Below are 57,671 nucleotides of genomic sequence, written 5' to 3'. Positions count from 1 at the left end.
TCTGGCGGCCGGCGCGGCTGGAGCACTGGTCGACGGCCCGGATCGCACGGGTGCGGCCGCTGGTGACCGTGGACGTCGAACACGGTCTGGGTGTCGTGGAGTTGGCCGTCGAGGTCGAGCGGACCCGGGTCGAGGCGCCGCTCGACGTGGAGGCGACGGTGGGCGGGGTGCGGGTGCGCGCCTCGCTCGACGGGGCGAGTGGTGTCGTACGGCTCGCAGTGCCCGACGTGCGGCTGTGGTGGCCGCGGGGGTACGGCGAACAGCCCTTGTACGACGTCGAGTTGTCCCTGCTGCACGGTGACGACGTGCTGGATGTGTGGCGTCGGCGGGTCGGTTTCCGCACGGTGGAGCTGGACCGGTCGGCCGATGAGCACGGCACCGGATTCACCTTCGTCGTCAATGGCGAGCGGCTCTTCGCGCGGGGCGTCAACTGGATCCCGGACGACGTGTTCCCGTCGCGGATCACGCGGGAGCGGTACCGGGAGCGGCTGACGCAGGCCGCCGGGGCGGGGGTCGATCTCGTCCGGATCTGGGGCGGCGGGATCTACGAGAGCTCGGACTTCTACGACGCCTGCGACGAGTTGGGGCTGCTGGTCTGGCAGGACTTCCCGTTCGCGTGCGCGGCCTATCCGGAGGAGCAGCCGCTGCGGGGCGAGGTGGAGGCCGAGGCGCGGGAGAACGTCGTACGGCTGATGCCGCATCCCTCGCTGGTGCTGTGGAACGGCAACAACGAGAACCTGTGGGGGTTCCGGGACTGGGGCTGGGAGGAGCGGCTCGCCGGGGACTCCTGGGGCGAGGGGTACTACCTGGGCGTACTGCCGCGGGTGGTGGCCGAGTTGGATCCGACGCGGCCGTACACGGCGGGGAGTCCGTGGTCCGGGTCCTGGGAGCGGCATCCGAACGATCCGGCGCACGGGACGCATCACTCGTGGGAGGTGTGGAACCGGGAGGACTACGCGGAGTACCGACGTGAAGTCCCGCGGTTCATGGCCGAGTTCGGATGGCAGGCGCCGCCCGCCCACGCGACGCTGCGGCGGGCGCTGCCGGGTGAGGAGCTGGTGCCGGACTCCCCGGGGATGCTGCACCACCAGAAGGCCGACGACGGGAACGGGAAGCTGCGGCGCGGGCTGGAGCGCCACTTCGTCTTTCCCGAGGGGGACTTCGACCGGTGGCACTACCTCACGCAGGTCAACCAGGCGCGGGCCGTGGCCACCGGGATCGAGCACTGTCGGTCCCACTGGCCGGTGTGCGCGGGGACGGTCGTGTGGCAGCTCAACGACTGCTGGCCCGTGACGTCGTGGGCGGCGATCGACGGGGACGGGCGGGAGAAGCCGCTCTATCACGAGCTGCGGAGGCTGTACGCGGACCGGCTGCTGACGGTTCAGGGGCGAGCCGTGGCCGCCGTCAATCAGGGCCCTCGCGCGTGGGCGGGTGCGGTGCGGCTGCGGCGGATGTCGGTCGAGGGGGCGGTGATCGGCGAGGCGAGTGTGGAGTTCACCGCCGCAGCACGGACCGTGGCCCGCGTCGACCTGCCGGGGGAGCTGGAGCCGGTCGGCGCGAAGGAGTTCCTGGTCGCGGACGCGGACGGGCTGCGGGCGCTGCACTTTCCGGCGCCGGACCGCGAAATCCCCTACCCGCGGCCGGATTTCGACGTCTCGGTCGCGCCGGGTTCGGTGACCGTGACGGCCCGGAGTCTCGTACGGGATCTGCTCCTCCAGGCCGACCGGCTGGACCCGCAGGCGCGGGCCGACCGGGGGCTGGTGACACTGCTGCCCGGCGAACAGGTGACCATCGGGGTCAGCGGCTGGAAGACTCCCGATCCGGACGCCGTCCGATCCGCCCTGTACTGCCTGGAGCCCAGCCGATGACAGCCCAACCGGCTTCCCGCGTCACCATCAAGGACGTCGCCGCGCGTGCCGGCGTGTCCAAGGGTGCCGTGTCGCTCGCGTTCAACCACAAGCCGGGGTTGTCGGAGACGACGCGGGACCGGATCTTCAAGGCCGCGCGGGAGCTGGGCTGGGCGCCGAACCTCACCGCGCGGACGCTGGCCGGGTCGCGGGTGGACGTGGTGGGCCTCGCGATCTGCCGGCCGGCGCGGCTGCTGGGCCTGGAGCCCTTCTACATGGAGTTCATCTCGGGCGTGGAGAGCGTGCTGACCGAGCACTCGTGTTCGCTGCTGCTGCGGCTGGTGCGGAACGTGGAGGAGGAGGTCGGGATCCAGGAGTCGTGGTGGCGGGGGCGGCAGATCGGCGGGGCGATCCTCGTCGACTTCCGGCCCGACGACCCTCGGGTGGCGTCGGCCGAGCGGCTCGGGATGCCGGTGGTCGCGGTCGGGCATCCCTCGCTCACCGGGAGCCTGACGTCCGTGTGGACCGACGACGCCACCGCCGTGACGGAGGCGGTGCGGTATCTGGCGGCGCTGGGGCACCGGCGGATCGCCCGGGTCGGGGGCGCGGCCGCGCTGGGGCACACCGCGGCGCGCACGGCCGCCTTCGACGAGGCGGCGCGGACGCTGGAGCTGGCCGGGGCGTGGCAGGTGACGACCGACTACTCGGGTGAGGCCGGGGCGCGGGCGACGCGGTCCATGCTGGCCGCCGACGCGGCGGACCGGCCCACGGCGATCGTGTACGACAACGACATCATGGCGGTGGCCGGTCTCTCGGTCGCCGCCGAGATGGGGCTCTCCGTGCCCCGCGACGTCTCGCTGCTCGCCTGGGACGACTCCCAGCTGTGCCGGCTGACCCATCCCACGCTGTCGGCGATGAGCCATGACGTGCACGGATTCGGTGCGGAGGCGGCCCGGACCCTGTTCGGAGTGATCATGGGCGAGGGGCCGGGATCACATCCTGTACCCACCCCGACACTCACCCCGCGGGGCTCGACCGCTCCCCCGCGGATGTGACCTTCGCCGCTCCCCCCTCCAGGACTGTGCAGCTACGTTACCCATAAGTAGCATGGGCCTGAGCGCGCGCTCAGCGCTTGTGCAGTGCAGCAGTGCCATCCCGCATCTGGAGGAGAGCCATCGTGCCTCGTACCGTCAGGGACGTCGTCTTCGTCGACGGCGTCCGCACCCCGTTCGGCAAGGCGGGCCCGAAGGGCATCTACCACGAGACCCGCGCCGACGACCTCGTCGTGAAGGCGATCCGGGAGCTGCTGCGCCGCAACCCGGGTCTGGACCCGAAGAAGATCGACGAGGTCGCCATCGCCGCGACCACGCAGATCGGTGACCAGGGTCTGACCATCGGCCGCACGGCCGGCATCCTCGCCGGTCTGCCGCAGTCGGTGCCCGGCTACTCGATCGACCGCATGTGTGCCGGCGCCCTGACCGCCGTCACCTCGGTCGCCGGTTCGGTCGCCTTCGGCGCGTACGACATCGCCATCGCCGGTGGCGTCGAGCACATGGGCCGCCACCCCATGGGCGAGGGCGTGGACCCGAACCCGCGCTTCGTCTCCGAGAAGCTGGTCGACGAGTCGGCGCTGTTCATGGGCATGACCGCCGAGAACCTGCACGACCGCTACCCGCAGATCACCAAGCAGCGCGCCGACGAATACGCCGTGCGCTCACAGGAGAAGGCCGCCAAGGCGTACGCCAACGGCAAGATCCAGGCCGACCTGGTCCCGATCTCCGTGCGCCGCACCAACCCGGAGGCCGGTGAGACCGGCTGGGGCCTGGTCACCGCCGACGAGCCGATGCGCCCGGGCACCACGCTGGAGAACCTGTCCGGTCTCAAGACGCCGTTCCGCGTCCACGGCCGCGTCACCGCGGGCAACGCCGCCGGTCTCAACGACGGTGCCACCGCCTCCCTCATCGCCTCCGAGGACTTCGCCCGCGAGAACGACCTCCCGGTGAAGATGCGCCTCGTCTCCTACTCCTTCGTGGGTGTGGAGCCGGAGGTCATGGGCTACGGCCCGATCCCGGCCACCGAGAAGGCCCTCGCGCAGGCGGGGCTGTCGATCTCCGACATCGGTCTGTTCGAGATCAACGAGGCCTTCGCCATCCAGGTCCTGGCCTTCCTCGACCACTACGGCATCGCCGACGACGACGCGCGCGTCAACCAGTACGGCGGCGCCATCGCCTTCGGTCACCCGCTGGCCTCCTCGGGCGTGCGTCTCATGACGCAGCTGGCCCGTCAGTTCGAGGAGCAGCCGGAGGTCCGTTACGGCCTCACCACCATGTGCGTCGGCTTCGGCATGGGCGCCACGGTGATCTGGGAGAACCCGAACCACAAGGACGCCGGAGGCGACAAGTGAGCACCACCGCTGAGCTTCTGAAGGGTGCGGCCGAGCTGTTCCCCGACGAGGTCGTGACGTCCGCGCACGTACGCCACCTCGACCTGCCGTTCGGCGCCGGGCGCTTCGCGCTCATCACGCTGGACAACGGCTTCGACCACACCAAGCCGACCACCTTCGGCCCGCAGTCGCTGGCGAACCTCGACGCCGCCATCGACCAGGTCGAGGCGGAGGCCGCGGCCGGCGACATCGTCGGCGTCGGCATCACCGGCAAGCCGTTCATCTTCGCGGTCGGCGCCGACCTCAAGGGTGTCGAGCTCCTCAAGGAGCACAAGGACGCGCTCGCCATCGGCAAGGGCGGCCACGAGGTCTTCAAGCGTCTCGCCGGCATCGCGGTCCCGACCTTCGCGTACTACAACGGTGCCGCGATGGGCGGTGGCGTCGAGGTCGGTCTGCACTGCCAGTACCGGACGGTGTCCGCGGCTCTGCCCGCCTTCTCGCTCCCCGAGGTCTTCCTCGGCCTGGTCCCCGGCTGGGGCGGCTGCACGCTGCTGCCGAACCTGATCGGCGCCGACAATGCCGTCTCGGTGATCATCGAGAACTCGCTCAACCAGAACAAGCAGCTCAAGGGCGCGCAGGTCTACGAGCTGGGCATCGCCGACGCGCTGTTCGAGGGCGCGGACTTCCTGGAGCAGTCCCTGCTGTGGACGGCGTCCGTCCTCAAGGGCGAGATCGTCATCGACCGCCCGGTGATCGACCGCGGTGAGGCCTGGGACCAGGCCGTCGCCAAGGGCCGCTTCATCGCGGACTCCAAGGTGCACGGCGCGGCCCCGGCCGCCTACCGCGCCCTGGACATCATCGCCGCCGCCAAGAACGGCGACCTCCAGCAGGGCTACGACGCCGAGGATGTCGCCCTCGCCGACCTGATCATGGGTGGCGAACTGCGCTCCGGCATCTACGCCTTCAACCTGGTGCAGAAGCGCGGCAAGCGTCCCGCCGGTGCGCCGGACAAGTCGCTGGCCCGCCCGGTCACCAAGGTCGGTGTCGTCGGCGCCGGTCTGATGGCCTCCCAGCTCGCCCTGCTCTTCCTGCGCCGCCTCGAGGTGCCGGTCGTCCTGACCGACATCGACCAGGAGCGCGTCGACAAGGGTGTGGGCTACGTCCACGCCGAGATCGAGAAGCTGCTCGGCAAGGGCCGTATCAACCAGGACAAGGCCAACCGCCTCAAGGCCCTGGTCTCCGGTGTGCTGGACAAGGCCGAGGGCTTCTCCGACGCGGACTTCATCATCGAGGCCGTGTTCGAGGAGATCGGCGTCAAGCAGCAGGTGTTCGCGGAGGTCGAGGCGGTCGCCCCGGCGCACGCGATCCTCGCCACCAACACCTCCTCGCTGTCGGTCACCGAGATGGCGTCGAAGCTCAAGAACCCCGAGCGGGTCGTGGGCTTCCACTTCTTCAACCCGGTCGCGATCCTCCCGCTGCTGGAGATCGTCCGCGGTGAGCAGACCGACGACGCCTCGCTGGCCACGGCCTTCGGTGTCGCCAAGAAGCTGAAGAAGACCGCGGTGCTGGTGAAGGACGCCCCGGCGTTCGTCGTGAACCGCATCCTCACCCGCTTCATGGGCGAGATCCAGAACGTCATCGACGAGGGCACCTCCGTCGAGGTCGCGGAGAAGGCGGTCGAGCCGCTGGGTCTGCCGATGTCGCCGCTGGTCCTCCTCGAGTTGGTCGGTCCCGCGATCGGTCTGCACGTCTCCGAGACCCTCAACCGGGCCTTCCCGGAGCGGTTCACGGTCTCCCCGAACCTCGCGGCCGTCGTCAAGGCGGGCAAGCGCGGCTTCTACGTGTACGACTCCGGCAAGCCGGAGCTGGACCCGGAGGTCGCCGCGCTGCTGAAGCAGGGCGACTCCGTGCTGACCGAGGAGCAGGTCCGCGACCGCGTCCTCGACGCCGTCGCCCAGGAGATCGGGCTCATGCTCGACGAGGGTGTCGTCGCCGAGGCCCAGGACATCGACCTCTGCCTGATCACGGGTGCGGGCTGGCCCTTCCACCTGGGCGGCATCACGCCGTACCTGGACCGTGAGGGTGTCTCCGAGCGGGTGAACGGGAAGAAGTTCCTGGCGCCGGGCGTGGCGAGCGTCCCCGCGTAAGCGCTCCGCTGTGAACGCCGGTGCCCCGCATGCCGTTTCGGTGTGCGGGGCACCGGCGTTCGCGTGAGGCAAAGGCGTTTTCTCGCCCCCTCCGCCCCTACCCTTCCCGTCCCTGGGGGCTTTGCCCCCAGACCCCCTGAAAGACTGCGCAGTTCCCCGCGCCCCTCAGACGGGGCGCCACGCCTCCAGTGCCAGGACCGGCTCGTCCTTGCGTCGTGTGAACAGGAGTTGGCCGGACGACGGGGACAAGGTCGCCGCCACCACCCTGCCCTCCTCGTCGGTCGTCAGTGACACCCCTGCGTCCGCGGGGAGCGCCGGGCCCGACTCCGCCCACCACGCGCCCGCCGACTCCTGCTCGGTCGGGTACGCGGCGAAGGCCACGCGGCCGCTGGAGGAGCGTTGGGCGAGCAAGGTGCAGTCGTGGCCGTCGAGTTCGCAGCGGACGGCGGAGACCGGGCCGGGGCCGGCCGAGGCGAGGAGGGCGAGGGGTTTGCCGCCGGGGCGCCAGGCGCACAGGTCGCCGGAGTCGTCGGTGTAGAAGAGCGTGGTGTGCTCCGGCGAGGTCGGCAGGGCGCGGAGGGTGCCCGGGCGGACCGGGGTCTCCAGTGCCTCCGTCAGGATGGGCTGGGCGCCCGGCTTCTCCTGGCACCAGTACAGGACGCCGCCGGGAACGGCCGCGTACAGCTCCACGCGCCCCGACTCGCCGGTCACCGCCGCCAGATCCTCCTGTACGTCGCTCCCCTTGAGGTCCCGCCACGGATCCCAGCCGCCCTTCTCCTTCTGGGCGACCATGCTCACCCCGCCGCCCTTGTTGCGGACGAAGACATGGGCGCGGCCTTGGGCGTCGACGGCGACGGCGGGTGTGCCGGTGCGGTCGCCCGTCTTGTTGGGGTGGCCGATGGGCGTCCAGTCGAGGGCGGCGAGGCGTGGGCGGAAGTGCGTGGAGTGCGTGAGCCCGGACTCGCCGGGTTTGGTGGGCCGCCAGGAGACGAGATGGGCGTAGCCGTCGCCGCCCTGGCCGATCGCGAGGCCCGGGCGGAGTTTCTGGTCGCCGCCGACCTTGCGCGGAGCCGCTTCCCAGGGGCCGCCGGGCCCTTGCTCGGCCCGGCAGAGTACGGACTCGCCGGACGGCAGATAGACACTGAGCCGGCCGTCGCGGCCGCGGAGGAGCCAGTCGCCGTTCACCACTTCACTCTATGCGTGGCCCCTTGGGCCCTGCCTGCTCACCCCCCGGTGCGGGCCGCCCGCCGTCTGCTTCGACGGGACGCCCGCCGCCTGACACCCTGACCCCATGAACGCCGAAGCGCCGCTGCTCGTGATCGTCGATGCCGCCAACGTCGTCGGGTCGGTGCCCGACGGCTGGTGGCGGGACCGGCGGGGGGCTGCGGAGCGGTTGCGGGACCGGCTGGCGGCGGACGGGGTGCCGGGGCACGAGGGGCCGGTGGAACTCCTGCTCGTGGTCGAGGGGGCCGCCCGGGGCGTGGAGTCCGTGCCCGGGGTACGGGTCGACGCGGCGCCCGGCAGCGGGGACGACCGGATGGTCGAACTGGTCGCCGAGGCGGTCGGGCGCCGCGTCCTGGTCGTCACCGCCGACCGTGAACTGCGGCGGCGGGTGACGGAGTTGGGGGCGGAGGTGACGGGACCGCGCACCGTCCGCCCCTGAACACGGCTACCGCGCCCCGCCGTTCGGCGGCGTGACGCCCTGGGCGGCCGCCGCCTGTTCGCGTCCGAGGCGGCTGTGCGAGCGGCCGTAGGCGAAGTACACGACGAAGCCGAGGACCATCCAGATCGCGAACCGCAGCCAGGTCTCGGCCGGCAGGTTCAGCATCAGCCAGAGGGACGCCGCCACCGACAGGATCGGGATGACCGGCACCCACGGGGTGCGGAAGGCCCGGGGCAGGTCGGGGCGGGACTTGCGGAGGATGATCACGCCGATCGCGACGACCACGAACGCGAACAGCGTGCCGATGTTGACCAGTTCGGCGAGTTCGCTCAGGGGCGTGAAGCCTGCGACGATCGCGATGATCACGCCGAGCAGGATGGTCGGGCGGTGCGGGGTCCGGAACTTCGGGTGGACGTGGGAGAAGAACGTGGGCAGCAGTCCGTCGCGGCTCATCGCGAAGAAGACCCGGGTCTGGCCCAGCAGCAGGATCATGCAGACCGTGGTCAGGCCGACCGCGGCGCCGAAGCTGATGAAGCCCGCGAACCAGGGGTGCCCCGTGGCCTTGAAGGCGTCGGCGAGCGGGGCCGTGATGGACAGGTCGGTGTACTTCTGCATACCGGTCACGACGATCGACACGGCCACGTAGAGGGTGGTGCAGATGAGGAGGGAACCGAGGATGCCGCGGGGCATGTCGCGCTGCGGGTTCTTGGTCTCCTCGGCGGCCGTGGCGACGACGTCGAAGCCGATGAAGGCGAAGAAGACGACGGAGGCGGCGGTGAAGATGCCCATCACGCCGAAGTTGGAGGGCGCCCAGCCGAACATCAGCTGGATCAGCGGCGACTGGAGACTGTCACCGGCCGGCACCTCCTGCGCCTTCGGGATGAACGGGTCGTAGTGGTCGCCCTCGATGAAGAAGGCTCCGGCGATGATCACGGTCAGTACGACGGTCACCTTGATGGCGACGACGATCGAGGTCACGCGCGCGGAGAGCTTGGTGCCGAGGACGAGGATGGCGGTGAGGACCAGGACCAGCGCGGCGGCGAGGATGTCGAACCCGAAGCCGTCGGCGCCGTCCCGGCCGCTGAGCGCCGCCGGCAGATGCCAGCCCGCGTTGTCCAGCAGCGAGGCGATGTAGCCGGACCAGCCGACGGCCACCACCGCCGTGCCGAGCGCGAACTCCAGGACCAGGTCCCAGCCGATGATCCAGGCGGGCAGTTCCCCGAGGGAGGCGTACGAGAAGGTGTACGCGGAGCCGGCCACCGGGACGGTGGAGGCGAACTCGGCGTAGCAGAGCGCGGCGAGCGCGCAGACGACGCCGGCCACGACGAAGGCAAGGGCGACGGCGGGGCCGGCGTTGTTCCTGGCCACCGTGCCGGTGAGGACGAAGATGCCGGTGCCGATGATGACACCGACGCCGAAGACCGTCAGATCGAGCGCCGACAGGGATTTCTTCAGCGCGTGTTCCGGCTCCTCGGTATCGAGGATGGACTGCTCGACTCTCTTCGTCCGGAAGAGTGTGCTGCTCACGGGCGTACCTCCCACGCTGTGTCGTCCTCGACATGATCGAGAGGGGGCGTACTGCGTATGCCCCGGCGCGTGGTGATTCACGCAAATGGGCCGGTTCCACCACCCTTCGCGGTGGTGGAACCGGCCCATCCGGTCGTACGGGTCAGTCGCGCGCGGGCTCCGGTTCGGCGGCCGCGCTGCCGTACTTGCCGTCCAGCTTGGAGACCAGACCGGTGACCTGACGGGCGATGTCCGGGGCGGTCAGCCCGATCTCCGCCATGACCTCGGCGCGGGAGGCGTGGTCGAGGAAGCGCGGCGGGATGCCGAAGTCGCGCAGCGGGACATCGACACCGGCGTCGCGCAGGGCCTGGGCGACCGCCGAACCGACACCGCCGACACGGGAGTTGTCCTCGACGGTGACGACGACCCGGTGGCGCTCGGCGAGCGGGGCCATGGCCTCGTCGACGGGCTTGACCCAGCGTGGGTCGACGACGGTGGTCGTGATGCCCTGCTTGTCGAGGAGGCCCGCGATCTCCAGGCACATGGGCGCGAGGGCGCCCACGGAGACGAGGAGCACGTCGGGCGTGTCCGTCCCCGGCTCGCGGAGCACGTCCATGCCGCCCACCCGGCCCACCGCGGGCACGGCGGGGCCTACGGCGCCCTTCGAGAACCGTACGACGGTCGGCGCGTCGTCGACCTTCACGGCCTCGCGCAGCTGCGCCCGCACCTGGTCTGCGTCGCGGGGCGCGGCGAGCCGCAGTCCCGGGACGACCTGGAGGATCGACATGTCCCACATGCCGTTGTGGGAGGCGCCGTCGGTGCCGGTGACGCCGGCCCGGTCGAGGACGAACGTCACACCGCACTTGTGCAGGGCGACGTCCATCAGAACCTGGTCGAAGGCGCGGTTGAGGAAGGTCGCGTAGACGGCGAAGACGGGGTGCACTCCCCCGGTCGCCAGGCCCGCCGCGGAGACGGCGCCGTGCTGCTCGGCGATGCCGACGTCGTAGATGCGGTCCGGGAAGGCGTCCGCGAACTTCTTCAGGCCGACCGGCTGGAGCATGGCCGCGGTGATCGCGACGATGTCCTCGCGCTCCTTGCCGAGCTGGACCATCTCGTCGCCGAAGACGGAGGTCCAGTCGGCGCCGGAGGCCTTGATCGGCAGGCCGGTGTCGGGGTGGATGGGGCCGATGCCGTGGAAGCGGTCGGCCTCGTCCTGGAGGGCGGGCTGGTAGCCGCGGCCCTTCTCGGTGAGGACGTGGACGATCACCGGGCCGCCGAACCGCTTGGCGCGGGCCAGCGCGGACTCCATCGCCTCGATGTCGTGGCCGTCGATGGGACCGACGTACTTGAGGCCGAGGTCCTCGAACATGCCCTGGGGGGCGATGAAGTCCTTGAGGCCCTTCTTGGCCCCGTGGAGGGTCTCGTAGAGCGGCCTGCCGACGACGGGAGTGCGCTCCAGGAGGTCCTTGCCGCGGGCCAGGAAGCGCTCGTAGCCGTCGGTGGTGCGCAGGGTCGCCAGGTGGTTGGCGAGGCCGCCGATGGTCGGCGCGTAGGAGCGCTCGTTGTCGTTGACGACGATGACCAGGGGCCGGTCCTTGGCGTCGGCGATGTTGTTCAGCGCCTCCCAGGCCATACCGCCGGTGAGGGCGCCGTCTCCGATCACGGCGACCACGTGGTCGTCGCGTTTCTGGATCTGGTTGGCCTTCGCGAGTCCGTCGGCCCAGCCGAGGACGGTCGAGGCGTGGCTGTTCTCGATGACGTCGTGCTCGGACTCGGCCTGCGAGGGGTAGCCGGACAGGCCGCCCTTCATCTTCAGCTTCGAGAAGTCCTGGCGGCCGGTGAGCAGCTTGTGGACGTAGGACTGGTGTCCGGTGTCCCAGAGCACCTTGTCCTTCGGCGAGTCGAAGACACGGTGCAGGGCGATGGTGAGCTCGACCACGCCGAGGTTCGGGCCGAGGTGGCCGCCGGTCTTGGAGACGGCGTCGACGAGGAAGGTCCGGATCTCCTCTGCCAGCTGGTCCAGCTGCTCCAGGCTGAGCCGGTCCAGATCGCGCGGTCCCCTGATGCGGGTCAGCAGCGGCACCCGTGCCTCCTTGCAGTAGAGCTGTTGCCGGGCTTGTCGAGTCTAATGTTCCGCCTTTGCGGACGGCGCTCGGGAGGTGCGTCATACGTCACGCGATCGGCTGTACCCAAGATCCATCGTTCGTACGACATGAAAATGGCCCGGCGCTGAACAGCGCCGGGCCAGATCCGGGTGTGCTAGCCGCGTCCGGCGGCCTTCTGGCTCCTGCGGGAGACCGAGTCGATGACCACGGCACCCAGCAGAACACCACCGGTGATCATGTACTGGATCGACGTGTTCATGTTCAGCAGGTCCAGACCCGTCGTGATCGACTGGATGACCAGCATGCCCAGCAGCGCCGACCACACCGAGCCACGGCCACCGAACAGCGACGTACCACCGATGACCGCGGCCGCGATGGCCAGCATCAGCGTGTTGCCGCCACCGGCGTTCAGCGTCGCCGAAGCGGTCTGACCGGCGAAGAACATACCGCCGACGGCCGCGAAGCCACCCGCGATGGCGAACACCGAGATCCGGATCGCCGCCACGTTGATACCGGCACGACGAGCCGCCTCGATACCGCCGCCGACCGCGAAGACCTTGCGGCCGAACGTCGTACGACGCAGCACGAAGTCCGTGATCACCAGCGCGGCGAGGAAGATCACGAGCGAGTTGGAGACACCCGCGGCGTTGTTCAGCACGGCCGCGGCGGCGAAGGACGCCACGGCGAGCAGAACGACGCGCAGCAGGATCTCGCTGGTCGGCCGGAACGGCACGCCTGCGACCTTGCGGCGGCGCTGCTCCATCAGCGAGCCCACGAGCATGGACGCGACACCGAGACCGGCGAGCAGGTACGCGCCGACGACGGCCTGGTCCATGAAGAAGGAGCTCTGGCCAAGCAGCTTGATCGGACCGTCGTCGGACGGGATGTTGATCGTGCCGCTGTCGCCGAGCAGCCACAGCATCAGACCGTTCCAGCCGAGGAAGCCGGCCAGGGTGACCACGAACGCCGGCACACCGATCTTGGCGAAGAACCAGCCGTGCAGCACACCGATGGCGATACCGGTCAGGACGGCCAGGATCAGGCTCAGCCAGACGTTCATGCCGTGGTTGACCGCGAGCACCGCGAACAGCGTGGACGCCAGACCGCTGACCGAGCCGACCGACAGGTCGATCTCGCCGAGCAGCAGCACGAACACCAGGCCGATGGAGAGCATGCCGGTGGCGGCCATGAAGTAGCTGATGTTGGACAGGTTGTCCGCGCTGAGGAACAGGTCGTTCTTCAGCTGGAAGATCGTCCAGATGACGATGAGGCCGATGACGACCGGCAGCGAGCCGAGCTCGCCACCCTTCGTCTTGCGCTTGAACTCGGTCCAGTAACCCTTGAAGCCTTCTTCGCGGATCAGCAGACGCGGGTCGACGACGGAGACCGGGGCGGCCGTGGGGTCGTCGGCGGGGGCCACCGTGGTCTGTTCCTCGACCACGCCCTCCGTCTTGTCTACCTTCGACGTGTCGCTCACTTTGCCGCCTCCGTGCTGCGACGCCCCGCACGACGGGTCACGGCGTTCTCCGTGGCACCCGTGATGGCGGCGATGATCTCTTCGTGGGTGGTGTCCTTCACGGAGAAGGCACCGTTGTTCTTACCCAGGCGCAGCACGGCGACGGTGTCGGCGACAGCCTTCACGTCGGCCATGTTGTGGCTGATGAGGATGACGCCGAGGTTGCGCTCGCGCAGCCGCTCGACCAGGTCGAGGACCTGTGCGGTCTGCTCGACACCGAGGGCGGCGGTGGGCTCGTCGAGGATGACGACCTTGGGGTCACCGATGAGGGCACGCGCGATGGCGACGACCTGGCGCTGACCGCCGGAGAGGCTCGCGATCGGGATGCGCACGCTCGGGATACGGATGGAGAGCGTGCTCAGCAGTTCCCGGGCGTTCTTCTCCATCGTGACCTCGTCGATGACGCCGCGGTGCAGCAGCTCGCGTCCGAGGTAGAGGTTGCCGACCACGTCGAGGTTGTCGCACAGCGCGAGGTCCTGGTAGACCGTCGCGACGCCGAGTCCCTGGGCGTCGTGCGGCTTGTTGATGCTGACCGGCTTGCCGTCCCACTCGATGACGCCCTCATCGATGGGGTGGACGCCGGCGATCGTCTTGACCAGCGTGGACTTTCCTGCGCCGTTGTCGCCGACGAGCGCGACTACTTCTCCGGCGTGGACCTCCAGCTCGACGTCGGTGAGTGCCTGCACAGCACCGAATCGCTTGGAGACTCCGCGCAACGCCAGCACGGGCGTAGCGGACACGTGAACCATCTCCTTCGCCGCCTGACCGGCGGGGATGCCGCGCCTGGGATGAGAGCGCGGAGGGGGATGCCGAAGGGGGCACCGACTTACTGATGAACTTGCGCGCAGCCCGTGCCTCTTGGCAACGGGCGCGCTCGCCATGCTTCCGTCCGGCGCCCGTCCCGCAGCGGGGTATGAAAGGCGGGGCGGGCGCCGGAGGGGCTTGTACCTGCCAGGAGGGCGTGCCGGATCAGAGGCACGCCCTCGGGGCGGTGATTACTGCAGACCGGCCTTCTTGCACGCGGCGGCGTACTCGGCGGTGCAGATCTGGTCCACGGTGTACAGCTTGTCCTTGATCACCGTGTCCTTGATGTTGTCGACGGTGACGGAGACCGGGGTCAGCAGCTGCGACGGAACCTTGTCGCCGGAGCCGTTGGTCATGGTCTGCGTGGCGAGGGAGTCGATGCTCTTGCCCTCGAGCAGGTTGACCGCGAGCTGGGCGGCCGCGTCGGCCTCCGGCTTGAAGGCCTTGTAGACCGTGCTGGACTGCGTACCGGCGACGATGCGCTGGATACCGGCGAGCTCGGCGTCCTGACCCGTCAGCGGGATGCCGGAGATGCCGGCGCCCTTGAGGGTGTTGGCGATACCACCGGCCATGCCGTCGTTGGCGGCGTAGACACCGGCGATGTTCTTCTTGCCGAGCTGGGTGATGGCGGCCGACATCTTCTGCGCGGCGACCGAGTCCTTCCACAGGCCGGACTGCTCGTAGGCGATCTTGACCTTGCCGTCGAGGACGCTGTGGGCGCCCTTCTTGAACAGCGCGGCGTTCGGGTCGGCGTCGTCACCGTTGATCATGACGACGTTGGCCTTGGGGGTCGCCTTGGCGCCGAGGGAGTCGAGCAGGGCCTGGCCCTGGAGCTGGCCGACCTTCTCGTTGTCGAAGGAGACGTACGCGGAGACCGGGCCCTGGGCCAGACGGTCGTACGCGATGACCTTGACGCCCTTGTCGACCGCGGCCTGGATGGAGGACTTGATGGCGGCCGAGTCCTGGGCGGAGATCACGATGACCTTCACGCCCTTGGTGACCATGGTGCTGACCTGCTGGGCCTGCTTGGCGGCGTCGGCGCCGGCGTTGTTGTAGGAGACCGTGCAGTCGTCACACAGCTCCTTGACCTTGGCCTCGAAGAACGGCCGGTCGAACTGCTCGTAACGCGTGGTGACACTGTCGGGCAGGAGCAGGCCGATCGACTTGTTGTCGGAGCTGCCGCTGTCGTTGTCGTCGTCTCCGGCCTTGCCACAAGCGGCGGCGGAGAGAGCAAGAGCCGAGACCAGAACGGGTACGGCCGCACGACGCATAAGCGTGTTCACTTTTGAAACCTCCCTGACGAGGCCGCGTCGTTGCGGCCGAGGTGGCTGGAAGTCAACTCGGCCGTACGTGCGACGTCAAGAAGTAAATACTTAACGGGTTGGCAACGGCGGGTTTCGTTCTCTAAGTGAAGGCAGGGGCCGCTGCGTGCAGCGTGCCGTCCAAAAGGGTCGAATCGCCCATCTCGCTGAGTGCGAGAGCGAGCGCTCCGAGCACCTCCGCACGACCCCCAAGTGCCCCCGGGAGAACGGAGAGTTGACGTGCCGCGCTAGGGATGGCGTACCGGCCCACGGACTCCCTGATGGGGCCTAGCACCAGCTCACCGGCCTCGGCGAGATCACCGCCCAGGACCACCCTGCTCGGGTTCAGGAGATTGCAGAGATTGGCTACTCCACTGCCGATGTGTCGGCCGACGTCGGCGATCACCCGACGGCAGCCCGGGTCTCCGTCCCTGGCCAGCCGCACGACGCCTTCCATCGTCAGGTCGGTGCCGTGACTGGACTGGAGGAGCGGCAGCACATAGCGCGCGGCCGCGAAGGTCTCCAGGCAGCCGCGGTTTCCACAGCGGCAGACCGGGCCGGACTCATCAAGAGTAATATGCCCGATTTCTCCCGCTGTGCCACCCGGGCCCCGGTAGATCTTGCCGCTGATGACCAGGCCGGCGCCGACACCGCTGGCGACCTTGATGTACGCCAGGTCCCTGGCGCCCCTGCCGGCGCCCCAGACCATCTCGCCGAGGGCACCCAGGTTGGCGTCGTTGTCGACGTGCACGGGGACGCCCAGACGGCCTCCCAGCTCCTCGGCGGGCTTGGTGCCGATCCACCCCGGCAGGATCGCGGAGGAGCCCAGGGAGCCCGACTCCAGGTCGATCGGGCCGGGGACGCCGAGACCCACCCCGGCGATCTTGGAGCGGTCGACGCCGGTGGCCGCGATCAGGCGGTTGACCAGCTCTTCCGCCCGGTCGAAGCCCTGCGTCGAGGAGGCGTCCACGTCCAGTGGCTCGGACTCCTCGGCCAGCACCTGGTGGGCGAGGTTGCCGACCGCGACCCGTAGGTGCGTATGGCCGAAATCGACGCCGATCACAATGCCGGCGTCCCCGCTGAGCGAGACGCTGCGGGCCCGTCGGCCGCCCGCCGAAGTGGGCGTGACCTCGACGGTTCCGCCGTCCTTGAGCTCACGGACGATATTGGAGACGGTCGCCGCGGACAGCCCGGTGGTCCGGGCGATCTCCGCCTGGGTGAGCGACCCGGCCAGCCGGACGGCCCGGACCACCCGTTCCAGGTTGGCTCGGTGCAGTGACGACTGCGACCCCGGAGTCTCCACGACGACCTCCTGCGCGCGGGACCGCTTCTATGAGGCCCCGTGAATGTCCAACTAGTGAACTCTAAGCTGAGCCGTTCGGGTCGCCTTCCGTCAAGAGGTTGAACAGTATCCGCGGCTCCGGGCACACGCGCGTACGCCGCTCCCAGGGCGGGGAACGGCGTGCGCACGGTCGGTTCCGGAGCGCTACGCGCGCTTCACTTCAAGGTCGCGGATGTCAGCCCCGCCTGCACCTGACGCTGGAAGGACAGGTACACGACCAGCATCGGGATCATCGCGATGGTCACCCCCGCGAAGAGAACCGGAAGATCGGAGGCGTACCCCTGTTGCTGCTGGAGCTGGATGAGCCCCTGGGTGAGGACATAACGCTCCGGATCGTCGCCGCTCTGCGGCTGCATGAGGACCGTCGGCAGGATGAACTGGTTCCACTGGCCGAGGGTGTTGAAGATGCCGACACTGAGCAGACCCGCCTTCGCCATCGGCAGCATCACCTGGAAGAACGTCCGGGTGTGCGAGGCCCCGTCCAGGACCGCCGCCTCGAAGACCGCTGTCGGCAGGGTCCGGAAGAAGGCGTGCATGAAGAAGACCGTGAACGGCATCGAGTAGGCGACGTAGACCAGGATCAGGCCCTGGTAGGTGTTCAGCATGTCCAGCCGTTTGACCATGAAGAACAGCGGGACGAGGGCGAGGAACACCGGGAACATCGCTCCGGCCACGAAGAAGTAGTACAGGAACCGGTTGCCCCAGAACTCGTAGCGGGCCAGCACGTACGCCGCCATCGAGCCGAACAGCATCGTCAGCGGCACCGAGAAGACCAGCACGATGACGGTGTTGACGAAGTAGTCGCCGATGCCCTTGTCCCAGGCGCGGGAGAAGACGTCCAGCGACCAGTTCTGCGGCCAGCCGAAGGCCGAACCGCCGATCTGGGCATCGGTCCTGAAGGAGCTCAGCACCAGCCACAGCAGCGGCAGCACGATCAGCAGCGCCCACAGGGCGAGGAAGCCGTGCGAGAAGACGTTCAGTGCGAGGCCTTCGCCGCGCGGGTCGCCCGGACGTGCCGGGGTCTTGCCGACCGAGGGCTGGGCGGGGACCGAACCGCCCGAGGCGGCGGTCTCCTTGAGGGGTGCGCTCATGAGGTGTCTTCTCTCCCCGCTCAGAACTCGACGCGGTCGCGGCGGGTGGCGCGCAACGTGAACACGGACACGATCAGGGTGAGAACGAGCATGACCACGCCCATGGCGCAGGCGTACCCGCTCTTGCCGTACAGCAGGAAGTTGCGCATCATCACGGTCGCCATGACCTCGCTGTGGTGGTCGGGACCGCCCCCGTAGTCGCCGGAGGTCATCGTGGAGACCAGGATGAACATGTCCATCGCCGCGATGCCGAGATAGACCCAGGCGGTCTGCACGGACTCCCACAGCAGGGGCAGCGTGATGCGGAAGAAGGACTGCGAGCGGCCGGCGCCGTCGATGAGCGCGGCCTCGTAGATGTCCTTCGGGATGGACTGCATGGCGGCGGAGAACAGCACGAGGTAGAAGCCGACGCCGTGCCAGACGACCACCACGAGCAGCGCCCACAGCACGAGGTCGGGCTCGTTGAGCCACTCGATGGGGCTCTGGGCGTCGACCAGGCCCAGCTTGATGAGGAGCCCGTTGAGCATGCCGCCGCCGTCACTGCGGTAGACGGCCCCGAACAGCACCGCCATGATCGCCAGCGACAGCACCTGCGGGAAGAAGTAGATGATCTTGTAGTACTTGGATCCGGCGACCCCCGCGACCCCGCCGGCCCGGCTGCGCCCGCCCACGTTGAGCATGAAGGCGAAGAACAGCGCGAGCAGAATGGTGACCAGGGGAATGAAGATCAGGAACAGGATGTTGTGCCAGATCGCCCCCATGAAGATGTCGTCCTGGAACAGCGCCTTGTAGTTGTCCAGGCCGACGAACTTGAAGGTCTGGGACTGCCCCTTCCAGTCGGTCAGCGAATATCCGAACGTCTGGATGTACGGCCAGATCACGAAGGTCACATAGAGCGCCACGGGAGCGAATAGAAATCCCGCGACGAACCGGTACTGCCCTTTGCGCATTGGCGTTTCCTGCCCCTGGTCTCCCGGCGGTACGCCCGCGCCCCCTTTCCGGGGGCGCGGGGCACTGTGTGATCTAGTCCCGGTGGTTCTTCTTCGACTCCGGGTCCTTGGCCTGCTTGTCGACGGCGGCCTGGGCCCGCTTCAGCCACTCCGCCGGCTGGATGCGCTTGGCCATCAGCTCGTTGGACGCGTTCTCGATCGCCGTACCCATCTCGCTGTACCACTCGGTGTACAGGAAACGGAAGGTGTCGTCACCGGCCGCCTTGGACGCCTCGACCGTCGACTGGGTGCCCGGCCGCAGCTGGACCCCGGTGTCGACGCCGTCCTTGACGATGGTCAGCGAGTTCGCCTCCTTGGCGAAGGTCGTCGACCACTCCTTGGACAGCATCATCCGTACGAACTCCTTGGCCGCGGGCAGGTTCTTGGCCTTGGCCGGGATGATGAAGGGCTCGCCGGAACCGGCCCGGATCGCCTCGAAGGGCAGCTTGCTGCCGGGCAGCAGCGGCATCGGCAGGAACTTCATGTCGAAGTCGGACGGGGTCGTCTTGAGCTGCTCGTTCTCCAGCCAGGAGCCGCTGGTGATGAACACGGCCTTGTACTGGTTCCAGCGGGTCTGGGACTCGGTGTGGGTCAGGCCGTTGGTGCCGGGCATCAGGTAGCCCTTCTCGACGACCTCGTAGATCGCCTCGACGGCGGCCTTCGCGGCGTCGGAGCCCACGAACGCGTTGGGCTCGAGGTTGTCGATCGCCTTCATGGCCTCCAGGCCACCGGTCTTGGCGATCAGGTCCATGATGGCGACGTTGATGTAGTACGGGTACTTGCCCTGGTGGGCGAGGCCGCCGATGCCCTGGGACTTGGCGTCCTTGCAGATGGCGAGGAACTCGTCCCAGGTCTTGGGCTCCGTCCAGCCCTTCTCCTTGAAGAGCTTGCCGGAGTACCACAGGCCCCACACCGTGTAGATGTAGTTCAGGGCCACGACCTTGCCGCCCTGCATGCCCGCGTCGAGGGTGCCGGGGATCAGCGTGTCGCGGACCTTCTTGGACGGGTCGTCGATCGACGGGGCGTCCAGGACCACGGCGAGGTCGAGCAGCTGGCCGTTCTTGTACAGCACGTCGATCGGGATCTGCTGGGCGCCGGAGTCGTCGACGATGTCCGGCGGGTTGCCCGCGTTGAAGCGGGGCTGGAGCTTGCCGGTGATCTCCTGGGTGCCGGTGTGGACGGAGGTCACGCCCCACTTCTTCTTGAAGCTGGCCTCCCAGGCCTTGGCGTAGTCGTCGCCGTAGCCGCCCTTGAAGATGACGACGTCGAGCTTGCCGCCGTCCTTCACGCCGAACGGGTTCGACTTGGAGGTCTTGCCCCCCGTGTCGTTGTCGGAAGTGTCGTCCCCGCCGCCGCTGGCGCAGGCGGACAGGACGCTCATGGTGGGTACGGAGATCAGACCGAGCGCGGCGGACCGCTTGATCAGATCGCGGCGGCCGACGGAGGCTTTGTTGCTGTTCTCGGCGGAAGTGGATCCCATGCTCAAGTCCTCGCCTTCTCCAGGACTCAGGCGGTGAACCGGATCCTCCCGGGCACCGCGTTCGGGTCACGCTGGGTCGTGCAGGAAGTGCGGTGAATCGCCGACAGGTATAGTCCACTTCCCGCCAGCGGAGCAAGATCGAATGCAAGGTTGGCCATGGGTCTTTTCCGAGTTGAGACCTCCCGGAAATATGTACGGCCTGTGTGCTCCCTGACGGAAAAATGCCCGTCATTATGCCCGAATGCCACACCCAACACCCTTGACAACGCTGACCACTTGGGTCACAACTGATCCTTGCGCATCGAAGTTGACAACGTTGTCCGCGATGGCAGGAGGGTGCTGGCGCATGCGGCACAGAGCTCGGTACAGAAGAGGCCCGGCGGTCGTCCTGACGACCGCCTTCGCTTTGGCGATGGGTTCCCAGGGGGCCGCGACGGCCCTGCCGGAGGCGCCCGGCGCCGACCGGGAGTTCGCGTCCTCCTTCGAGGCGGACGATCCGGTGCCGGACTGGACCGACACGGTGGAGCGCGCCTCGGGCGTCGACGGCGGCTACAGCAGCGGTATCCCGGGCAATGTGACCGACCGGGTCACGGACGTCCGCGCGAGCGCCGAGAACACCTCCGGCGGCGAGGTGAAGGAGAACCTCGTCGACGGCGAGCCGGGCACCAAATGGCTGGCGTTCCAGCCCACCGGCTGGGTGGAGTTCGACCTGGACAAACCGCGAAAGATCGTGACGTACGCCCTGGTCTCGGCCAATGACCACGCCGAGCGCGACCCCAGGGACTGGAGGCTTCAGGGCTCGGCGGACGGCAAGGACTGGAAGACCCTCGACACCCGCTCCGGCCAGTCCTTCGCCGAGCGCTTCCAGACGACGTCGTACGACCTGGCGGAGCCGGCCGCGTACCAGCACTTCCGCCTCGACGTCACCGCGAACAACGGCGCCTCGGACATCCTCCAGCTCGCCGACGTGCAGTTCTCCACGGGCGGCGGCAACGGGCCGGTACCGCCCGACATGCTCTCGCTGGTGGACCGCGGCCCGAACGGCTCCCCCACCGCGAAGGCGCGGGCGGGCTTCACCGGGAAGCGGGCGCTGCGGTACGCCGGGCGGCACACCGCGGACGGGCGGGCGTACTCGTACAACAAGGTCTACGACGTGAACGTGGCCGTCGGCCCGGACACCCGGCTGGCGTACCGCGTCTTCCCGTCGATGGCGGACGGCGACCGGGACTACGCGGCGACGAACGTGGCGGTGGACCTGGCCTTCACGGACGGCACGTATCTGAGCGGCCTCGGCGCCCGGGACCAGCACGGTTTCACGCTGTCGCCGCAGGGTCAGGGCGCCGCGAAGGTGTTGTACGTCAACCAGTGGAACGACGTGTCCTCGCGGATCGGATCGGTGGCGGCCGGGAAGACGGTCGACCGGATCCTGGTGGCCTACGACTCCCCCGGCGGCCCGGCGAGGTTCCGCGGCTGGCTGGACGACGTACGGCTCGCGCCGGCGGCGCCCGAGAAGCCGAGGGCCCACCTCTCGGACTACGCGCTGACCACCCGCGGCACCAACTCCAGCGGGGCCTTCTCCCGCGGCAACAACTTCCCCGCGACGGCCGTGCCCCATGGCTTCAACTTCTGGACGCCGGTCACCAACGCCGGCTCGCTGAGCTGGCTGTACGACTACGCCCGGGCCAACAACGACGACAACCTGCCGACGATCCAGGCGTTCAGCGCGAGCCATGAGCCGAGCCCGTGGATGGGCGACCGGCAGACCTTCCAGGTGATGCCGTCCGTCGCCGCCGGCGTCCCGGAGACCGGCCGCGAGGCGCGGGAGCTGGCCTTCCGGCACGAGAACGAGACCGCGCGGCCGTACTACTACGGCGTGCGGTTCGAGAACGGGCTGAAGGCGGAGATGGCACCGACCGACCACGCGGCGGCGCTGCGCTTCACCTACCCCGGCGACGAGGCGAGCGTCCTCTTCGACAACGTGACGGACCAGGCGGGGCTGACGCTCGACAAGGCGGCCAGGGTCGTCACCGGGTACTCGGACGTGAAGTCCGGGCTGTCGACCGGGGCGACGCGGCTCTTCGTGTACGGGGTCTTCGACAAGCCGGTGGTCGAGGGCGACTCCAGCGGGGTCAGGGGCTATCTGCGGTTCAAGGACCGGACCGTCACCCTGCGGCTGGCGACCTCGCTGATCAGCGTCGACCAGGCCAAGGACAACCTGCGCCAGGAGATCCCGGACGGCACCTCCTTCGAGACGGTGAAGTCGCGCGCCCAGCGGCAGTGGGACCGGCTGCTCGGCAAGGTGGAGGTCGAGGGCGCCACCGAGGACCAGCTGACCACGCTGTACTCCAGTCTGTACCGGCTCTACCTGTACCCCAACTCCGGCTTCGAGAAGGTCGGTTCGAAGTTCCAGTACGCGTCGCCGTTCTCGCCGATGCCGGGTCCCGACACCCCGACGCACACCGGGGCGAAGATCGTCGACGGCAAGGTATACGTCAACAACGGCTTCTGGGACACCTATCGGACGACCTGGCCCGCGTACTCCCTCCTGACACCGTCTCAGGCGGGCGAGATGGCCGACGGGTTCGTGCAGCAGTACAAGGACGGCGGGTGGACCTCGCGCTGGTCCTCCCCCGGTTACGCGGACCTGATGACCGGCACGTCCTCGGACGTCGCCTTCGCGGACGCGTACGTCAAGGGCGTCGACTTCGACGCCAGGTCGGCGTACGAGGCGGCCCTGAAGAACGCGACCGTCGTGCCGCCCACGTCGGGCGTGGGCCGCAAGGGGATGGAGACCTCCCCGTTCCTCGGCTACACCGGCACCGAGACGCACGAGGGCCTGTCCTGGGCGCTGGAGGGCTATCTCAACGACTACGGCATCGCGCGGATGGGACAGGCGCTGTACGACGAGACGGGTGAGGAGCGGTACGCGGAGGAGTCGGAGTACTTCCTCAACCGGGCCCGGGAGTATGTGAACCTCTTCGATTCGCGGGCCGGCTTCTTCCAGGGGCGGGATCTCGCCGGTGACTGGCGGGTGGAGTCGTCGAAGTACGACCCTCGCGTCTGGGGTCACGACTACACGGAGACCAACGGCTGGGGGTACGCCTTCACCGCCCCGCAGGACAGCCGCGGCCTGGCCAACCTGTACGGCGGCCGCCGCGGGCTCGCCGAGAAGCTCGACGAGTACTTCGCCACGCCGGAGACGGCCTCGCCGGACTTCGTCGGCTCCTACGGCGGGGTCATCCACGAGATGACGGAGGCCCGGGACGTCCGCATGGGCATGTACGGGCACTCCAACCAGGTCGCCCACCATGTGAACTACATGTACGACGCGGCCGGGCAGCCCTGGAAGACCCAGCGCAACGTCCGTGAGGTGCTGTCCCGGCTCTACACCGGCAGCGCGATCGGGCAGGGCTATCACGGTGACGAGGACAACGGCGAGCAGTCGGCGTGGTTCCTCTTCTCCGCGCTGGGCTTCTATCCGCTGGTGATGGGCAGCGGCGAGTACGCCGTCGGCTCACCCTTGTTCACCAAGGCGACCGTGCATCTGGAGAACGGACGGGACCTCGTCGTCAAGGCGCCGAAGAACAGCAACCGCAATGTGTACGTGCAGGGGCTGAAGGTCAACGGGAAGACCTGGACGTCGACTTCGCTTCCGCACTCGCTGATCTCCAAGGGCGGCACGCTGACCTTCGACATGGGTCCGCGGCCCTCGTCCTGGGGCACGGGCAAGAACGCGGCGCCGGTGTCGATCACCAAGGACGACAAGGTGCCGACGCCCCGGGCGGATGTACTGAAGGGCGCGGGCGGGCTGTTCGACAACACGTCGGCGAGCGAAGTGGCGTTGACGGAGGCCGAGTTGCCGGTCACCGAGGGCGTCGAGGCGGTGCAGTACACGCTCACCTCGCCCGCGGACCGCACGAAGGCGCCCAAGGGCTGGGTGCTCCAGGGGTCGGCCGACGGGACCTCGTGGGAGACGCTGGACGAGCGGTCCGGTGAATCCTTCGCCTGGGACAGACAGACACGCGCATTCACGGTGGGGTCGCCGGGTACGTACGAGAAGTACCGCCTCGTGCTGGACGGCGAGGCGACCGTGTCCGAGGTCGAACTGCTGGCCTGAGCCGCTGAGTGGGGAGTCCCGTGCCGCACCTTCCCGAGAGTGTCGACCCTGCCTGGCTGACACCCGGCGCCTTCCGGGCGATCGGCAGCCGACGGACACTCGTCCGGGGTGGTGAGGGTCCGCTCGTGGACTCGGTGCACGAGGAAGTGGCGGAGGCCTGTGCCCGGTTCGGGGGACACGTCGAGCGCGACGCGTCCCCCGAGCCGTACGACCTGCTGCTGGACCTGACCGGCGACGACGGGTCCGAGGCGTTCACGTTCGCACGGGAGGCCGGCCGGACGACGGTCACCGCGTCCGGCCGGCCGGGCCTGCTGTACGGCCTCTTCCACGTCGTACGGCTCGGCGAGGACGCCTTCCGGGGCGAACCCCGCCGACAGACGCATCGCCCGGCCCTGGGCCTGCGCATGCTGGACCACTGGGACAACGTGGCCGTGCACCCGGTGATGGGCCAGGTGGAGCGCGGGTACGCGGGTGGCTCGCTGTTCTGGGAGGACGGACGGGCGCGCGGCGATCTGGAGCGGGTCAGGGCGTACGGCAGGCTGCTCGCCTCGTGCGGCATCAACGCCGTGGCCGTGAACAACGTCAACGTGCACCGGGCCGAGGCGCGGCTGCTGACCGACCGGATCGGCGAAGTCGCCGAGATCGCGGGCGCGTTGAGGGCCTACGGGATCCGGACGCAGCTGTCCGTGAGCTTCGCCGCGCCAGTCGTGCTCGGCGGGCTGACGACGGCCGACCCGCTCGACGAGCGAGTGCGGACGTGGTGGGCCGAGGCGACCGAGCGGGTGTACGAGGCGATACCGGACTTCGGAGGGTACGTGGTGAAGGCCGACTCGGAGGGGCAGCCGGGGCCGTTCGCCTACGGCCGCTCGCACGCCGAGGGGGCGAACATGCTGGCCGCCGCCCTGGAGCCGTACGGCGGGACCGTGCACTGGCGGGCGTTCGTCTACGACCACCGCCAGGACTGGCGGGACCGGACGACGGACCGGGCGCGTGCGGCGTACGACCATTTCGTGCCGCTGGACGGGGAGTTCGCGCCGAACGCCGTTCTCCAGGTCAAGCACGGGCCGATGGACTTCCAGGTGCGGGAGCCGGTCTCACCGCTGATCGGCGCCATGCCCGGCACCCGGCTCGCGGTGGAGTTGCAGGCGACGCAGGAGTACACCGGGCAGCAACGGCATGTGTGCTGGCTGGGGCCGATGTGGAGCGAGGTGCTGCGGTTCCGGCCCGACGGCTCGCCGGTGGCGGAGCTGGCGGATGCCCTGGTCGCCGTCTCCAACGTCGGCGACGACCCGTTCTGGACCGGGCATCCGCTGGCCCAGGCGAATCTCTACACCTTCGGCCGGCTGGCCTGGCGGCCGGACGCCGATCCGCTGGAGATCCTCGACGAGTGGATCGCGCTCACCTTCGGGACGGAGCCGGCGGCGGGGGTGCGCGCGGTGATGGAGGGGTCGTGGCGCACGTACGAGAAGTACACCGCGCCGCTCGGGGTCGGTTTCATGGTGCAGCCCGGTCACCACTACGGGCCGAGCGTGGACGGATACGAGTACAGCCCGTGGGGCACCTACCACTTCGCCGACCGGGACGGCATCGGCGTGGACCGCAGCGCGGCGACCGGCACGGGGTACGCGGCGCAGTACGCCAAGCCCTGGGCCGAGGTGTACGAGTCGCCGGAGACCTGCCCGGACGAGCTGCTGCTGTTCTTCCACCATGTGCCGTACGGGCATGTGCTGCACAGCGGCAGGACGGTGATCCAGCACATCTACGACACCCATTTCGAGGGCGTGGAAGAGGTGGAGGCCGCCCGGCGGGTGTGGGCCTCGCTGGTGGATCTGGTGGACGCCGAACGCCACGCGCGGGTGACGGAGCGGTTCGAGGAGCAGCTCCGCTGTGCCCGCGAGTGGCGCGACCAGATCAACAGCTACTTCTTCCGCAAATCCGGTGTGCCCGACGCGCACGGGCGCCGGATCCACTAGCCGCGTCTACCGGATCCGCAGGATCGCCGTGCCCAGCGGGTCGAGGGTCAGCGGCTCGCCCTTTTCGATCCGCTTGCCGGTGAGCAGGTCGGTGGCGGTGGTGTGGGCGGTGAGACGGGCCGGTTCAGGGGTGTGGTTGAGGAGGAAGAAGAGGCGGGTGCCGTCCGGCGCGATCCGGGTCGCGGTCTCGACGGCCGGGTGGTCGGCGTAGGGACCGAGCAGGTCGTGGCGGGCGAGGACGCGGCGGACCACCTCGTCGACGCCGGGCTGGTCGAGGGCGGTGGCGACGTACCAGGCCTCGCCCTCCCCGAACGCGTTGCGGGTGACGGCGGGGGTGCCCGCGTAGAAGTCGGTGCCGTAGGTGGCGACCGGCTCGGCGCCGCGCGGCTGGACGATCTCGAAGACTAGGCGGGCTTCCGATCCGAGCTCGGATATGGGCTGGGTGAACTCCGGTGGCCGGGAGTCCCATTCGTCGATCCGTACGCCCGTCAAGGGTGCGAGCGGTCCCGGTACGTCGGTGAGGAACGCCCGGTCGTGCTCGTCACCGCGGCCCGAGAGGAAGGTCGTCAGGACGGTGCCGCCGCGTGCGGCGACCGCTTCCAGGCGTTCGGCCAGGTCGCCCTTGACCAGGTGCAGGACGGGGGCGAGGACCACGTCGTACGAGGTCAGGTCGGCGGTCTGCGGGACCACGTCCACGTCGGCGCCCGCCTCGCGGGCGGCGCGGTAGTAGGCGTGGACCACCTCCTGGTACTTGACCAGCCGGGAGGGACCGTCGGAGATCTCCAGGGCCCACCAGCTGTCCCAGTCGAAAACCAGGGCGGTACGGGCGGGGGTGCGGGCGCCGAGCGTGGCGTCACCCAGGGCCTCCAACTCCTCTCCCAGCGCGGCCACTTCGCCGAAGACCCGGGTGTCGTCGCGGCCCGCGTGGCCGATGACCGCGCCGTGGTACTTCTCGCAGGCGCCGCGGGAGGCGCGCAGCTGGAAGTAGAGGGCCGCGTCGGCGCCATGGGCGACGGCCTGGAAGGTGGCCAGCCTCAGCTCACCGGGGCGACGCAGGGGGTTGACGTCCCGGCACGCGGTCGTGGACGGCGTCTGCTCCATCAGCCAGAACGGGGCGCCGTCCTTCAGGCCGCGCATCAGGTCATGGGCCAGGGCGGGCCAGGTCGGCGGGGCGTCGAGGGGCGGATAGCTGTCCCAGGAGGCGAAGTCGAGGTGCGGGGCCCAGCGGTGGTAGTCGAGGGGGCGGAACATGCCCATGAAGTTGGTGGTGACGGGGGTCTGCGGGTCGTGGGCGCGGATCACCTCCTTCTCGGCGAGGAAGCAGCCGAGGAGGGCGTCGGTGGTGAAGCGGAAGTAGGCGAGGGTGATGCCCTGGAAGGCGGTGTGGTCGGGGCCGCGCCAGTGCTCGGTGAGGGCGCTGGGGGGTTCGATCTCGTCCCAGTCGGTGTAGCGGTGGGACCAGAAGGTGGTCCACCAGGCGTCGTTGAGGGCGTCGAGGGTGACGTACTCGGTCCGTAGCCACGCGCGGAAGGACTCGGCGCAGTGCTCGCAGTAACAGACTCCGCCGTACTCGTTGTTGATGTGCCAGGCGAGCAACGCCGGGTGCCCGGCATACCGTTCGGCCAGTCGGGCGGCCATGGCCGTGGAGAGGCGGCGGTACGCCGGTGAGCTGGGGCAGAAGTTGTGGCGCCGGCCGTAGCGGTGGCGGCGGCCCTCGAAGTCGGTGCGGTTGACCTCGGGGTACTTCTTGGCGAGCCAGGGCGGGAGGGCGGCGGTGCCGGTGGCGAGGCAGACCTGGCGGCCCTCGGCGGCGGCCCGGTCGAGGACGCCGTCCAGGACGGTGAAGTCGTAGGTGTCCTCGGCGGGTTGGGTGAGGGACCAGGAGAAGACGCCGACGGTGAGGGTGTCGATGCCGGCCCGGGTGAAGAGCCGGTGGTCCTCGTCCCAGGTGGACTGCGGCCACTGCTCGGGGTTGTAGTCGCCGCCGTACCGGATCTTGCGACTCATTCGGTGAAGTCCTCCTGGGTCTCGGCGATCACCGGGCGGCCGCCGTGCAGCAGGGACAGCAGCAGCGGGGCGGCCAGCAGGGCGGGCAGGGCCTCGGTGAGCAGGGCGGTCCCCGCGGCGGTCAGGACGAGCAGCGAGGCGGTGGCGAGGGTGGCGCGGCCGTGCCGGAAGAGGAAGTAGCCGGCGAGGCGGGCGGTGTCGCGGGCGCGGAAGCTGAAGAGGGAGGTCAGGACGAGTGCGTGGGCTCCCCACAGGAGGGAGCCGAGGCCGATCGCCGCGAGCAGCACCGCCCACCAGCCGGGCAGGCCGGTCGCGGAGAAGTGGGTGAGCGAGAAGGCGATGACCGTGAGCCAGGCGAGCAGGGGCGTCCACAGTTTCAGGGCGGGGAGCGCGTTGAGCCGCCAGCCGCGCCAGTAGGTGCGGGCCGGGTGGAGGTCGGTGAGGTCGCGGTCGCGATGGTGCAGGGCGTAGAGGGCGGCGGCGCAGGCGGGCCCGAGCGGGAGCAGGCACAGGGAGGCGAGGGGGATGTTGGAGGGGGCGGGGCCGAGCAGGAAGAGGCCGGCCAGGCCCGGGGCGGCCGCGACCAGGAGGAGGGCCTCGACGGTGACGAGGGTGTGGATGAGGGCGGCGGCCCGGGAGAGGGGGCCGATGCCGAAGGCGGTGGACGGGGTGCTCATCGCGTCTCCCTTCCGAGCAGTCTCCGCTCGTCCGTCCAGGGCGGTGCCTCGTCCACGACCGCGCTGACCTCGACGAGCGTCACCTCGTGGCGGCTCAGCGTCAGATCCAGGCCCACCCGGCCGTCCTCCACCGGCAGCCGCAGATGCCGCCGGGCGGGTTCGGCCGCCTCGTGGAGGACGTCGAGCTGGTCCGGCCGGGGTGAGCGGGGGCTGCCCATCCGCTGCCAGGCCGTACGCGCGTTGCCGTGCTCCTCGTCCACGGCGGACCGGCGCACGAACGCCTCCCCGGCCCCCTCCACCGGTACGGACAGGCGCAGCCGGTGCTGTGACGGCCCGGGTGTCTCGCCGCTCGCGTCCACCGGCGCCCACGCGAGGACCGTGACCCGGCCGTCCGGGTGCCGGGTGACCAGGTGGTCGCTGCCGCGCCGCAGGAGCTCGTCGCCCATCCGGGCCATGAAGGCGTACAGGTGGTACGTCGGCTTCTTCACCTGTCGGTGGGTGAGCAGGCCGAAGCCTCCGTGGAAGAGCGCGGTCGGCGGGCCGGCCTCCTCGAACATGTCGCTGAACGTCCAGTACGAGAAGGAGTCCACGTGGTCGCCGCCCGCCGCCAGCACGGGGGCCAGGTACGCGGCATGGAAGGCGGTGTCGTGGACCGGGTTGTCGGGGCGGTAGGAGGAGTTGAACTCCGTGATGTGGACGGGAAGTTCGGCCAGCCGGGTGCCCTTCAGCCGCTCGCGGGGCGTGGCGAACTGGTCGAGCAGGCCCTGCGCGGGACCCAGCGTCTGGTGCGTGCCGAACGGCACATGCCGGGCGGGCCCGGAGGTGTAGGCGTGCTTCGACACGAAGTCGACGGGGACGTCGTGCCGCTCGGTGAACTCGGCGAAGCGGTCCAGCCAGTCGTCGGCGCCGGGTGAGAGGGCCGGGCCGCCGACCCGGAGGGAGGCGTCCACCTCCTTGACCGCCCGGGCGGTCACCTCGTACAGCCGGTGGTACGCCTTCTCGTCGGCGCCCTCCCAGAAGTCGGGGAGGTTGGGCTCGTTCCACACCTCGATGGGCCAGGTGCGGACCTCGTGGAGGCCGTAGCGGTCGACGAGGTGGGTGAGGGTCGCCTTCACGAGCGCCGCCCACTCCTGGTGCGAGCGGGGCGGGGTGACATTGCCCCGCCACCAGAACACCGTCCGCTCCCCCGACGCCAGCCCCGCGGGCATGAAGCCGAGTTCGAGGAAGGGGCGGATGCCGAGCGCCAGGTAGGCGTCGACGACCTGGTCGACGTAGGTGAACGAGTGGTGGACGCGCCGGGCGCCCTCCCACTCGTAGGGCCGGTGGACGCCCATGCCGTCGCTCAGCAGTCCGTGCCCCCGGATGTACCGGAAGCCGATCTCGTCCTGGAGGAGCTTCAGCGAGTCCTGGTAGTCCCGGCGCAGGGCGAGTTCGAGGCGGCCGGTGCCGACGCAGTGGCGCCAGGCGTCGGGGAACCGGCCGGTGCCCTCGATCGGGACGCGGATCACCCGTTCTCCTTCTTGAACCGTTCGTACGCCTTGTTGTGCAGGTCGACGAGCTGCTGCATGTTCTTGGCTTTCAACTCGCTGACGTAGGCGTCCCATTCGGACATCGGGCGCTTGCCGAGGACGAACTGGAGGGTGTTCTGGATGGCGTGGTCCTTGAGCGGCGTCTCCCAGAGCGTCGCCTGTTCCTGCTCCACGGACTGCAGGGGGTGGGCGGGGTCGATGGGGAGCTCGGTGCGCTCGGCCATGGCGTCCTGGAACTTCTTCTCGTCCGGGCTGAAGTTGGAGGAGACCAGGGCCCAGCTGCCGCCGTAGGTGAAGACGCCGTTGAAGAAGCCGAAGTCCTTCTGGAGATCCTTCGGGGCGTCCGGGTCGGAGCCCATGAGGCTGATGCCGGGCTCCAGCCTGTACTGGCCGCCGGACTCGGTGTACGTGGTGCCCTCCACGCCCCACTTGCAGAACTTCTGGCCTTCGTCGGAGTACCAGAGCCAGTCCACGAACTGCATCATCGCGACGAAGGTGTCGGCCTTGAGGGCCTTGCTGGAGACCATGACGCCGTTCTCCAGCCGGGTGCCGCCCAGCACCACCGGGCCCGCCGGTCCGAGGGGCACCGGCACCATCTCGATCTTCGCGCCCTTGACCTGCTTCTCCAGGTTGTAGCGGTAGTTCTGCACCAGCTCCTGCGGATTGGCGCTGATCGCATAGGACTTTTCGGCCAGCAGCTTCTGCACGGCCTGGTCGTCCTGCTGGGTGAAGCTCTCCGGGTCGAGCAGCTTCTCGGCGACGATCTTCCTCAGGTACTCGACCATCTGGCGGTAGGCGTCCGTCGCCGCGTTGAAGACGAACTTCCGCGCCTTGGTGTCGAAGGTGATGTTGTTGTACGACCAGCCCGCCTTGACCCCGTACGCCTGGCCGAGATAGCCGAACAGCGCACCGCACGGGAAGGGGGTGTTGGTGCTCCAGCGGTCGGTCCAGGGGTACTTGTCGGGGTACTCCGCCTTGAGCGCCTTGAGGACGTCGTACACCTCGTCCCAGCTGGTGGGCGGGGTCAGGCCGTGCTTGTCGAGGATGTCGGTGCGGAAGGACAGCGAGTAGCCGGACTTGACCTTCTCGTGCAGGCCGGGCAGCAGGTAGTACTTGCCGTCGGACTGGCGTATGGAGTCCAGCTCGGGCTCCAGCCGCCACCTCTTGACCTTGTCCTGGTAGTTGGGCATCAGGTGCACGTACTCGCTGACCGGGAGGATCGCGCCGGAGGACACGAAGGCGACCTCGCCCGGGTGGTACGTCTTCGGGATCAGGAAGGGGGCGTCGCCCGCGCCGATGAGGACGCTGCGCTTCTTCTCGTAGTCCGCCAGCGGGACGTCGACGGGCTTGATGGTGATCCCGGTGCGCCGGGTGACCTCCTTCCAGAACAGCCAGCCGCTCTTCGTCGGGTAGACCGGGTTGTTGTTGTGCAGCATCGAGAAGGACAGCGGCTTCGCGGCCTTGAACTGTTGGCCGGCGCGGTACTCCTTCATGGCGCCGTTCTGCTTCTTGGAGAGGTCCTTGCCGTCCCCGCCGTCGTCGCCGCTGCCGCACCCGGTCAGGCCGGCGAGTCCGATGAAGCCCGCGGCCGCCAGGATCTGACGCCGCGACAGCTGCCCTTCGTTCATCACGGATACTCCCTTGTTCCGTAGGTGAATTGAGTGAGCGTCAGCCCTTGACCGCGCCGAGCATCACGCCCGAGACGAAGTAGCGCTGGACGAACGGGTACACGCAGAGGATCGGCAGCGCGGTGAGCACGATGGTGACCGCCTGGATGTTCGCCCCGACCTGACTGAGCTGCTCCGTGCCGGCTCCCGCGTTGGAGCCTCCGGTGGCGCCCTGGATGAGGTTGCGCAGATAGACCGTGACCGGCATCAGATCGGTGCTGTCCATGTAGAGGAACGCGCTGAACCAGGAGTTCCAGAAGGACACCGAGTAGAAGAGCACCATCGTCGCGACGACCGCCTTGGACAGCGGCAGCACGATCCGGAGCAGGATGCCGTAGGTGCTCAGGCCGTCGATCTGCGCGGCCTCCTCCAGTTCGGCCGGCAGGCTCTCGAAGAAGGCCTTCATCACCAGGAGGTTGAAGACACTGATCGCGTTGGGCAGCGCGATCGCCCACACGCTGTTCTTCAGGCCGAGGCTGGTGATCAGGACGTACTGCGGGATCAGGCCGCCGGTGAAGAACATGGTGAACACCGCGACACCGACGAGCGCGGTACGCCCCTTGAGCTGCTTCTTCGACAGGACGTACGCGTAACAGGTCGTCAGGACCATCGCCACGGCGGTCGCCACGACCGTGTAGAACACCGTGTTGCCGTAGTTGCGCCAGAACATCGAGTCCTGGAACACGATCTTGTACGTGGTGAGGTTGAACCCCTTGGGCCACAGGGTCACTTCACCGGCCCGGATCTGCCGCTCCCCGCTGAAGGAGCGGGCGACGATGTTGACGAAGGGGTACAGGGTCACCAGCACCACGAGGCTGAGGACCACCCCGTTGACGCCCTGGAAGACCCGGTAGGAACGGCTCGGCCTCACCACAGGCTGGTCCCCACCGTGCGGCGCGACAGCTGGTTCGCGGAGACGATCAGCACCAGGCCGATGATCGCCTCGAACAGGCCGATGGCGGCGGCGTAGCTGAAGCTGCTGGACTCCACACCGGTCCGGTAGACGTAGGTGGAGATCACGTCGGCGGTCGGATAGGTCAGCGCGTTGTAGAGCAGCAGGACCTTCTCGAAGCCGACCGCGAGGAACGTGCCGATGTTGAGGATCAGCAGCGTGATCATGGTGGGGCGGATGCCGGGCAGGGTGACGTGCCAGATCTGCTGCCAGCGGTTGGCGCCGTCGATGCGCGCGGCCTCGTACAGGTCCTCGTCGATGGTGGTGAGCGCGGCCAGGTAGAGGATCGTGCCCCAGCCGGCGGTCTGCCAGATCTCGGAGCCGACGTAGATCGTGCGGAACCACTCGGGTTCCTGGATGAACCGGATCGGGTCGTGGCCGAACCAGCCCAGGACGTGGTTGACCGGGCCGTCCGTGGCGAGCATCTGCAGGGTGATGCCGGCGACGATCACCATCGACAGGAAGTGCGGGAGATACGACACCGACTGCACGAACCGCTTCAGGGAACGCCGGCGTACCTCGTTCAGCAGCAGGGCCAGCACGATCGGGATCGGGAAGCAGAAGACGAGGGTGAGCCCGCCGATCCACAGGGTGTTGCGGAACACCTGCCAGAAGGTGGGGTCGCTGAGGAACATCTCGACGTAGCGCAGGCCCACCCACTGCTCGCCGAAGATCGAGCCGCCGGGCTGGAAGCGGCGGAACGCGATCACGTTGCCGAGCATCGGCAGATAGCGGAAGACCAGGAAGAACAGCAGCGGCAGCAGCGCCAGCGAGTACAGCTGCCAGTCGCGGCGCAGTGCCCGTCTCCAGGGCACGCGGGCGGAGGGCGGAGGCGGTGGGCCGGGGTCCGGTGGGCCCTGGATGCCGGGCGGAGAGGCCGACTTGGTGGAGGTGCTCATGCTCGGTCCTCACAGGAGGGGGGAGTTGAACCGAAACTTTCGAGCTCTTACCGGTAACTTCGCGGCAACCTAAAGGCACTCGGAAAGCGCTGTCAATGGGTGCCGCAGCGGGCTCTTGGGGCAAGCGTGTGGAGTTGAAGTCTCGTCCGCGTGGGGTAGAACACGGAGAACCGGCACTTTGATCTCCGCAAGTTTCCCTCTGCCGTCCGACTCCTGCGAGGTGCCCGTGCCCGCGTTCGACCTGCCGCTGACGGAACTGGTGCACCACCGCCCGCTCCCCGAAGAACCCGCCGAATTCGACGAGTTCTGGCACGAGACCCTCAAGGAGGCCGCGCAGCCCGAGGTGTTGGTGTCGGTCCGGCCGGTGGAGACCGGTCTGCGTCTGACGCAGACCTGGGACGTGACCTTCCGGGGCTTCGCGGGCGACCCGGTGCGCGCCTGGTTCAGCCGACCGGCGGGCGTGCCCGAACCCCTGCCCGCAGTGGTCGAGTTCGCCGGGTACGGCCGCGGCCGCGGCCTCCCCCACGAGCGCCTGACCTGGGTGACCGCCGGATACGCCCATCTGCTCATGGACAACCGCGGCCAGGGCGACCAGTACGGCAACGGCGGCCACACCCCCGACCCGCACGCGCGGACACCCGGCGGCCCTGGCCCGGCGGTACGCGGTCTGCTCGCCCCGCACGACTACCACTACCGCCGCCTCATCACGGACGCGGTACGCGCGGTCACGGCCGTCCGTGAGCTGCCCGGGGTGGATGCCGGACGCGTCGCCGCCGCCGGCAACAGCCAGGGCGGCGGCCTCGCGCTGGCCGTCGCGGGGCTCGTCCCGGACCTGGCGGCCGCGCTGGTGACCGCACCCTTCCTGTGCGGCATCCACCGCGCCCTGGAGCTCACCGACGCGAGCCCGTACGGCGAGATCACCGCGTACCTCTCCGTCCACCGCGGCTCCGAGCAGGCCGCCCACCGCACGCTGGCCTACATGGAGGGCATCTCCTTCGCCCGCCGCGCCCACGCCCCGGCCCACTTCGGGGTGGGCCTGCGCGACACGGTCTGCCCGCCGAGCGGGGCGTACGCCGCCTTCAACCGCTACGCCGAGCTGTCCGGCGCCGGCCCGCGCACCGAGATCCACGCCTATCCGTACAACGGGCACGAGGGCGGGGACGCGGTGCAGGTGCGCCGCCAACTGGACTGGCTGCACCGGACCTTGGCGGGCTGACGGAAGGCTCACGCCCTACGATGCGCGGGTGGAGAAGACAGTGACCGACGGCCCCGAGCACCGTGTGGGCGACATTCTGCGCGTGACCTGCCCGTGGACCCCCGCGAAGGTGGCCAGGGTCGCGGGGCGGTACGCCTTCATCGTCTGGCCGTGGGCCGAGATCGACCCGGACTCGCGGTACCGGTGGGACGGCCAGGTCGCCATGCCGACCGACCCGGACTCCCTCGAGTGGTGGCAGGGCGTCTTCCACACGGAGCCGAAGCCCTGGGAGCTGTCGGCCGGGGACACCTGCCTCGTCGGCGTGCCCGAGACCCTGATCCGGGTCCTCGACATTGAGAGCCACGACCCGCCGGCGGACCGGGGACGGCTCCCCCGGCCGCGCACCACGCTGGTCGTGGCCCACGTCGATCAGCCGGCCGGGACGTGGGCCGAGGAGGAGGGCCAGGGATTCGTCATCGACCCGCACGCGTCCGAGCCCCTCACCTTCGAGCTCGTCTCCCGCGCCGGCCCGTAGGTCAACCGACCGCGAGCGTGAACACGTGCAGTCGCGGATCGTCCGGCAGCCGCACGCTCGCGATGCGCTTGCCCGCCGGCGCGGTGAACGGCTCGGTGGCGAAGACGTACGTCGCGACCTGATCCCTTCCGCCTCCCGCGATGTTCCGGTACGCGGCCTCGGCGACGACCTCGTTGCCGTACCGGACACTGCCGCCGCCCCCGCCCCTCGTCCAGTCGGTGAAGGACAGGTCGGTCGTGTCGGTGGTGCCGTCGGTGTAGGTGACGGTGGCCTCGGACCGCCGGTTGCCGAGGACCGCGCTGCCGACGAGGGACAACTGGCTTACTGGCTCGTCCAGTTGCACGGTCTGTCCCGCGGCCGATGCATGGTCCGGCCGCCCGCTCGGCGAGTCCGGCCAGGTGAAGGCCAGGGCACCGACCGTGCCCCGCGCACCCGGCGTCAGCCCCGCCGCGGCCAGCGCCTGCCGGGAGTAGCTCCAGCCGCCGCCGTCGAAGTCGGCCTCGGTGTGGTCGCCGGAGTCGTCCGAGACGCCGGTGCCGTTGTAGGCGGCGAGGAGGGTGCCGGGTGCGGCGACGGTCAGGGCCACGGGTTGGACGTAGGAGGTCACGGCGACCTTCACGTCGTAGAAGCCCTGCTCGATGCCCTTGCCGGCCGTCAGCACGATCTCCCGTGTTCCCTCGACGACCCTGCCCTCGGCGGGAGTCGCGGTGATGCCCTCGGGCGTCTCCACGCGGAATCGCACCTCGCCCCCGCCCATCGGCAGGGCTTTGACGCCGACCTTCGTGCTGCCGCCCGGGGCGAGCGTCGCCGTGGTCGGGCCGACACCGATCTGGTACGGCTGCTCGCCCTCGCGGAAGGACGGCGGGGCGTCCTCAGGGGCGGCACCCCAGGACCGGTCCGGGGTGCCGGAGAGCGTGTAGTCCAGCCGGCCGCCATCCCGCACGAAGGCGGCGGGCAGCCAAGGACGGTTGCTCACACGGCCGTTGACCTTCAGGGAGTGGATGTACGGCGAGTCGGCGGCGGCGCCCTCCGCTCTGACGGCGATGTCGCCGCCGCCCGGCCGGTCGATCTCGATCCGCGGGAACAGCGGTGAGGCGAGGACGAGGTCGACCCGCGAGGGGACCTGCGGATACATGCCGAGCGCCGAGAAGACATACCAGGCAGACATCGCGCCGAGGTCGTCGTTGCCCGGGATGCCGCCCGGCCGCGCCGACCAGAGCTGCCTCATCGCGGCACGGACGGTCTCCTGCGTCTTGTACGGGGCGCCCGCGTAGGCGTACAGGTAGGGGACGTTGATCGACGGCTCGTTGTCCAGCTCGGCCTTCTCCCCGCCACTGCCGGTCAGGGCCCAACCGCCGTCCTCGGCACGGAAGAAGCCGTCGAGCCGCGCCACCGCCTCGCCCCTGCCGCCCATCGCGGCGAAGAGCCCGGCCGGGTTGTGCTGGACCATCCAGGTGTACTGCGCCGCCGTACCCTCGACGAACCCCTGGCCCGTGCCCGGGGTGAAGCCGGTGACCCAGCTGCCGTCGGCGTTGCGGTCGGCGATGTAGCCGCCGCTGGGATGGGCCGCCGGGTTGAAGCTGTTCTGCCACCACTGGGAGCGCCCGGCGAAGTCCGTCGCCGTGCCCTTCTCGCCTTCCACGGCGGCCAGTTGGGAGAGCGCGAAGTCGGCGCCCGACATCTCCAGCGTCTCGGCCGCCCCGCCCCAGGCGTGGGAGACGGACGGCATGTAGTGATGCTTCAGGTACTTGTCCAGGGACGGGCGCTGACCGACCGACAGCACCGGCCGCCCGGCGGACGACAGGTCCTGCCCGGTCGGCACGGTCGCCGCCTTCACCAGCGAGGCGAGCGCACCACGCACATCGAAGTCCGTGCCTCCGAAAGCGTGGATACCGGCGAGCGCGATGGGTGCCGGGTCCCCGTTCATGACATGGGTGCCGCTCGCGCCGTGCAGCCAGCGGTCCCAGATGCCGCCGTTCTGCTCGGCCAGTTCGTACAGGGACTGGGCGATGTCGGAGCCGGTGTCCGGCTCCAGCAGGGTGAGCAGCTGCACCTGGTCGCGGTAGACGTCCCAGCCGGAGAAGGTGCCGTACTGGGCCCCGCGGGCCGTGGTGTGCACCTCGCCGTCGGCGCCGCGGTATCGGTCGTCGACGTCACTGATGACGTTCGGATGGAGGAGGGAGTGGTAGAGCGCGGTGTAGAAGGTGGTGCGCTCGGCATCCGTGCCACCGCCGACCCGGATCGCGTCCAGCCGGTCGCGCCAGGCACCGCGGGCGGCCTTCCGTACGTCGTCGAAGGTGCGGTACGACGGGTTCTCCGCCGCCAGATTCGCCTCGGCGCCCGCGCGACTGACGTAGGAGATACCGACCTTGACGTTCACCGGTCCGGCCCCGGGTGCGAACTCGACGTAGCCGCCCGCGCCCTTGCCCGCGACGGGCCGTCCCCCGTTCGCGAAACCGCCGGTGCCGCCGGACGCCTGCCGGGAGCCGGGAACGAGGCGCTCGTCCTCCCAGGTGCCCGTCGACTTGAAGGCGCGGTCGAAGTGCGCGGTGAAGTGGAGGGTGTAGTAGGCGCGTCGGCCCTCGGGGTCGAGGTGACCGCAGAAGTTCCCGGAGGTGACGGAGCCGGAGACCCTGCGGCCTGCCGGGTCGATGTCGATCCGTGAAGCGGTCGAGCCCACCTCGGAGTCGGCGGTACGGATCAGCAGTGAGGCCGGCTTGCCGTCCGGGTAGCTGAAGCGGGCCGAGCCGGTGCGGGTGGTGGCGGTCAGGTCGGCCGTGACGCCGGACGCGAGGGCGACCTCGTAGTGGCCGGGCTCGGCGGTCTCGTCGGCATGGCGGAAGTCGGCGGCGTACACCGCGTTCCCGGTGTCGCTCGCGGGCGAGGTGGTGACCTCACCGGCGTACGGGAAGAACGGGATGTCGCCGCTGCCGCCCGCGCAGCCCGTGCCGGACATGTGGGTCAGGCTGAAGCCCCGGATGCGGGTGGCGTCGTGGTGGTAGCCGCCGGGCGCCGCCGTGCGGGTGGCGTCGCCCCAGGTGTTCTCGGGGCTCCAGGAGAGCATGCCGAAGGGGGTGACGGCGCCGGGGAAGACGTTGCCGCCGTTCCTGGTGCCGATGAGCGGGTCGACGTACGGCGTGGGGTCGTCGACGAGTCCGGGCGGCGCGGCGGGGGCGGTGGGGGTGACGCCGGCGAGCGTGAGGGCGACGGCGAGGATCAGGGACATCACGTGCGCCAGCCGTACCACGGGGCCGGTGGGCGGGGGTTCTGCCACGCGGAGGCACCACCCGGCCGGGGCAACGCCAACTCGCTTGACTTCGCCTTCCATTGACGCGATAGAGTGAGGTTTAGACCACTAGACAACGTTGTCCGACACCGCACGGACGCGACATCGCGGCATCACGGCGTCGCCACAGACCAACCGACACCCGGGCAGGGACTCCCCCCGTTCGCCTGCCCGGCCCGCGGACCCGGTGGGGATGCCCACCGGGTCCGCTCAGGCCACCTGGCGCCTGTGAATCGGGCACCGAAAGCAGGCCTCCGCGCCTAGCCTGTCCGCGTGACTCGCACCGATCTCCTCCTTCGCGCCCTCCAGGACCCTGGCGACCCGCCGCTGCGTCCGCTGCCGGACCGGGCGGCGGAACTGCTGCGGAAACTCGACGCGCCGCCCCGCCTGGCCGCCCATCTGCGGGCGGTGCACGACGTGGCGTACGAGCTCGTCGAGTGGGTGTCGCGACGGCACCCGGGGCTCCCGCTCGACCGCGAGGCCGTGCTGTTCGGCGCGGCCACGCACGACATCGGCAAGACGGCCCACACCGCCGAGCTCTCCGGCCCGGGCTCGGCGCACGAGGACGCCGGCCGCGAGCTGCTCCTCTCCCACGGCACAGCCCCCCACCTGGCCCGCTTCGCCGCCACCCACGCCACCTGGACCCTGCCGGACCTCGGCATCGAGGATCTGCTGGTGAGCCTCGCCGACAAGATCTGGAAGAACAAACGGGTGCCGGAGCTGGAGGACCTGGTCGTGAGGAAGCTGGCCGCGGCGAGTGGGCGGACGGTGTGGGAGGAGTTCCTGGACCTCGACGACCTGCTGACGTCCGTGGGCGAGGGGGCGGACGCGCGACTGGGGTTCCAGGGGACGTATCCGGTGTGAGCCGGGGCCGGCGGTGCCGCGTGAACCGACGACTCCCCGGGGAATGACCGGGTGCGCGGACCCGGCGGGCAGCGGCTCACGCCCACCGGGTCCGCTTCGGCTCAACCCACCCGACAGGGAAGGTTCGTTGCCGTGTCGCTGCCGCCGCCTTCGACGACGTAGCCGAACGTGGTGCTCGCGCCTGGAGCGAGGGATCCGTTCCAGTTGGCGTTGTGGACCATCACGTCCTGGCCGGTGTACGTCGCGTTGCCGTTCCAGAGGCTGTTCACCTTCTGGCCGCCCGGCAGCGTCCAGTCGACCATCCAGCCCAGCATCGGGACATCGCCGGAGTTGGTGACGGTCACCTCGGACTGGTAGCCGCCGCTCCAACTGCCCGTGGTCCTACGGGTCGCGGTACAGGTGCCCGGCACCGGCTCGCTCGGGTTGCCCGGTTCGTGGATACCGGTCACCTCGCCGTTGCCGCCGTCGAAGACGACGTCGGAGCAGGAGTAGAAGGTCTCCGCACTGTCCGAGCGCTGCCAGACCATGTAGATGATGTGGCGGCCCGACTTGTTCGCCGGAAGCTGCCCGGACCATGAGTAGTTGGCCTCGACCGTACCCGGGCTGCCGTTCAGCGGCGGGTGGTCGACGGAGAGGAAGGGCCGGTCCTCCATGTCGTCCCAGGTGAGGGTCTGCGTCGCGTCGAAGCCGTCCTTGGTGACGTAGACGTAGAACCAACCCGGGTGCGCGGCCCAGGCGTTGTAGGAGAAGTCGACGGTCGCGCCCGAGGTGAGATGGGTCAACGGCCAGTCGTTGCGGGCGGCGTTGAAGCCGGTGAAGTTGGTGTTGCCGCCGCTGCACAGTTCGCCGTCCGGCACGAAGCCGCGGGTGCGTCCGGCACCGTCGGAGCGCAGTACGGAGAACCAGTTGTAGAACGGCGTGGTGCCGCTGACCGCCTGTGCGTTCTTGCAGGCCGGGTTGACCGGTTTGATCTCGCCGGTGTCGGTCAGTCCGTCCTGCCAGCACAGGAAGGTACGGCTGGCGGGCTTCATCGGGGTGCCGTGGGCCTCCGCCGGACCGCCGGTCGACATCACCAGCGTGATGGCCGGGATCGTGGCGAGCAGGGAGACCAGGACGAGGAAGAGGGCTCTGGCGCGGGTGGGGAGGGCTAATCGGCGACCTGGGGACGCCGCTGACTTTGTCATGATCATGACAGTCCAGTCCGTTCCTTGAGGTACGGGCCGTGCGGGATGCGTGCGTGCGGATGAGCGGGGTGGGGGGATTCCCTGGGGCAGGTTCCGGTCCGCCATATGGGAGCGCTCCCACCCCGCCTGTTGCGGAAGTTAGCGCGAACGGGGGCGGCTGTAAACGGGTGGCGCGTGAGAGGTGGCCGTCTAGGGCGTGGTGGGGAGTGGCCGTTCGACTCCGGAAGCGGAACCGGAGGCGGACCTGAAGGGCAGACACCGGAGCACGACCGCGTGACGGCTTCGACCACCTCACCCGGGGCAGGCGCGGGGCCCCTTGAACAGCGGTCGCTCCACGTCTCGATGACCTCACCGGTAGCGCCCGGAATTCTCGACTTCACGCCGTACACCTCGAGCGCCCATCTCGTGCGCCGAGCGCAACTCGGCACGCCCTGAGAGGTTTTCGTGCGCCCTTCGAGCTCCCTTGCTTCGACACCTCGGAACTGGAGCACGACTCTTCGGAGCACAAACACCCGTTCCGGCGTTCTCTTCCTAGGTGCGACCCATCGTGCGGACGCAGCTCAAGGGGCCTCATGGAGTTGACGTCGCCCCATCGACACCGCCGCCAACACGCTCGTGGCTTTTAGCTCTATCCTCTTTGCTAGAGGCATAATGAGAGGAGCTAATAGCTAGGAACTTTCTGTGCATGGCCGATCAGGTTCAGGGTACGTGCACGGGCGAAGGAGCGGCGATGACCCCCGTGGACCCCAGTCTGAACCGGCGCAAACTACGTCTCGCACTGCGACAGGCGCGCGAGCGTGTCGGCCTGACTCAGCGCGAGGCAGCCGAACAGGTGGAGTGGTCCCAGTCGAAACTGATCCGGGTGGAGACAGGTACGGTCAGCGTGTCCGTCAGCGATCTGCGCGCGCTGGTGACGCTCTATCGCATCACCGACCCTGCCGAGGTACACGAACTCGAACAGGCGGCCCGGGGTAGCAAAGGGGCGAGTTGGTGGTCGAAGTACCACGACGTGGTCACTCCTCAGTTCGCCCAGTATCTGGGCTACGAGAGCGCCGCCACGTCCCTGAACACGTATCACCCCATCGTCATCCCCGGCCATCTGCAGACCCGTGCGTACGCGGAGGCGCTGCTGGCCCCCCGCGGCCTCGCGCCCGAGCGGGCCGAGCGGGTCGTGGACCTCAGGATGGAACGTCAGGAGCGGATGTTCGACGGCTCCGGCAGGCCGGTCACCACGTTCGTGCTGGACGAGGCCGCGGTGCGACGACAGATCGGCGGAAGGGAAGTTCTGAATGGGCAGTTGGATCAGTTGCTCGACTTCGGCACACGCGACGGCATTACGCTCCGCATCTTGCCGTTCGACGCCGGGGCGCACTACAGCACTCTGGGTAGCTTCGTCCTGCTGAGCTTCCCCGACGACGACGATCTGCTGTACCTGGAGCATGCCGCCGGCAGCATGACCGGCGGCGAGGACCTGGAACTGCTGGCCCGTTACCAGGAGTGCTTCCACACGATCACGGAACTGGCGCTCGGTGACATCGAGTCTCGCGACCTGATCGATCGCATCAAGCAAGACCTCGGGGCCCGCTAGATCTGCGGCGCCCATGGCTGGCGGTGAAGCCAGGGGAGGACCGACGTGGTCGTCAGGTCGATATCTCAGGGCCTACAACAGTGGGTCACCACTCTGCTCGGCGGAGCAGCAGGGCTGAACGACGAGGAGCTCAAAGCACAGGCCATCAAGAACCAGTCCGAGACGGACCGCCTGGTCCAGATCGAGAACGCCCGCGGCACCGTGAAGCTGAAGCTTGTGACGATACTCGGCACGCTCGCACTGATCGCCCTCGCGATAGTGGTCGGAGCGATAGTCGTGGTCGTGCAAGCGGCCGGAGAGCTGAAACTGCCGTGGTCCCGAATAGGCACAGTCGTGGGCACCTTCCTCTGCGCCTCCGGACTCACCGGCCTGGTGGCACGGTGGGTGACACGGTGGTTCAAGCGCCGCCGGGCGATCGGCACTCCTACCGCGGCGCCCGCGTCCCAGAACCCTCCGGGAGGCGACCCGAATCAGATGACGTCACCATGACATGGCTGGCCTTCCACACACCCGCCCCGACGGACATACCGACGGCCACGGTCACCCACAGGATCCTCTTGGCGAGCAGGCTGTCGACGAGCAGGGAGGCGAGGGCAGCCGCCAGCGTAGCCAGCGTGCCGGCAGCGAGCGCAAAAGCCAGGGCGCCACCGATGACCGCCTCCCGTTTCCCCCTCTTCTTCCCCGAATGACGCACCGCAGATGCCTCGGCACCCATACAGGCCCCCTACCTACTGCCGATGGCCGGTCAAGAACTTCACGAACCCTCTAACGCCCCCTGCGTCACCGCGCGAAGGAACCGTGTCCAGACGGGAGCGGTGAACTGAACGAACGAGCGAAGGGGTTCCTTGGAGTCACGGGCGAGCACTCGGTCCTCACACACAGCGACCTCCACGCACTCGGACTCATTGCCACACCTACTGCTCCTGCGCCACAAGGGTTTCCCCCTATGCACCACCTCAGCCCCTCCTGCTCCCCCGATGCACCTGGGCAGTGCCCGTCCATGCTAATGGGCGGCTACGCACTGCCGCAGGCAAGTACCCCCGAACGTCAGGGCAAAGAACCACGCGCGGCACTTGCGAGACTACACACAGCTACTACATGCCCAGCGTAAATGATCCCAGCCCACCACAGCCATACCCGAACCTGTCGATATGCCATACGTCATTGCGACCGCCCTGTCTCGCATCAAGTAGCCGCTTCGTCGGCGTTCCCAACTGCCCTCCCCACAAACCACCTTGAGTATCTGTTGGCTCAAGTACTCACAGTTCTTGGCGAGTTGACATAACCCAGGACGCCCACGGACTCGCCTGCAAGCGGCAGCTCGATACGGAACTCCGTACGCCCCGGCTCGCTCCGCACATCGATCCCTCCGCCGTGCGCCGCTGTTATCGCCTCCACGATCGCGAGGCCCAGCCCAGACCCGCCCATCGACCCTTCACTGCGCGTCCGGGACACATCCGCCCGTGTGAAACGTTCGAACACGGTCGGCAGGAGAGCGAGCGCAATGCCTGGCCCGTCGTCACGGACGCGGACGAGGCAGATGTCGTCCCTCGCCTCCACGACCGCCGTCACCCGCGTCCCCGCAGGCGTGTGCACCCGCGCGTTGCCCAGCAGATTGGCGACCACCTGGTGCAGACGGGACTCGTCGCCGACGACCAGCGCCGGTGCGTCGAGGCACAGTTCCAGCTGCCAGTCGTGGTCGCCGCCCGCAGCGCGCGCGTCCCAGACCGCCTCGGCGACCAAGGCGGCCATGTCGACCTCGTCCGACTGCAGGGGGCGGCCCTCGTCCAGCCGGGCCAGCAGGAGCAGGTCCTCGACGAGGCCGGTCATCCGCGCCGACTCGGCGGAGACCCGGCGCCAGGCCAGTACCGGTTCGATCCGGTCCGTGCCGCGGTTCATCAGTTCCGCGTAGCCCGCGATGGAGGCGAGCGGCGTCCGCAGCTCATGGCTCGCGTCGGAGAGGAAGCGGCGCATGCGTTCCTCGGTGCGCCGGCGTTCCGACAGCGAGGACTCCACGTGGTCGATCATCCGGTTCAGCGCGGCGCCCACCTGGCCCGCCTCGCTGCCGGGGTCGGTGTCGCCGGCCGGGACCCGGGTGAGGGCGGTGACCTCGCCGCGGTCCAGGGGTGCGCGGGAGACCTCGACCGCGGTGGCGGCGACCCGGCCGAGGGGGCGCAGCTGGCGGCGGATCACCACGGCGCAGACGCAGCCCGCCACGGTGAGACCGGCCGCCGCCACGGCCGCTTCGACGGCGACCAGGCCGTTGATCATCTGCTGGACGTCGTCCATGGGGAGGCCGACGAGGACCCGTACACCGTCGCCGTCGACCGCGGTGATCCGGTAGGTCCCGAGATCCGGCACCGTCACGGTGTGCGTCGAGCCGTCCGTCGCGATGCCGTCGAGGGCGGTGCGCTGGGTGTCGGTCAGGGCCGTCGGCTTGGCGTCCCGGCCGACCACCTCGGCGGTGAGGAGGCCGCCTTGGTCGTCGAGGCGGGCGGCGAGCATGCCGGCCGGGTGGCCTCTCTCCATGAGGAAGGCGAGGCTGTTCTGCTGCTCGGGGTGGAGCCGGGCGCCGCCGAGGCTGCGCTGGGCGGCGTTGTCGACGCGGTCGTCCAAGTTGCCCAGCAGATAGGTGCGTTGGACGAAGACCGTGGTCAGCGCCATCGCCGCGCAGACGGCGGCCAGGGTGACGCCGATGAAGACGAGCAGGCGGGTGCGCAGGGAGCGCAGGCGTCGGCGGGCGGTCATCTGCCGTCCTCCTCCGGGCGGATGGCGTAGCCGAGGCCGCGCACGGTGTGGATCATCGGCGCCCGGCCCTTGTCGATCTTCCGGCGGAGATTGGAGATGTAGACCTCGACGAGGTTGCCGCCGCCGTCGAAGGAGGTGCTCCAGACGTGGTCGAGGATCTGTGCCTTGCTGAGCACCTGGCGCGGGTGGTCCAGCATCAGGCTCAGCAGGTCGAACTCCTTGGCGGTGAGCCGGAGCGGGGTCCCGGCGCGGTGCACCTCGCGGGTCTCCTCGGTCAGCACGAGGTCGCCGAGGACACGTACGGACTCGTCGGCGCGGGCGTGTGGGGCCCCGGCCCGGCGCAGCAGTCCGCGCAGCCGCAGCACGACCTCCTCCAGGGAGAAGGGCTTGGTGACGTAGTCGTCGGCGCCCGCCTCCAGGCCGTCGAGCCGGTGTTCCAGGGCGTCGCGGGCGGTGAGCATGAGGACGGGCAGCTTCGGGTTCTCGTAGCGCAGCCGGCGCAGCACCTGGAGGCCGTCCAGGTCGGGCAGCATCCCGTCGAGGACGACGGCGTGCGGGGCGCAGCCGCGCGCGGTCCGCAGCGCGCTCTGTCCGTCCAGTGCCGGACAGGCGCGCCAGCCCGCCTCCTCGACGGCCGCGGAGAGCACGTCGGTGAGCGCGGGCTCGTCGTCGACGATGAGCACGCGGACGCGGCCGTTTCGGTACCCAGCGCTGCCAGTCATGTCCCGATTCTGTCCCCGTGAGCTGGCGGAATCCTGTGTTCAGCCTGTGGGTGGGTGATGACCCGGACATCCGTGCGCGGGTACGGCGAAGGGCCGCATCCCCGGCACCGGGGATGCGGCCCTCGACGGCCTTCGGCAGGCCTGCCGGTCCGCTTACTTGCGGATCAGCGAGCGCAGCACGTACTGCATGATGCCGCCGTTGCGGTAGTAGTCGGCCTCACCGGGGGTGTCGATGCGGACGACCGCGTCGAACTCGACGCCCGTGTCGGTGGTGACCTTGACCGTGCGCGGCGTGGTGCCGTTGTTGAGCTCCTCGACGCCGGTGAAGGAGAAGGTCTCCTCGCCGGTCAGGCCGAGGGTCTCGGCGTTCTGGCCCTCCGGGTACTGGAGCGGCAGGACGCCCATGCCGATGAGGTTCGAGCGGTGGATGCGCTCGTACGACTCGGTGATGACGGCCTTGACGCCGAGGAGCGCGGTGCCCTTGGCGGCCCAGTCGCGGGACGAGCCGGAGCCGTACTCCTTGCCGCCCAGGATGACCAGCGGGATGCCCTGCTCGATGTAGTTGCGCGAGGCGTCGTAGATGAACGACACCGGCGCGTCGGCCTGGGTGAAGTCGCGGGTGTAGCCGCCCTCGGTGCCCGGCGCGATCTGGTTGCGCAGACGGATGTTGGCGAACGTGCCGCGGATCATGACCTCGTGGTTACCACGGCGGGCGCCGTAGGAGTTGAAGTCACGACGCTCCACACCGTGCTCGGTGAGGTACTTGCCGGCCGGGGTGTCGGCCTTGATGGCACCGGCGGGCGAGATGTGGTCGGTGGTGACCGAGTCGCCGAGCTTGGCCAGAACGCGGGCGCCCGAGATGTCGGAGACCGGGGTGGTCTCCATCGTCATGCCGTCGAAGTACGGGGGCTTGCGGACGTAGGTCGACTGCGGGTCCCACTCGAAGGTGTCGCCGGTCGGGATCGACAGCGCCTGCCACTGGGCGTCGCCCGCGAAGACGTCCTGGTAGGACTTGTTGAACATGTCCTCGCCGATGGCGTTCGCCACGACGTCGTTGACCTCGGCCTCGGTCGGCCAGATGTCGGTCAGGTAGACGGGCTTGCCGTCCTGGTCGACACCGAGGGCGTCCTTGGTGATGTCCACCTTCATGGATCCCGCGAGGGCGTACGCGACGACCAGCGGCGGGGAGGCCAGGTAGTTCATCTTGACGTCGGGGTTGATACGGCCCTCGAAGTTCCGGTTGCCGGAGAGGACCGAGGTGACCGCGAGGTCGTGGTCGTTGACGGCCTTGGAGACCTCCTCCGGCAGCGGGCCGGAGTTGCCGATGCAGGTGGTGCAGCCGTAGCCGACGAGGTTGAAGCCGACCTTGTCGAGGTAGGGGGTGAGCCCCGCCTTGTCGAAGTAGTCGGTGACGACCTTCGAGCCGGGCGCGAGGGTGGTCTTGACCCACGGCTTGCGGGTCAGACCCTTCTCCACGGCCTTCTTCGCGACGAGCGCGGCGGCGACCATGACGTACGGGTTCGAGGTGTTGGTGCAGGAGGTGATGGCCGCGACCGTCACCGCACCGTGGTCGATCTCGTAGGTCGAGCCGTCGGGGGCGGTGACGGTGACCGGGTTGGACGGGGCGCCGTTCGGGGCCACGGCCGGGGCGTCGGAGGCCGGGAAGGACTCCTGGCCCGCCTCGTCCACGCTGTCGACGTAGTTGCGCACGTCGACCTTGAACTGCTCGGCGGCGTTCGCGAGGACGATACGGTCCTGCGGGCGCTTCGGGCCGGCGATCGACGGGACGACCGTCGACAGGTCCAGCTCCAGCTTCTCGGAGAAGTCCGGCTCGGCCTGCGGGTCCAGCCAGAGGCCCTGCTCCTTGGCGTACGCCTCGACGAGCGCGAGCTGCTGCTCGGAGCGGCCGGTGAGCTTGAGGTACTTGATGGTCTCGCCGTCGATCGGGAAGACCGCGGCGGTGGAGCCGAACTCCGGCGACATGTTGCCGATGGTGGCGCGGTTCGCGAGGGAGGTCGCGGCGACGCCCTCGCCGTAGAACTCGACGAACTTGCCGACCACACCGTGCTTGCGGAGCATCTCGGTGATGGTGAGCACGAGGTCGGTGGCGGTGGTGCCGGGGGTGAGCTCACCGGTCAGCTTGAAGCCGACGACGCGCGGGATGAGCATCGAGACCGGCTGGCCGAGCATCGCGGCCTCGGCCTCGATGCCGCCGACGCCCCAGCCCAGCACACCGAGGCCGTTGACCATCGTGGTGTGCGAGTCGGTGCCGACGAGGGTGTCGGGGTAGGCCTGGCCGCCTCGGACCATGACCGTGCGCGCCAGGTGCTCGATGTTGACCTGGTGGACGATGCCGGTGCCCGGGGGGACGACCTTGAAGTCGTCGAAGGCGGTCTGGCCCCAGCGCAGGAACTGGTAGCGCTCCTTGTTGCGGCCGTACTCCAGGTCGACGTTCTGCTTGAAGGCGTCGTTGGTGCCGAACTTGTCGGCGATGACGGAGTGGTCGATGACCATCTCGGCCGGGGAGAGCGGGTTGACCTTCGCCGGGTCGCCGCCGAGCGCCTTGACGGCCTCACGCATGGTGGCGAGGTCCACGACACAGGGCACGCCGGTGAAGTCCTGCATGATCACGCGGGCGGGCGTGAACTGGATCTCCTGCGACGGCTGGGCCTGGGAGTCCCAGTTGCCGAGGGCGCGGATGTGGTCGGCGGTGATGTTCGCGCCGTCCTCGGTACGGAGCAGGTTCTCGAGCAGAACCTTGAGGCTGTACGGAAGGCGAGCCGAGCCTTCCACCTGGTCCAGCCGGAAGATCTCGTACGACTCGTCGCCCACGCTCAGCGTGGCACGGGCGTCGAAGCTGTTCGCCGACACGACAGTCTCCTTCATTGATGTGCGCGTACTCACCACGATCCTGCCGCCACGGCATCTTGGCCGATCCGCTAAGGTAAGGCTAAGTTAGGTAACCCTTACCGCCGGAGTGACGATGCGGGCGGCTGCGGTGCGCCTGGGCAGATATCTCGATGTCGAGATAACTCTAGTACACGGGCGCGGGATGGTCATGCCCCGCCTCCGTTTGTGATGTCCCCCACGGCTAGGCTCACCCGGTGATTATCCGGCCGAACCCCGCCTTCGGCGCGGCGTGAACCGGGCCGATCGCGCCGTCGCGGACCTGCCCGGGATGCTGACCGCCCTCCGGCCCGCGCTGCACGCGCACGCCGTACGGGCCCGGCAGCCGGACGGCATGGCGCTCCCGCTCGGCAGCACACCCGGCCCCCGCCCCACCGGCCTCCACCTCCATCAGGCCACCCGGGACGGCATCTCCTACGTCGGGATCGAGCTCGCCTGTCCATGGGACGAGGCGCGACGCCTCGGGGCGCTCATGCACGGGCGACGCGTGGTCGACCTCGGCGAGGCCGCCGTCACCTCAGCCCGGCACATCGCCGAACAGGACGCGGCGAACTCGCGCACCGGCCTGGACGAAGCGCTGCTCGGCCACTGGGACACCTCCCCTTTCGCGTACGGCGTGATGGAGACGTCCGAATTCGAGCTGCGCGCCGACGGGACGGGGTGGAGCCTGCTCGCCCAGCCCGCCGGGGAGTACGTCACCCGGCTCGCCTGGCGGTGCCCGGAGGCGGGGGTGCTGGAGTTGCGGGACGAGAACGGTCTCCTGTCACGGCACCGGTACGTCGTCACGACGGCATCGGTGACGTCGGTCGGCTTCGAAGAGCCCGTCGAGTTCGGCCATCAGTACGCCAAGTCGGGGTAACCGAAAGGTACTTTCCGCGACTCAGACGGGAGCCACAGATGCCCCTCACGTTCCGCAAGAGTTTCCGGATCCTTCCCGGCGTACGACTGAACATCAACCGGCGCTCCTGGTCCATCACCACCGGCGGCAGCCACGGCCCGAAGCACACCCACAGCAGCACGGGACGTCATACGACATCGGTTGATTTGCCCGGACCTTTCGGATGGCGCCGCACCCGCAAGGCCAGGCGGCATTGACGCACCATCAGGTCCGTCACCCGGACGGACCCCCTCGGAATGCGCCATCTCATATCTGAGATAGCCTCGCCCCATGGCAGACGATTACCTCGTACGCATCGGCAAGCTCATCCGTGACGCCCGGCAACACCGGGGCTGGACACAGTCGCAGCTGGCAGAAGCTCTCGGTACCAGTCAGAGCGCTGTGAACCGCATCGAGCGTGGCAACCAGAACATCAGCCTTGAGATGATCGCTCGAATCGGTGAAGCCCTGGAGAGCGAGATCGTCTCCCTGGGCTACGCGGGACCGATGCATCTGCGGGTCGTCGGCGGCCGCCGGCTCTCCGGCGCCATCGACGTCAAGACGAGCAAGAACGCGTGCGTGGCACTGCTGTGCGCCTCGCTGCTCAACAAGGGGCGCACGGTGCTGCGTCGCGTCGCCCGCATCGAGGAGGTCTACCGCCTCCTGGAGGTGCTCAACTCCATCGGGGTGCGCACCCGCTGGATCAACGACGGCGTCGACCTGGAGATCGTGCCGCCGGCCGAGCTGGACATGGGCGCCATCGACGCGGACGCGGCCCGCCGCACCCGCTCGATCATCATGTTCCTCGGCCCGCTGCTGCACCGCATGGACAACTTCAAGCTGCCGTACGCCGGTGGCTGCGACCTCGGTACGAGGACCATCGAGCCGCACATGATCGCGCTGCGCCGGTTCGGTCTCGACATCGCCGCGACCGAGGGCCTGTACCACGCGCAGGTGGACCACTCGATCTCCCCCGACCGCCCGATCGTGCTGACCGAGCGCGGCGACACCGTGACCGAGAACGCGCTGCTGGCCGCCGCCCGCCACGACGGCGTCACCGTCATCCGCAACGCGTCCTCCAACTACATGGTCCAGGACCTCTGCTTCTTCCTGGAGGCGCTCGGCGTCAAGGTCGAGGGCATCGGCACCACCACGCTCACCGTGCACGGCATGCCGACCATCGACGTCGACGTGGACTACTCCCCCTCCGAGGACCCGGTCGAGGCGATGAGCCTGCTGGCCGCGGCGGTCGTGACGGAGTCGGAGCTGACGGTGCGCCGGGTGCCGATCGAGTTCCTGGAGATCGAGCTGGCGGTCCTGGAGGAAATGGGCCTCGACCACGACCGTACGCCCGAGTACGTCGCGGACAACGGCCGTACGCGCCTGGTGGACCTCACCGTCCGCCCCTCCAAGCTGGAGGCGCCGATCGACAAGATCCACCCGATGCCGTTCCCGGGTCTGAACATCGACAACGTCCCGTTCTTCGCGGCCATCGCGGCCTCCGCGCAGGGCAAGACGCTGATCCACGACTGGGTCTACGACAACCGCGCGATCTACCTCACGGACCTCAACCGCCTCGGCGGCCGGCTCCAACTCCTCGACCCGCACCGGGTGTTGGTCGAGGGACCGACCCGCTGGCGGGCCGCCGAGATGATGTGCCCGCCCGCGCTGCGACCCGCCGTGGTCGTGCTGCTGGCGATGATGGCCGCGGAGGGCACGTCCGTGCTGCGCAACGTGTACGTCATCAACCGCGGTTACGAGGACCTCGCCGAGCGCCTCAACTCGGTCGGCGCGCAGATCGAGATCTTCCGCGACATCTGAGTCCGACGGCACCACGGAACGGCCCCGCACGCGGGGCCGTTCTCGCGTCCGGGTCTCGGAGCGCCGCGGCACCGGGCCGGCCGTCAGCCCTGCGTCAGAGTGACGTCCTGCTGCCGGGACGCGTGGAACCGGGGCAGGGGCAGGCCGCCCTGCGGGGCGAGTTCCATGACGGTGGCCTCGACGCGGGCCGCGCCCGGCTCGAGCGCTCCGGGCGAGGGCTTGCCCGTGTTCTCCCAGCGATGCTCGACGCCGTCGCAGACGGCCTGGGTGCCGCCGATGCCGTGGCGGACGGACGGGGACTTCTGCCCCACGGAGGAGCTCACGAAGACCGGGCCCGAGGTGCCGAGACAGCGGTAGGTGCCGGAGAGGGTGACCGTGCCGTCGGCGGCGATGCTGCCGGCCGGGTCGACGGTGACCGTCTCGTAGGGGTCGGCGGTGGCGGTGGGGGCCGCGGCCAGGAGGAGCAGAGCGGCGAGGACGAGGGCGGGGCGTACGGGCATGGGGATGCCTTCCGAATGAGCGGAACAGGATCCCCCACTGGTACCGGTCAGGCGCGCGGAAGGGGGTGATCGTCACTCCTTCGGTGGCGAGTCCGCAGCGGTCTTCGTGGATCGGTCCTGGTGTTGTCCGCGTGTTGTCACGGTTGGCGTCCGGCCGTTCCGATGCGTTCTCGGCGGGAGCATGGTCTATCCATACGGACGACCCGTAGGGATCGTCCTCCGATGTGGAGGTGCGACATGTGTTCCCACCAGCCTTCGTGCCCTTCCTCCGACACCGCCGCGCCGCACGTCGTGGCCGCCCACCCCGAGCAGGGGTGGAGCCTGTTGTGCGACGGGGCGATCCTCTTCGACGACACCGGTGAACTGCGGCCGGACGGGAGTGCCGTGGGGCCGGTCGAGCGACTGGCCATGGCGGCCTGATCCCCGGGACCTAGGGCAGGACCGCGAAGCCGTCCAGTTCCACCAGCGCCTCCTCGTCCCACAGGCGTACGACCTGGACGACGGCCATCGCGGGATAGTTCCGGCCCGCCAACCTCCGCCACACACCCCCGAGTTCGGCGGCTCGGGTGCGGTAGTCGGCGACATCCGTGGCGTAGACGGTGACGCGGGCGAGGTCGGCGGGGGTGCCGCCGGCCGCTGTCAACGCTCCCAGCAGATTGGTGAGCGCCCTCTCGAACTGCTCCACGAGCCCCTCCCCCACGACTTTCCCGTCGGGGTCGAGGGCGGTCTGACCTGCCAGGAAGACCACGCGGGTGCCGGTGGCGACGACGGCGTGGGAGAAGCCGGCGGGCGGGGAGAGGTGGGGCGGGTTCACGCGCTCGGTGCTCACCGGGATGCCTCCGTCTCCGCGTACAACTCCTTGGCGATGATGCCGCGTTGGACCTCGCTCGCGCCCTCGTAGATGCGCGGGGCGCGTACCTCGCGGTAGAGGTGTTCGAGGAGGTGGCCGCGTTGCAGGGCGCGGGCGCCGTGCAGTTGGACGGCGGCGTCGACGACGTACTGCGCGGTCTCGGTGGCGAGCAGCTTCGCCATCGCGGCGCGCTTGGGGACGTCGGGGGCGTCCTCGTCGTACGCCGTCGCCGCCGCGTACACCATGAGGCGGGCCGCGTCCGTGCGCAGGGCCAGCTCGGCGACCCGGTGGGCGACCGTCTGGAGGTCCTTCAACTTGCCGCCGAACGCGTCCCGTTGCGCGGTGTGGGCGAGGGTCGCGTCCAGGGCCGCCTGGGCCATGCCGACCGCGAAGGCGCCGACGCTGGGGCGGAAGAGGTTGAGGGTGCCCATCGCCACCCGGAAGCCGCGGTCGGGCTCGCCGAGGATGTCGTCGGCGGTGACGGGCACGGCGTCGAAGCCGAGGGCGCCGATGGGGTGCGGGGAGAGCATGTCGAGGGCGGTGCCGGTGAGTCCGGGACGGTCGGCGGGGACGAGGAAGGCGGTCACACCGCGCGCTCCGGCACCGGGAGTGGTGCGGGCGAAGACGGTGTAGAAGTCGGCCTCGGGCGCGTTGGAGATCCAGCACTTCTCACCGGTGAGACGCCAGCGGGAGGAACCGTCGGGCTCGGCGCCGAGCGCTCCGCCTGCCGGCCCGGCACCGTCGGCCGCCTCGACGCCGGGCGATTCCGCGGGCGGCCGGGCACCGGGGCCATCCGCACGCGGTCCGTCACCGGGAGCACCGACGCCCGACGCGCCGCCGCGCGCCCCGTCCCGTTCCGCTCGCAGCGCCAGCGCCGCCGCGTCCGACCCGGCGCCCGGCTCGCTCAGCGCGAACGCGGCCACCGCGCGGCCCTCGGTCACCGGTGAAAGCCAGCGCTCCCGTTGCGCCGGTGTCCCGTACGCGTGCACGGGATGGGCACCCAGCCCCTGTAGCGCGAGCGCGGTCTCCGCCTCGGTGCAGGCATGGGCGAGGGACTCCCGCATCAGGCACAGGTCGAGCGCGCCGGAGGTGAACAGCCGCCGCAACAGACCCAGCCGGCCGAGCTCGGCGACCAGCGGCCGGTTCACGCGCCCCGGCTCGCCCTTCTCCGCCAACGGGCGCAACCGCTCCGCGGCCATGGCCCGCAGCTCCGCACACCAGGCGGTTTGTACCGGATCGAGCGAGAATGCGGGCATTGCCGGTCCCCTCTCTCCACTGGACCCTTCGACGATATCGCGTCCCATTGACTGTCGTCACCAAGACGATACGCTCGGGATGCGAGCCCACTCACCACGCCCACGAGGCAGCCATCAGGCAGGGGGCGAACCGCCATGAACCTCTCGGCGCACGTCGACACCTTCGCGCGCGACCATCTCCCGCCCCCGGACCAGTGGCCCGAACTCCATTTCGATCTACCGGAGCTGCGGTACCCCGATCGGGTGAACTGTGCCGCCGAGCTGCTGACCGGCCCGCCCGACGACAGTCCGGTGTTCCACAGCCCCACCGAGGACACGTGGACGTACGGCACCCTGCGCGCCCGCGTCGACCGGCTCGCGCATCTCCTCACCGGGGACCTCGGCGTCGTACCCGGCAATCGCGTGCTCCTGCGCGGGCCGACCTCGCCCTGGCTCGCGGCCTGCTGGCTGGCGGTGCTGAAGGCGGGCGCGGTCGCGGTGACCGTGCTGGCGCAGCAGCGGCCGCACGAGCTGGCCACCATGTGCGAGATCGCGCAGGTCAGGCACGCACTGTGCGACATCCGGGCGGTCGACGACCTCGCGAAGGCCGAGATACCGGGGCTCAGGATCACGGCCTACGGCGGTGACGCGCCCGACGACCTGCTGAACCGGACGGCGCCGGACACGCCGTACCCCGCCGTGGAGACCGCCGCCGACGACGTGGCGCTGATCGCCTTCACCTCCGGCACCACCGGGCGCCCCAAGGGGTGCATGCACTTCCACCGGGACGTGCTCGCGATAGCCGACACCTTCTCGCGGCATGTGCTGCGCCCACAGGCGGACGACGTCTTCGCCGGCAGTCCCCCGCTCGGGTTCACCTTCGGCCTCGGCGGGCTCGTCGTCTTCCCCCTGCGGGCGGGTGCCAGCGCGCTCCTGCTCGAACAGGCCGGTCCCCGGCAGCTGTTGCCCGCGATCGCCGAACACCGGGTCTCCGTCGTGTTCACCGCGCCGACCGCCTACCGCGCGATGCTCGACGAGCTGGACGCGTACGACACCACCTCCCTGCGCCGCTGTGTCTCCGCGGGCGAGAACCTTCCCGCGGCCACCTGGCAGGCCTGGCACGAACGGACCGGGTTGCGGATCATCAACGGCATCGGCGCGACCGAGCTGCTGCACATCTTCATCTCCGCCGCCGACGAGCAGATCAGGCCGGGGACCACCGGGGTGCCTGTACCGGGCTGGCACGCGCGCGTGGTCGACGAGGACGGCCGGGACAGGCCCGACGGGGAGCCCGGACTGCTCGCCGTGCGCGGGCCCGTCGGCTGCCGCTATCTCGCCGATCCGCGGCAGCGGGAGTACGTGCGCGACGGCTGGAACATCACCGGGGACACGTACGTCCGGGAGAGCGACGGCTACTTCCGCTATGTCGCCCGCGCGGACGACATGATCATCTCGGCCGGGTACAACATCGCGGGCCCCGAGGTCGAGGACGCGCTGCTGCGCCACCCCGACGTCGTGGAGGCCGCGGTCGTGGGCCGGACGGACGAGGCGCGCGGGCAGGTCGTGGTGGCGTACGCCGTGGTCAAGGAGGGCGCCGAGCGGGACGCCGAGGCGCTGCGCGCGTTCGTGAAGGCGGAGTTGGCGCCGTACAAGTGTCCGCGCGAGATCGTCTTCCTGGACGCGCTGCCGCGCACGGCGACCGGCAAGCTCCAGAGGTTCAGGTTGCGCACCGGGGGTGACCAGCAGTGATGCCGACGACCTAAGATGATCAACGTGTCCGACCAGCATGCACCACGGTCTCTCATCGTCACGCTCTACGGCGCCTACGGCCGCTTCGTGCCCGGCCCGGTACCGGTCGCCGAGCTCATCCGCCTGCTCGCGGCGGTCGGCGTGGACGCCCCCTCGGTACGTTCGTCGGTGTCCAGACTCAAACGGCGCGGGCTGCTCGTGCCGGCGCGTACGGCGCAGGGCGCGGCCGGGTACGAACTGTCGCCGGACGCCCGCCAGTTGATGGAGGACGGCGACCGGCGCATCTACGCCGTCGAACCCCCCGAGGACGAGGGCTGGGTGCTCGCCGTGTTCTCCGTGCCGGAGTCGGAGCGGCAGAAGCGGCACGTACTGCGCTCACGGCTGGCCGGCCTCGGCTTCGGCACCGCGGCACCGGGCGTCTGGCTCGCGCCCGCGCGGCTGTACGAGGAGGCCCGGCACGTGCTCCAGCGGCTCCGCCTCGACCCGTACGTCGACTTCTTCCGCGGCGAGCACCTCGGCTACGCCCCGACCGCCGAGTCCGTGGCCCGCTGGTGGGATCTCGCGGCGATCGCCAAGGAGCACGAGGACTTCCTCGACCGCCACGCGCGCGTGCTGCGGGACTGGGAGCGGCGCGAGGACACTCCGCCCGAGGAGGCCTACCGCGACTACCTCCTCGCCCTGGACTCCTGGCGCCACCTCCCCTACGCCGATCCCGGCCTGCCCGCCCGGCTGCTCCCGGAGGACTGGCCGGGCAGCCGCTCGGCGGCGGTCTTCCGGGGCCTGCACCGGCGGCTGCGGGACGCGGGGGCCGGCTTCGCCGGGGTGTGACCTCACACGCGACACAGGTAGCTAAGGGAACCCTCAGGTTCCTCTGCCCCTCTTCTCAAGTTTCTTACCTAGGGTCCCTCAGGTCGCCCGAAGGCAAGGAAGAGGACTGTTGCGCATGACCACCACGGCAAAGGCTCAGGGAGCCACGGTCTGGCTCACGGGGCTGCCGAGCGCGGGGAAGACGACCATCGCCCGTCACCTGGGTGAGAGGTTGAAGGCCGAGGGGCGCCGGGTGGAGGTCCTCGACGGTGACGAGATACGCCGTTTCCTCTCCGCGGGCCTGGGCTTCTCCCGCGAGGACCGCAACACGAACGTGCAGCGCATCGGGCTGGTCTCCGAGGTCCTCGCCCGCAACGGCGTGCTGTCCGTCGTCCCCGTCATCGCGCCCTACGCCGACAGCCGCGAGGCCGTCCGCAAACGGCACGAGGCGAGCGGGACGCCGTACATCGAGGTGCATGTCGCCACTCCGGTCGAGGTGTGCAGCGAGCGGGACGTCAAGGGTCTGTACGCCAGACAGGCGGCGGGCGAGCTGTCCGGGCTGACCGGCGTCGACGACCCGTACGAGCCGCCGGTGGACGCGGCGCTGGTGCTGGAGACACAGGCGCAGACCCCGCTGGAATCGGCGGCCGCGGTGTACGCGGTGCTGGCGGAGCGGGGGCTGGTGTGAGGACCGTGACCAGCGAGAAGGGCTTCGCCCTCTCCCACCTGGACGCTCTCGAGTCCGAGGCCGTGCACATCTTCCGCGAGGTGGCGGGCGAGTTCGAACGGCCGGTGATCCTGTTCTCCG

44 protein-coding genes and 1 pseudogene (1 of these 45 running past the window's edge) are annotated in these 57,671 nt (G+C 69.5%); 20 read left to right on the top strand and 25 right to left on the bottom strand.

Annotated features, from left to right (window positions below; translation table 11 throughout):
- The 4 genes from ACIOHP_RS36890 to ACIOHP_RS36875 all read left to right on the top strand — a co-directional run.
- Positions 1–1,868, top strand: the 3' portion of a protein-coding gene (locus ACIOHP_RS36890; RefSeq protein ID WP_401894223.1) for a glycoside hydrolase family 2 protein. It extends 505 nt beyond the left edge of the window; only the last 1,868 of its 2,373 coding nucleotides appear in the window; its start codon lies beyond the left edge, outside the window; it ends in the stop codon at positions 1,866–1,868.
- Positions 1,865–2,902, top strand: coding sequence for a LacI family DNA-binding transcriptional regulator (locus ACIOHP_RS36885; protein ID WP_361547925.1), 1,038 nt, complete (start codon positions 1,865–1,867; stop codon positions 2,900–2,902). The genes ACIOHP_RS36890 and ACIOHP_RS36885 overlap by 4 nt, the downstream gene beginning before the upstream one ends.
- A 122-nt stretch (positions 2,903–3,024) precedes the next feature.
- Positions 3,025–4,251, top strand: coding sequence for an acetyl-CoA C-acyltransferase (locus tag ACIOHP_RS36880; RefSeq protein ID WP_327719958.1), 1,227 nt, complete (start codon positions 3,025–3,027; stop codon positions 4,249–4,251).
- A complete protein-coding gene (locus tag ACIOHP_RS36875) occupies positions 4,248–6,377 on the top strand; it encodes a 3-hydroxyacyl-CoA dehydrogenase NAD-binding domain-containing protein (protein ID WP_401894220.1) in 2,130 nt (709 codons plus the stop codon). Before ACIOHP_RS36880 ends, ACIOHP_RS36875 begins: the two co-directional genes overlap by 4 nt.
- 165 nt (positions 6,378–6,542) lie before the next feature.
- Here the strand turns inward: ACIOHP_RS36875 and ACIOHP_RS36870 are convergent, their stop codons facing one another.
- A complete protein-coding gene (locus ACIOHP_RS36870) occupies positions 6,543–7,562 on the bottom strand; it encodes a hypothetical protein (protein ID WP_401894218.1) in 1,020 nt (339 codons plus the stop codon).
- 106 nt (positions 7,563–7,668) lie between these two features.
- Here ACIOHP_RS36870 and ACIOHP_RS36865 point away from each other — a divergent pair, with 106 nt between their 5' ends.
- Entirely contained in the window at positions 7,669–8,040 is a 372-nt protein-coding gene (locus ACIOHP_RS36865) for an NTP pyrophosphohydrolase (protein ID WP_401894217.1), read from the top strand.
- A gap of 6 nt (positions 8,041–8,046) precedes the next feature.
- Here ACIOHP_RS36865 and ACIOHP_RS36860 read toward each other — a convergent pair whose 3' ends face one another.
- The 9 genes from ACIOHP_RS36860 to ngcE form a co-directional block, all read right to left on the bottom strand.
- Positions 8,047–9,567: an amino acid permease gene (locus ACIOHP_RS36860; RefSeq protein ID WP_401894215.1), complete on the bottom strand. Its 1,521-nt coding sequence runs from the start codon at positions 9,565–9,567 to the stop codon at positions 8,047–8,049.
- 142 nt (positions 9,568–9,709) lie between these two features.
- Positions 9,710–11,629: a 1-deoxy-D-xylulose-5-phosphate synthase gene (gene dxs / locus ACIOHP_RS36855; RefSeq protein WP_361547910.1), complete on the bottom strand. Its 1,920-nt coding sequence runs from the start codon at positions 11,627–11,629 to the stop codon at positions 9,710–9,712.
- Between the two features lie 176 nt (positions 11,630–11,805).
- Positions 11,806–13,128 carry a sugar ABC transporter permease gene (locus ACIOHP_RS36850; RefSeq protein WP_401894211.1) on the bottom strand — a complete coding sequence of 441 codons (1,323 nt, stop codon included), beginning with the start codon at positions 13,126–13,128 and terminating at the stop codon, positions 11,806–11,808.
- Positions 13,125–13,916, bottom strand: a complete 792-nt coding sequence (locus ACIOHP_RS36845) for an ATP-binding cassette domain-containing protein (RefSeq protein WP_401894210.1) — start codon at positions 13,914–13,916, stop codon at positions 13,125–13,127. Before ACIOHP_RS36845 ends, ACIOHP_RS36850 begins: the two co-directional genes overlap by 4 nt.
- 246 nt (positions 13,917–14,162) lie before the next feature.
- Positions 14,163–15,242 carry a sugar ABC transporter substrate-binding protein gene (locus ACIOHP_RS36840; protein WP_401894445.1) on the bottom strand — a complete coding sequence of 360 codons (1,080 nt, stop codon included), beginning with the start codon at positions 15,240–15,242 and terminating at the stop codon, positions 14,163–14,165.
- Between the two features lie 133 nt (positions 15,243–15,375).
- Entirely contained in the window at positions 15,376–16,575 is a 1,200-nt protein-coding gene (locus ACIOHP_RS36835; protein ID WP_171143186.1) for an ROK family transcriptional regulator, read from the bottom strand.
- Positions 16,576–16,769: 194 nt separating this feature from the next.
- Positions 16,770–17,705 (bottom strand): carbohydrate ABC transporter permease, encoded by a 936-nt coding sequence (locus ACIOHP_RS36830; RefSeq protein ID WP_361547900.1) that lies wholly within the window; start codon positions 17,703–17,705, stop codon positions 16,770–16,772.
- Between the two features lie 20 nt (positions 17,706–17,725).
- Positions 17,726–18,655 carry a carbohydrate ABC transporter permease gene (locus tag ACIOHP_RS36825; protein WP_307024741.1) on the bottom strand — a complete coding sequence of 310 codons (930 nt, stop codon included), beginning with the start codon at positions 18,653–18,655 and terminating at the stop codon, positions 17,726–17,728.
- A 73-nt stretch (positions 18,656–18,728) separates the two neighbouring features.
- Entirely contained in the window at positions 18,729–20,174 is a 1,446-nt protein-coding gene (gene ngcE, locus ACIOHP_RS36820; protein WP_361547896.1) for an N-acetylglucosamine/diacetylchitobiose ABC transporter substrate-binding protein, read from the bottom strand.
- 346 nt (positions 20,175–20,520) lie between these two features.
- On the opposite strand from ngcE, the gene ACIOHP_RS36815 reads away from it, so the two are divergent.
- Positions 20,521–24,291 carry a GH92 family glycosyl hydrolase gene (locus ACIOHP_RS36815; protein WP_401894206.1) on the top strand — a complete coding sequence of 1,257 codons (3,771 nt, stop codon included), beginning with the start codon at positions 20,521–20,523 and terminating at the stop codon, positions 24,289–24,291.
- A gap of 8 nt (positions 24,292–24,299) precedes the next feature.
- Entirely contained in the window at positions 24,300–26,264 is a 1,965-nt protein-coding gene (locus ACIOHP_RS36810; RefSeq protein ID WP_401894204.1) for an alpha-glucuronidase, read from the top strand.
- A 6-nt stretch (positions 26,265–26,270) separates the two neighbouring features.
- Here the strand turns inward: ACIOHP_RS36810 and ACIOHP_RS36805 are convergent, their stop codons facing one another.
- The 6 genes from ACIOHP_RS36805 to ACIOHP_RS36780 are packed head-to-tail and all read right to left on the bottom strand — an operon-like array spanning position 26,271 to position 33,995.
- Positions 26,271–28,271: a beta-galactosidase gene (locus ACIOHP_RS36805; RefSeq protein ID WP_401894202.1), complete on the bottom strand. Its 2,001-nt coding sequence runs from the start codon at positions 28,269–28,271 to the stop codon at positions 26,271–26,273.
- Positions 28,268–28,948, bottom strand: a complete 681-nt coding sequence (locus ACIOHP_RS36800; protein WP_401894199.1) for a hypothetical protein — start codon at positions 28,946–28,948, stop codon at positions 28,268–28,270. The genes ACIOHP_RS36805 and ACIOHP_RS36800 overlap by 4 nt, the downstream gene beginning before the upstream one ends.
- Entirely contained in the window at positions 28,945–30,456 is a 1,512-nt protein-coding gene (locus ACIOHP_RS36795; protein ID WP_401894198.1) for a xylan 1,4-beta-xylosidase, read from the bottom strand. The genes ACIOHP_RS36800 and ACIOHP_RS36795 overlap by 4 nt, the downstream gene beginning before the upstream one ends.
- The gene (locus ACIOHP_RS36790; RefSeq protein ID WP_401894196.1) at positions 30,453–32,108 is read right to left on the bottom strand and encodes an extracellular solute-binding protein; all 1,656 of its coding nucleotides are present in this window, start codon (positions 32,106–32,108) and stop codon (positions 30,453–30,455) included. Before ACIOHP_RS36790 ends, ACIOHP_RS36795 begins: the two co-directional genes overlap by 4 nt.
- 37 nt (positions 32,109–32,145) lie before the next feature.
- Complete coding sequence (locus ACIOHP_RS36785) at positions 32,146–33,018, bottom strand: carbohydrate ABC transporter permease (protein WP_351678264.1); 873 nt, start codon at positions 33,016–33,018, stop codon at positions 32,146–32,148.
- Positions 33,012–33,995 (bottom strand): ABC transporter permease, encoded by a 984-nt coding sequence (locus ACIOHP_RS36780; RefSeq protein WP_401894194.1) that lies wholly within the window; start codon positions 33,993–33,995, stop codon positions 33,012–33,014. Before ACIOHP_RS36780 ends, ACIOHP_RS36785 begins: the two co-directional genes overlap by 7 nt.
- Before the next feature lie 226 nt (positions 33,996–34,221).
- Here ACIOHP_RS36780 and ACIOHP_RS36775 point away from each other — a divergent pair, with 226 nt between their 5' ends.
- Together ACIOHP_RS36775 and ACIOHP_RS36770 are read left to right on the top strand one after the other, a co-directional pair.
- The gene (locus ACIOHP_RS36775; protein WP_401894191.1) at positions 34,222–35,211 is read left to right on the top strand and encodes an acetylxylan esterase; all 990 of its coding nucleotides are present in this window, start codon (positions 34,222–34,224) and stop codon (positions 35,209–35,211) included.
- A 28-nt stretch (positions 35,212–35,239) separates the two neighbouring features.
- Entirely contained in the window at positions 35,240–35,725 is a 486-nt protein-coding gene (locus ACIOHP_RS36770) for a hypothetical protein (protein WP_401894188.1), read from the top strand.
- Position 35,726: 1 nt separating this feature from the next.
- Here ACIOHP_RS36770 and ACIOHP_RS36765 read toward each other — a convergent pair whose 3' ends face one another.
- The gene (locus ACIOHP_RS36765; protein WP_401894443.1) at positions 35,727–38,951 is read right to left on the bottom strand and encodes a GH92 family glycosyl hydrolase; all 3,225 of its coding nucleotides are present in this window, start codon (positions 38,949–38,951) and stop codon (positions 35,727–35,729) included.
- A 333-nt stretch (positions 38,952–39,284) separates the two neighbouring features.
- Here ACIOHP_RS36765 and ACIOHP_RS36760 point away from each other — a divergent pair, with 333 nt between their 5' ends.
- A complete protein-coding gene (locus ACIOHP_RS36760; RefSeq protein WP_401894185.1) occupies positions 39,285–39,875 on the top strand; it encodes an HD domain-containing protein in 591 nt (196 codons plus the stop codon).
- Between the two features lie 101 nt (positions 39,876–39,976).
- Here the strand turns inward: ACIOHP_RS36760 and ACIOHP_RS36755 are convergent, their stop codons facing one another.
- Positions 39,977–41,059 carry a lytic polysaccharide monooxygenase gene (locus ACIOHP_RS36755; protein ID WP_401894183.1) on the bottom strand — a complete coding sequence of 361 codons (1,083 nt, stop codon included), beginning with the start codon at positions 41,057–41,059 and terminating at the stop codon, positions 39,977–39,979.
- A 730-nt stretch (positions 41,060–41,789) separates the two neighbouring features.
- On the opposite strand from ACIOHP_RS36755, the gene ACIOHP_RS36750 reads away from it, so the two are divergent.
- Positions 41,790–42,647 (top strand): helix-turn-helix domain-containing protein, encoded by an 858-nt coding sequence (locus tag ACIOHP_RS36750; protein WP_401894181.1) that lies wholly within the window; start codon positions 41,790–41,792, stop codon positions 42,645–42,647.
- 45 nt (positions 42,648–42,692) lie between these two features.
- A complete protein-coding gene (locus ACIOHP_RS36745; protein WP_401894180.1) occupies positions 42,693–43,136 on the top strand; it encodes a hypothetical protein in 444 nt (147 codons plus the stop codon).
- Between the two features lie 265 nt (positions 43,137–43,401).
- On the opposite strand, the gene ACIOHP_RS36740 is transcribed toward ACIOHP_RS36745, so the two are convergent.
- The 4 genes from ACIOHP_RS36740 to acnA all read right to left on the bottom strand — a co-directional run bounded on the left by ACIOHP_RS36740 (position 43,402) and on the right by acnA (position 48,988).
- A complete protein-coding gene (locus ACIOHP_RS36740) occupies positions 43,402–43,527 on the bottom strand; it encodes a DUF397 domain-containing protein (RefSeq protein WP_401894178.1) in 126 nt (41 codons plus the stop codon).
- A gap of 371 nt (positions 43,528–43,898) precedes the next feature.
- Positions 43,899–45,395 (bottom strand): ATP-binding protein, encoded by a 1,497-nt coding sequence (locus tag ACIOHP_RS36735; RefSeq protein WP_401894177.1) that lies wholly within the window; start codon positions 45,393–45,395, stop codon positions 43,899–43,901.
- The gene (locus tag ACIOHP_RS36730) at positions 45,392–46,117 is read right to left on the bottom strand and encodes a response regulator transcription factor (RefSeq protein WP_401894176.1); all 726 of its coding nucleotides are present in this window, start codon (positions 46,115–46,117) and stop codon (positions 45,392–45,394) included. Before ACIOHP_RS36730 ends, ACIOHP_RS36735 begins: the two co-directional genes overlap by 4 nt.
- Positions 46,118–46,270: 153 nt before the next feature.
- Positions 46,271–48,988, bottom strand: coding sequence for an aconitate hydratase AcnA (gene acnA, locus ACIOHP_RS36725; protein WP_401894174.1), 2,718 nt, complete (start codon positions 48,986–48,988; stop codon positions 46,271–46,273).
- Between the two features lie 268 nt (positions 48,989–49,256).
- Between acnA and ACIOHP_RS36720 the strand changes: the two genes are divergently transcribed.
- The 3 genes from ACIOHP_RS36720 to ACIOHP_RS36710 all read left to right on the top strand — a co-directional run bounded on the left by ACIOHP_RS36720 (position 49,257) and on the right by ACIOHP_RS36710 (position 51,722).
- Positions 49,257–49,883 (top strand): hypothetical protein, encoded by a 627-nt coding sequence (locus tag ACIOHP_RS36720; RefSeq protein ID WP_401894172.1) that lies wholly within the window; start codon positions 49,257–49,259, stop codon positions 49,881–49,883.
- Positions 49,884–49,921: 38 nt separating this feature from the next.
- Positions 49,922–50,119: a DUF4236 domain-containing protein gene (locus tag ACIOHP_RS36715; protein ID WP_401894170.1), complete on the top strand. Its 198-nt coding sequence runs from the start codon at positions 49,922–49,924 to the stop codon at positions 50,117–50,119.
- Positions 50,120–50,192: 73 nt separating this feature from the next.
- Complete coding sequence (locus tag ACIOHP_RS36710; protein ID WP_266821227.1) at positions 50,193–51,722, top strand: UDP-N-acetylglucosamine 1-carboxyvinyltransferase; 1,530 nt, start codon at positions 50,193–50,195, stop codon at positions 51,720–51,722.
- Between the two features lie 83 nt (positions 51,723–51,805).
- Here the strand turns inward: ACIOHP_RS36710 and ACIOHP_RS36705 are convergent, their stop codons facing one another.
- Positions 51,806–52,222, bottom strand: coding sequence for a DUF6299 family protein (locus tag ACIOHP_RS36705; protein WP_361547847.1), 417 nt, complete (start codon positions 52,220–52,222; stop codon positions 51,806–51,808).
- Positions 52,223–52,459: 237 nt separating this feature from the next.
- On the opposite strand from ACIOHP_RS36705, the gene ACIOHP_RS36700 reads away from it, so the two are divergent.
- Entirely contained in the window at positions 52,460–52,642 is a 183-nt protein-coding gene (locus ACIOHP_RS36700; protein ID WP_361547844.1) for a DUF5999 family protein, read from the top strand.
- A 10-nt stretch (positions 52,643–52,652) separates the two neighbouring features.
- Here the strand turns inward: ACIOHP_RS36700 and ACIOHP_RS36695 are convergent, their stop codons facing one another.
- Complete coding sequence (locus tag ACIOHP_RS36695; RefSeq protein ID WP_401894168.1) at positions 52,653–53,051, bottom strand: RidA family protein; 399 nt, start codon at positions 53,049–53,051, stop codon at positions 52,653–52,655.
- The gene (locus tag ACIOHP_RS36690; RefSeq protein WP_401894166.1) at positions 53,048–54,328 is read right to left on the bottom strand and encodes an acyl-CoA dehydrogenase family protein; all 1,281 of its coding nucleotides are present in this window, start codon (positions 54,326–54,328) and stop codon (positions 53,048–53,050) included. Before ACIOHP_RS36690 ends, ACIOHP_RS36695 begins: the two co-directional genes overlap by 4 nt.
- A gap of 51 nt (positions 54,329–54,379) precedes the next feature.
- On the opposite strand from ACIOHP_RS36690, the gene ACIOHP_RS36685 reads away from it, so the two are divergent.
- The 4 genes and pseudogenes from ACIOHP_RS36685 to ACIOHP_RS36670 all read left to right on the top strand — a co-directional run.
- Complete coding sequence (locus tag ACIOHP_RS36685; RefSeq protein WP_401894442.1) at positions 54,380–56,056, top strand: AMP-binding protein; 1,677 nt, start codon at positions 54,380–54,382, stop codon at positions 56,054–56,056.
- 15 nt (positions 56,057–56,071) lie between these two features.
- Positions 56,072–56,884 carry a PaaX family transcriptional regulator C-terminal domain-containing protein gene (locus tag ACIOHP_RS36680; protein WP_361547832.1) on the top strand — a complete coding sequence of 271 codons (813 nt, stop codon included), beginning with the start codon at positions 56,072–56,074 and terminating at the stop codon, positions 56,882–56,884.
- 43 nt (positions 56,885–56,927) lie between these two features.
- Positions 56,928–57,551 carry an adenylyl-sulfate kinase gene (gene cysC, locus ACIOHP_RS36675; protein ID WP_361548277.1) on the top strand — a complete coding sequence of 208 codons (624 nt, stop codon included), beginning with the start codon at positions 56,928–56,930 and terminating at the stop codon, positions 57,549–57,551.
- Positions 57,548–57,671, top strand: a pseudogene (locus tag ACIOHP_RS36670) (sulfate adenylyltransferase small subunit); the annotation flags it as partial. The gene cysC and the pseudogene ACIOHP_RS36670, both read left to right, overlap by 4 nt.

The sequence above is a fragment of the Streptomyces sp. NPDC087859 genome (assembly GCF_044742595.1).
GTDB lineage: Bacteria > Actinomycetota > Actinomycetes > Streptomycetales > Streptomycetaceae > Streptomyces > Streptomyces canus_F.
This window is presented reverse-complemented; position numbering and strand designations above follow the sequence as displayed.

Coding starts and splice junctions, on each gene's coding strand:
- ACIOHP_RS36885 (WP_361547925.1), top strand. CDS start 1,865: ATGACAGCCCAACCGGCTTCCCGCGTCACCATCAAGGACGTCGCCGCG.
- ACIOHP_RS36865 (WP_401894217.1), top strand. CDS start 7,669: ATGAACGCCGAAGCGCCGCTGCTCGTGATCGTCGATGCCGCCAACGTC.
- ACIOHP_RS36845 (WP_401894210.1), bottom strand. CDS start 13,916: ATGGTTCACGTGTCCGCTACGCCCGTGCTGGCGTTGCGCGGAGTCTCC.
- ACIOHP_RS36840 (WP_401894445.1), bottom strand. CDS start 15,242: ATGCGTCGTGCGGCCGTACCCGTTCTGGTCTCGGCTCTTGCTCTCTCC.
- ACIOHP_RS36830 (WP_361547900.1), bottom strand. CDS start 17,705: ATGAGCGCACCCCTCAAGGAGACCGCCGCCTCGGGCGGTTCGGTCCCC.
- ACIOHP_RS36825 (WP_307024741.1), bottom strand. CDS start 18,655: ATGCGCAAAGGGCAGTACCGGTTCGTCGCGGGATTTCTATTCGCTCCC.
- ngcE (WP_361547896.1), bottom strand. CDS start 20,174: ATGGGATCCACTTCCGCCGAGAACAGCAACAAAGCCTCCGTCGGCCGC.
- ACIOHP_RS36815 (WP_401894206.1), top strand. CDS start 20,521: ATGCGGCACAGAGCTCGGTACAGAAGAGGCCCGGCGGTCGTCCTGACG.
- ACIOHP_RS36805 (WP_401894202.1), bottom strand. CDS start 28,271: ATGAGTCGCAAGATCCGGTACGGCGGCGACTACAACCCCGAGCAGTGG.
- ACIOHP_RS36800 (WP_401894199.1), bottom strand. CDS start 28,948: ATGAGCACCCCGTCCACCGCCTTCGGCATCGGCCCCCTCTCCCGGGCC.
- ACIOHP_RS36780 (WP_401894194.1), bottom strand. CDS start 33,995: ATGAGCACCTCCACCAAGTCGGCCTCTCCGCCCGGCATCCAGGGCCCA.
- ACIOHP_RS36765 (WP_401894443.1), bottom strand. CDS start 38,951: ATGTCCCTGATCCTCGCCGTCGCCCTCACGCTCGCCGGCGTCACCCCC.
- ACIOHP_RS36755 (WP_401894183.1), bottom strand. CDS start 41,059: ATGACAAAGTCAGCGGCGTCCCCAGGTCGCCGATTAGCCCTCCCCACC.
- ACIOHP_RS36750 (WP_401894181.1), top strand. CDS start 41,790: ATGACCCCCGTGGACCCCAGTCTGAACCGGCGCAAACTACGTCTCGCA.
- ACIOHP_RS36735 (WP_401894177.1), bottom strand. CDS start 45,395: ATGACCGCCCGCCGACGCCTGCGCTCCCTGCGCACCCGCCTGCTCGTC.
- ACIOHP_RS36730 (WP_401894176.1), bottom strand. CDS start 46,117: ATGACTGGCAGCGCTGGGTACCGAAACGGCCGCGTCCGCGTGCTCATC.
- ACIOHP_RS36715 (WP_401894170.1), top strand. CDS start 49,922: ATGCCCCTCACGTTCCGCAAGAGTTTCCGGATCCTTCCCGGCGTACGA.
- ACIOHP_RS36710 (WP_266821227.1), top strand. CDS start 50,193: ATGGCAGACGATTACCTCGTACGCATCGGCAAGCTCATCCGTGACGCC.
- ACIOHP_RS36705 (WP_361547847.1), bottom strand. CDS start 52,222: ATGCCCGTACGCCCCGCCCTCGTCCTCGCCGCTCTGCTCCTCCTGGCC.
- ACIOHP_RS36700 (WP_361547844.1), top strand. CDS start 52,460: ATGTGTTCCCACCAGCCTTCGTGCCCTTCCTCCGACACCGCCGCGCCG.
- ACIOHP_RS36690 (WP_401894166.1), bottom strand. CDS start 54,328: ATGCCCGCATTCTCGCTCGATCCGGTACAAACCGCCTGGTGTGCGGAG.
- ACIOHP_RS36680 (WP_361547832.1), top strand. CDS start 56,072: ATGATCAACGTGTCCGACCAGCATGCACCACGGTCTCTCATCGTCACG.